Raw genomic sequence first — 55,614 nt, 5'->3', positions numbered from 1 at the left:
GGGCGGGGCTTGGGGGGCGTTCGGCGGCGGGGGCGGGTTGCGGATGGCGGGTTTCCCACCGATCCGGGTACGACCGGCGCGTTCGCGCGGACGGTCGATGGACAGCGCCGGGTTCGGTGAGTAGCTTCCCGATACTGGCGCCTCCGAGTGGATTTCTGACGTCCGACGGCGCCCGCTACCTTCTGGGAGGCTGGTCGTGACGACCCGAAATCGGAGGTTCCATGCGCTCGCCCTGCCCGTCGCGGGGGTGCTCGCCTTCACCGGTGTGGGTGTCGCGACCGCGGCGAGCGCGCCGCGGATGAGCGTGGACGCGCAGGCCGAGGCCGCCGCGACACAGGCGCTGCGCGGGCTGACGCTCGAGCAGAAGGTCGGCCAGCTGTTCGTCACCTGGGTGAACGGCAAGACCGCCGACGAGGTCAACCCGAAGAACCAGACCGACTTCGGCGTCGACACCCCGGCCCAGGTCATCCGGAAGTACCACCTCGGCGGGGTCATCTACTTCAACAACGACTCGCGCGACAACTTCGACGACCCCGTGCAGGTCGCGAAGCTGTCCAACGGCCTCCAGAAGGCCGCCGTCACGAGCGGGGCGCACATCCCGCTGCAGATCGCCGCGGACCAGGAAGGCGGCACCGTCACGCGGATGGGCGCGCCGGCCACCGAGTTCCCGAACGCCATGGCCATCTCCGCCGGCCGGGACACGAACCGCGCGACGCAGGCCGCGACGATCCTCGGCCGGGAACTGCGCGCCGTCGGGATCAACCAGGACTTCGCGCCCGATTCGGACGTCAACTCCAATCCCGTCAACCCGGTCATCGGCGTCCGGTCCTTCTCCGGGCGGCCCGGCCTGGCCAGCGACTTCGTCACCGCCGAAGTGAAGGGCTTCGAGCAGTCCGTCGCGGCGACGGCCAAGCACTTCCCCGGGCACGGCGCCGCGCCGACCGACAGCCACACCGGGCTGCCGCGGATCGACAGCACCGAGGCGCAGTGGCGGGCCACCGACGTGCCGCCGTTCAAGGCCGCGATCGCCGCCGGCGTCGACTCGATCATGAGCGCGCACATCCAGTTCCCGAGCCTCGACCCGTCGCTCGAACCCGCGACGCTGTCGAAGCCGATCATCACCGATCGCCTGCGCAACGAGCTGGGCTACGACGGCGTCGTGATCACCGACGCCCTCGAGATGGAGGGCGTCCGCAAGCTGCACAGCGACGCCGAGATCCCGGTGCTCGCGCTGAAGGCGGGCGTCGACCAGCTGCTGATGCCGGTGCACCTGGAACTCGCGATCAACTCGGTCCTCGCCGCCGTCAGGTCCGGTGACCTCCCGATGCGGCGGATCGACCAGAGCGTGCTGCGCGTGCTCAAGCTCAAGTTCAAGCGCGGCATCCTGTTCTCGCCGTTCGTCGACACCGGCAAGGTCATGAAGACCGTCGGCGTCCCGGCGAGCCTCAAGACCGCGCAGGACATCGCCGATCGCGGCATCACGGCCATCGCGAACGACGCCGGCCTCCTGCCCCTGAAGCAGAAGCCCGCGACCACGCTCGTCACCGGCTGGGGTGTCTCCACGACAGCGACCCTCGCCCAGAAGCTGACCGCCCACGGCACGGCCGCGACGGCCTACCAAACCGGCCAGACCCCGACGGACGCCCAGATCGCGCAGGCCGTCGCCAAGGCCCAGACCGCCGACCTGGTCGTCGTGCTGACGAACAACATCGCCACCTACCCCCTGCAGACCAAGCTCCTGGACGCGCTGCAGGCCACCGGGAAGCCGGTCGTCGCGGTCGCCGCGCAGATCCCGTACGACGCCGGCTATCCGAGCGCGGTGAAGACGTGGCTGGCCACCTACGGCTACATCGGGCCGACCCTGGAGGCGCTGGCCAAGGTGATCCTCGGCGAGACGAAACCGGTCGGGAAGCTGCCGGTCGACATCCCGGCCGGCGCCGACGTGCAGACCGTGAAGTACCCCTTCGGCCACGGGCTGACCTGGTGAACCTCAACCGGCGCCACTTCCTCGGCGCGGGCGCGCTCGCCGTCCCGATGCTGGCGGGCGGCTCGGCTGTCGCCGGAGCCCAGCCCGAACCGGCCGGGCGAGAACACAGCCGCGTCCTCACCGGCGCGGAGCAGCTGGCCGCGCAGGGCTGGCGCCCGCTCCAGGGCCGCAAGCTGGGCGTGCTCTCGAACCCGACCGGCGTCCTGCTGAACGGCGACCACATCGTCGACTCGATGGTCGCCGCCGGTGTGAAACCGGTGGCGGCCTTCGGCCCCGAGCACGGCTTCCGCGGCAGCGCGCAGGCCGGCGGCTCCGAGGGCGACTACACCGACCCTCGCACCGGCATCCCGGTCTACGACGCGTACGGCGTCGACGCGACGAAGCTCGCTTCGCTGTTCACCAAGGCAGGCGTCGACACAGTCGTGTTCGACATCGCCGACGTCGGCGCCCGCTTCTACACCTACATCTGGTCGCTCTACACCGCGATGGCGGCCGCGGCGCAGGTCAAAGCCGCCTTCGTCGTGCTCGACCGGCCGAACCCGCTCGGCGGCCGGGCGGCCGGCCCGGTGCTCGACCCGAAGTTCGCCTCCGGGATCGGGCGGCAGCCGATCGCCCAGCAGCACGGCATGACCGTCGGCGAGCTCGCCCGCTTCTTCGCCGGAGAGTTCTTGCCGGACGAAGTGCACCTCGACGTCGTCGAGGTCCGCGGCTGGCAGCGTGACACGCTCTTCGCGCGGACCGGGCTGAACTGGGTGCTGCCGAGCCCGAACATGCCGACGCCGGACACCGCGCTCGTCTACCCGGGCACCGGGATGTTCGAAGGCACGGTGTTCTCCGAGGGCCGCGGCACGACCCGGCCGTTCGAGATCATCGGCGCGCCCGGGCTCGACTGGCGCTGGCGCGAAAAGCTCGAAGACGAGCAGCTGCCCGGGGCGAAGTTCCGCGAGACGTACTTCGTCCCGACGTTCGGCAAGTTCGTCAACCAGACCTGCGGGGGCGTGCAGCTGTCCGTCAGCGACCCGCAGGCCTTCGACGCGATCCGGACCGCCGTCGCCATGCTCGTCACGGCGAAGGCCCTGCACCCGGACGTGTTCGCCTGGCGGCCCGACAACTACATCGACAAGCTGTCCGGGTCCGACCGGCTCCGGACCATGGTCGACGCCGGCGCAGGCGTCGACGAGGTCACCGGCGCCTGGCGGGCCGAGCTGGCCGGCTTCAACCGGAGACGCCGCCACTACCTGCTCTATCGCTGAGGGGGAGACTCGTGCGTGCTAGGAAGGTGCTCGTCGCGGCCACCGCAGTGCTGGTCGCCCTGACCACATTGACCTCTGGAGCCAGCGCCATCACCAGCCACGATCCGGCGACCGGCCGCTTCGACCGGCCGCAGCACGGGTTCGCCCCGCCGTGGACGACGCTGCGCGACGGACGGCCCCAGGACGTCGGCCTCGACCCGGCGCCGATCAAGGCCGCCGAGGACTTCCTGGCGAGCTGGACGAAGCCGGACGCCTCCGGGCACCCGCACTTCTCCGGGGCGGTCGGCCTGCTCGCGCACGACGGCGTGGTCGTCGACCGGTACGCGGTCGGCGGCGCGCTGCGGTACGCCGACGCCAAGGGCACCGAACTGCCCGCGGAGCAGCAGGTCCCGATGAAGAACGACACGATCTTCGACCTGGCCTCGATCTCGAAGCTGTTCACCTCGATCGCCGTCATGCAGCTGGTCGAACGCGGGCAGTTCACCATCGACACGCCCGTCAGCCGCTTCTTCCCGGAGTTCGCCACCGGCGACAAGGCCGCCATCACGGTCAAGATGCTGCTCACGCACGTCTCCGGGTTCGACGCCGACCCGATCCCGTCGCTCTGGGCGGGCTACCCGGACATCCCGTCGCGCCGGCAGGCCGTGCTCGACAGCCCGCTGAAGAACAAGCCGGGGACGACGTACCTCTACTCCGACATCAACCTGCTGACGCTGGGCTTCATCGTCGAGAAGCTGACCGGCCAGTCCCTCGACAAGGTGGTGCACGACCGGATCACCGCGCCGCTCGGCATGGCCGACACCGGGTACAACCCGCCCGCGGCGAAGCTGGCCCGGATCGCCGCGACGGAGTTCCAGGCGAACCCACCGCGCGGGATGGTGCGCGGCAGCGTGCACGACGAGAACGCGTGGTCACTCGGCGGCGTCGCCGGGCACGCGGGCGTGTTCAGCACCGCGGGCGACCTGGCCACCCTCGCCCAGACGATGCTCGACGGCGGCAGCTACCGCGGGCACCGGATCCTCCGCGAGGAGACCGTGCGCCGGCTGCTGACGAACTACAACCAGCAGTTCCCGGACGACGCGCACGGCCTGGGCTTCGAGCTCGACCAGCCCTGGTACATGGGCGCCCTGGCGTCGCCGGTCACCGCCGGGCACACCGGTTACACCGGAACGACGCTGGTCATCGACCTCGAGTCCCGGTCGTTCGCGATTCTGCTCACCAACCGGGTGCACCCGAGCCGGAGCTGGGGCTCGATCAACACCGCCCGCCAGGTCTGGGCGACGTCGCTGGCCAGGGCCATGGCTGTGCGGCCGGTGGCCGGGAAGGACGCCTGGACGAGCACGCTGGGTGATGCCGGGGTCGCAACGCTCAGCACCCGGGCGTTCACCACGCATAGTGATCAAGCGCGGGTGTCCTTCGCTGCTTTCGTGGACACCGAAGGCAGCAGTGATCCACTTCAGCTGCAGGTCAGCACCGACGGCGTTAACTGGCAACCGATCGCCCTATCGGTTTCCGGACCGGGGGCACCCTCCGGAACCGTGACGTCGCTCTCCGGGCACGGGCACCGCACCTGGTGGCGGGCGGTGGGCACCGTGCCGCAGGGCGCGTCGGTGCACCTCCGCTGGCGTTACAGCACCGACCCGAGTTACACGGGACGAGGAGTTTCGGTGGACGGTGTGAAAGTCACCGAGAGCGGCCGATCACTCCTCGACGGTGAACGAGACCCCTCGACCTTCGTCGCAGAGGGTTGGCAGTTGACCTCTCGGTGACCGGCCGGTCGCCGAGTGTCCACCACAAGCCTGAGTTTACCGTCTTCTTGCCGCTTGCACCGCGACACTAAGTTGCCAAGTCGTTAGCTTGACCTCGTTAACAAGGTCGACCTGGTTGGCGACTTTCTGGTCAGTGATTAATCGCAAATCCAGATCCGCAGACACGGACGGGTTGCGATCCGACCGAAGGGTGTGGGTAGCCTTGTCGCAGATGCCAACGGTTAGTAACTTTCCGACGGTGAGTGATACCGAATCCGTAGTCGGCACGGCACCGTCCGAGCCCGTATCGGTCCAGACGGCCGTGCGGGACGCCGACTCCAGCCCGCTGGTGCGGATCCGGTCCCTGCTCCCCGGCCTGGCGCGCGCCGAACAGCGCGTGGCCAAGGTGGTGCTGGAAGACCCCGCGTCGGTGGCGCGGCGCAGCATCACCGAGGTGGCCTTGGCCGCCAACACGAGCGAGACCACGGTGACGCGGTTCTGCAAGGCCGTCGGCGTCGGCGGGTACCCGCAGCTGCGCATCGCGCTGGCCGCGGACACCGCGCGCACCGAGGCGCGCACCACGCGCAACCTCGGCGGCGAGATCGGCCCGGAGGACGACCTGGCCGCGGTGATCGGCAAGGTCAGCTTCGCCGACGCGCGGGCCGTCGAGGAGACGGCCGACCAGCTCGAGGTCGCCACCCTCGAGCGGGTGATCGAGGTCGTCGCGAGCGCCGGCCGGGTGGACGTCTACGGCGTGGGCGCCAGCGCGTTCGTCGCCGCCGACCTGCAGCAGAAGCTGCACCGCATCGGCCGCGTGTGCTTCGCGTGGTCGGACACGCACATCATGCTCACCTCGGCCGCGGTGCTGAGCCCCGGTGACGTCGCGATCGGCGTCTCGCACACCGGCGCGACCACCGACACCGTCGAGGCGCTGCGCGTGGCGCGGGAGCACGGCGCGACCACCATCGCCGTGACGAACTTCCCGCGGTCCCCGATCACCGAGGTCGCCGACCACGTTTTGACGACCGCGGCCCGGGAAACCACGTTCCGTTCGGGCGCCACGGCGAGCCGGATCGCCCAGCTCACCGTCATCGACTGCCTGTTCATCGGCGTCGCGCAGCGGCACATGGACGCGTCGGTCAGCGCACTGGACGCGACCAGGGACGCAGTCGGATCACACCGCTTGGGGGTCAGGCCGGACGGTCGTCGCCGTCCGCGGGAAACCGGCAAGTAGATGACCGGAGAAAATGTGAGGCGCATGATGACTGTCCCCGTGCAGACGGTGCACGTCGATTCGCCGACCGAAACCCGCAATCCCCGCACGCGGGACATCGACCTGATGTCCACCGCGGGGATCCTGGGCGCGATCAACGCCGAGGACCGCACGGTTCCCGGTGCCGTCGCCGCGGTGCTGCCCCAGGTGGCGCACGCGGTGGACTACGCGGTGGACGCCCTGCGGGCCGGGGGCCGGGTGCACTACGTCGGCGCGGGCACGTCCGGGCGGCTGGCCACGCTGGACGCGGCCGAGCTGGTGCCGACGTTCAACGTGCCGGGCGACTGGTTCATCGCGCACCACGCCGGCGGCGAGCGCGCGCTGCGCCAGGCCGTCGAAAACGCGGAGGACGACTCGGCGGCCGGGGCGGCCGAGATGGCCGCGATGGTGCAGCCGGGCGACTTCGTGCTCGGGCTGACGGCGTCGGGCAGGACGCCGTACGTGCTGGGCGCGCTGCTGGCGGCGTCGCGCCAGGGCGCCCGGACCGGCCTGGTCTCGGGCAACGCCAAGGCCGCGAAGCCGGCCGGGGTGGACGTGCTCATCGCCGTCGACACCGGTCCGGAGGCGATCGCCGGCTCGACCCGGATGAAGGCGGGCACGGCGCAGAAGATGATCCTCACGTCGTTCTCCACCGCGACGATGATCAAGCTGGGCCGGACCTACTCCAACCTGATGGTCAGCATGCGGGCGACGAACGCGAAGCTGCGCGGGCGGACCATCCGGATCCTGCAGGAAGCCACCGGTATGACGATGGCGGACTGTTCGGACGCGCTCACCGAGGCCGGGGGCGACCTCAAGGTGGCGCTGGTGCACTTGCTGTCCGGCGAGGACGTCAAGAGCGCCGCGAAGGCTCTGCACACGTCCGGCGGGCACGTGCGCAAGGCTCTGGACACTCTCAGGGTGCGAGCGAGCTAGATCTTTATCTGTTCATCTGTCTAACCTCTCAGATGAGAGGAAGGCGGGTGGGCGATGGCGGGCACGGACGAGGGCTCGCGGCGTGGGCTGACGCGCCGCGAGTGGGTGTCGATCGGCGGGATGGGCGGATTCGTCCTGCTGCTGAACGTCGTGGGCTGGGGCGTGCTCACGGCGTTCGTCGTGCCGCACCACTACGCGCTGGGCACGTCCGGCGTGTTCGGGATCGGGCTGGGTGTCACGGCGTTCACGCTCGGCATGCGGCACGCGTTCGACGCCGACCACATCGCGGCGATCGACAACACGACCCGCAAGCTGATGGGCGACGGCCAGCGGCCGCTTTCGGTCGGCTTCTGGTTCTCCCTCGGGCACTCGACGATCGTGTTCGTGCTGTGCCTGCTGCTGTCGCTGGGCGTCCGCGCGCTGGCCGGGCAGGTCGAGGATGACTCGTCGGCGTTGCACCAGGCCACCGGCGTGATCGGGACTTCGGTGTCCGGGGTGTTCCTGTACGTGATCGCGATCCTCAACCTCGTGGTGCTCGTCGGGATCCTGCGCGTCTTCAAGAAGATGCGCCGCGGCGACTTCGACGAAGCCGCGCTCGAACGCCAGCTGGACAACCGCGGCGTCATGAACCGGCTGCTGCGCGGCGCGACGAAGGCCGTGCGCAAGCCGTGGCACATCTACCCGGTCGGGCTGCTGTTCGGCCTCGGCTTCGACACCGCGACCGAAATCGGGCTGCTGGTGCTGGCCGCGGGCGCGGCGACCTTCGCGCTGCCGTGGTACGCGATCCTCGTGCTGCCGATCCTCTTCGCGGCCGGGATGAGCCTGTTCGACACCGTGGACGGCTGCTTCATGAACTTCGCCTACGGCTGGGCGTTCGCGAAGCCGGTGCGCAAGATCTTCTACAACATCACGGTGACCGCGCTGTCGGTCGCGGTGGCGCTGCTCATCGGGACCATCGAGCTGGTGTCGATCCTCGCCGAGAAGCTGGACATCACGAGCGGGCCGCTGGCCGCGATCGCGTCGGTGAACCTGGACTACGTGGGGTTCGGGATCGTCGGGCTGTTCGTGCTGACCTGGGTCATCGCACTGGCGGTGTGGCGGTTCGGGCGGATCGAAGAGAAGTGGTCGGCGAAGCTTTCCTGAGCGCGTCGCCCAGCGCGGCGACGGCGGCCAGCGCGCCGGCCGGGCCGACCCACGACGGCCCCGCGGCGGCGAGGACCACCCCGCCCACCGCGGAACCGAGCGCGCCACCGACGTAGATCGCCGAGCCGTTCAGTCCCAATGCGACGGTCGGGGGGAGCGCCGGACGACCACTTCGAGCCGCGCGCGCAGGCCGGCCGCCGGCACGCGCACCTCGGGGACGAGCGGGATCAGCACCGCGACGAGCACCGCGGCCACCCCGATCCCCCACATCACCGCGCGCCAGCCGAACCAGTTCCCGGCCAGCACGCCGAGCACCATCGACACACTCATCCCGGCGGAGACGGTCGCGAGCGCGCAGCCACGGCGTGCTTCGGACGAGAGCGTCCCGGCGAGGACGTAGGCGTTGGACTGGAAGGCGGCCGCACCGATCGCCGCGAGCAGCCGCGCGACGGACTCCGTCACGTGCAGGTCGGCGGCGATGGCTTGCTGGACGCCGTGCTCGCCTAAGAAGCCGCGTCCGAAATGCTCTTCGCTTCGCGCGCACCCGCTTCGAACGCTTCGCAGCAGAAGAGCAGCCACGCGCGCACGCCCTCCGGCGTCCCGCCCGCGAATCCCTCCGCCGCTTCGAGGTAATGCGGGACCCGGCGGAAGAACGCCACTTCCGGCACGCTCAACGACTTCGGGTCGAGACCGGTCGCGACCATCGTCAGCCGGGCGGCCGCGCGCGCGACCACGCCGTCCGCGCTGCCGAACGGCTTGAGCGCCAGCAGTTCTCCGTGCACGACCGCCGTCAGCACCGGTCCCGGCACCGACGTCGCCCCGGTCACCAGCTGGGCGAGCAGTTCGAGGCGGCCGCCGCCGGACTGGGGGCGGCCCAGCGCGTCCAGGTCCTCCACGAGGTCCGCCGCGGCGAGGACGTGCAGCCGCGCCAACGCCTGCAGTGGCGCGCGGCGCCACGTCGGCAGCAGCGACTCCAGCGTCTCCGCGACGCGCAGGGCGCCGGCGAGGACCGGGTCGGCGACCGCGCCGTCGGCGGGCAGTTCCGGGTTGGCGCCTTCGATGCCGGCGGACGCGCGGGCCGCACGGACCGAGGCTTCCGCCGCCGTCGCCGCGCCGCCGCGGAGGTTCGCCGGGAGGCGGTGGACCGCGAACACCGCGTCCTGTGCGGACTTCGCGGCCGCCGCGACGCCTTCGAGGTCGAGAAGGGGCTTCAGCGGGTCGGTCATGCGTCGAGCACCTGTCCTTCGCGGGTGACCACGGGCGGCAGCACCGACCACGGGAAGTTGATCCAGCGGTCGGTGTGCCGCCAGACGTACTCGCACTTCACCGTCGAGTGCGGCTTCTCGTAGACGACCGCCGAGCGCACCTCGGCGACGTGCTCGAGGCAGAAGTCGCGGACCAGCTTGAGCGTGGCGCCGGTGTCGGCGACGTCGTCGGCGATCAGCACCTTCTTGCTCGTCAGGTCGACGACGTTGGGCACCGGCGGCAGCATCACCGGCAGGTCGAGGCGCTGGTCGACGCCGGTGTAGAACTCGACGTTCATCACGTGCAGGTTCTTCACGTCGAGCGCGTAGCCGAGCGCACCGGCGACGAAGAGGCCACCGCGCGCGATCGAGAGGATGAGGTCCGGCGCGAAGCCGTCTTCGGCAATGGCGTGAGCCAGTTCACGGCTCGCCGTGCCGAACAGCTCCCAGCCCAGCTCTTCCCGCTCTTCGGCCATCGATCTCGCCCTTCGTCGTGGTCAGCCGAGCATAGGCAACCCCGAAGTGGCCTTTGAAAATGCTCGGAAATTGGCTATCACAGGAAGCCAATAGCTTGCTTACGGTGATCATGTGAGCGACTGGAGCACCCGACCGACCCTGTCCGGAGCGCACGTGCGCCTGGAGCCGCTGGCACCCGAGCACGCCAAGGGCCTGCTCGAGGCCGGCGCCGATCCGGGCATCTGGGCGTGGCTGAGCAGCCGGCAGCCGGGGGATCTTCCGGCGGCGGAGCGGCTGGTGGAGCAGGCGCTCGCCGACCCCGACCGCCGTCCCTTCGCGCAGATCGACGTCGTCTCCGGCCGGGTCGCCGGGACGACGTCGTACTACCAGGTCGTCGAGAAGCACCGGATCCTGTCGATCGGGCACACCTGGATCGGCGCGGACTGGCAGCGCACCGGGCTCAACACCGAGTCGAAGCTGCTCCTGCTGGCCCACGCGTTCGAAACCCTTGGCGCGCAACGGGTTTCCTGGGAGACGGACATCCGCAACCTCCGGTCGCAACGCGCCATCGAACGGCTCGGCGCGCTTCGCGAGGGCGTGCTGCGGGCGCACCGGATCCGGCCGGACGGATCGTCGCGCGACACCGTCCTCTATTCGATGCTGGCGCCGGAGTGGCCGGCCGCGAAGGCGCGGCTGAACGAACGCTTAGTCACCGGGGCTCGCCTGCCTCGGTGAAACGGCCGGGCAACGTGGGTGCAACCTTTTACAAGGCGGACTAACGTCGCTAGCGTGCCGCTAGCCGTCATGTCGGCGCACTACAGGAGGCCTTGCAACCATGACCGAGCAGTCCCCCGCCCTGGACAACCTGCTCACCGAGAGCCGCACCTTCCCGCCCAGTGACGAATTCGCTGGCCAGGCCAATGCCAAGGCCGATCTGTACGCCGAGGCGGACGCCGATCGCGAAGCGTTCTGGGCGAAGCAGGCGGAGCGGCTGACGTGGGACACGAAGTGGACCACGGTACTGGACTGGACCAATGCGCCCTTCGCGAAGTGGTTCGTCGGCGGCAAGCTGAACGTCGCCTACAACTGTGTCGACCGGCACGTCGAGTCCGGGCACGGCGAGCAGGTCGCGATCCACTGGGTCGGCGAGCCGGGTGACACGCGGGACATCACCTACGCCGAGCTTAAGACCGAGGTTTCCAAGGCCGCCAACGCACTCACGTCGCTGGGCGTGACCGCCGGCGACGTCGTGGCGATCCAGCTGCAGATGGTCCCCGAGGCCATCTTCGCGATGCTCGCGTGCGCGCGGATCGGCGCGCTGCACAACGTCGTCTTCGGCGGCTTCTCCCCGACGGCGCTGCGGGCGCGCGTCGACGACGCCGCCGCGAAGGTGGTCATCACCTCCGACGGCCAGTTCCGCCGCGGCAAGGCCGCGCCGATGAAGGCCAATGTCGACGAAGCGCTCGACGGCGCCGAGACCGTCGAGAAGGTCATCGTCGTGAAGCGCACGGGCGACAAGCTCGAGGGCGACGTCCCGTGGACCGACGGCCGCGACCTCTGGTGGCACGAGCTCGTCGACGGACAGTCCGAAGAGCACACTCCGGAAGCCTTCGACAGCGAGCACCCGCTGTTCATCCTCTACACGTCCGGGACGACCGGGAAGCCGAAGGGCATTCTCCACACTTCGGGCGGCTACCTGACGCAGACCGCGTACACGCACCACAACGTCTTCGACCACAAGGCCGGCGAGGACGTCTACTGGTGCACCGCGGACATCGGCTGGATCACCGGCCACAGCTACATCGTCTACGGCCCGCTCGCCAACCGCGTCACGCAGGTCGTCTACGAAGGCACGCCGAACACCCCGCACGAGGGACGGCACTGGGAGATCGTCCAGAAGTACAAGGTCTCCCTCTACTACACGGCGCCGACGCTGATCCGCACGTTCATGAAGTGGGGCGCGGAGATCCCGGAGAAGTACGACCTGTCGTCGCTGCGGGTGCTGGGTTCGGTCGGCGAGCCGATCAACCCCGAGGCGTGGATCTGGTACCGCGAGAACATCGGCGCGGGCAAGACGCCGATCGTCGACACGTGGTGGCAGACCGAGACCGGCGCGATCATGATCTCGCCGCTGCCGGGCGTCACCTCGACCAAGCCGGGCTCGGCGCAGAAGGCACTGCCGGGCATCTCGGCGAAGGTCGTCGACGACACCGGCACGGAGGTCGGGCACGGCGGTGGCGGGTACCTGGTGCTCGACAAGCCGTGGCCGTCGATGCTGCGCGGGGTCTGGGGCGACGAGGAGCGCTTCAAGGAGACGTACTGGTCGCGCTTCAAGGACCAGGGCTTCTACTTCGCCGGCGACGGCGCGAAGTACGACAACGACGGTGACGTCTGGTTGCTGGGCCGCGTCGACGACGTGATGAACGTGTCCGGCCACCGCATCTCGACCACGGAGGTCGAGTCGGCGCTGGTTTCGCACCCGACGGTGGCCGAGGCCGCGGTCGTCGGCGCGACCGACCCGACGACCGGCCAGGGCATCGTGGCGTTCGTGATCCTGCGCGGCAACGCGGTGGACGGCGGCGAGGAGGCCATCCAGGCGCTGCGCAACCACGTCGCGAAGGAGATCGGGCCGATCGCGAAGCCGCGGCAGATCATGGTCGTGCCGGAGCTGCCGAAGACGCGCTCGGGCAAGATCATGCGCCGCCTGCTCCGCGACGTCGCGGAGAACCGGCAGGTCGGCGACGTCACCACGCTGGCCGACTCGTCGGTGATGGACCTGATCTCGTCGGGCCTGAAGTCGGGCAAGTCGGAGGAGTGAGCTAGCGTTCTCGCCGTCAGAGCCCTTCCGGCTTCGCGCCGGGAGGGCTCTGTCATGACACCCCGTGTGGCACGAGTCGAACGCATGTTCTACGCTGTGCCGCGAACCACACCCACTTCCCGGGCAAGGAGACGACACGACGATGACCGTGGATGTCCTGACGCACGACGAGGAAACGGCCGAGGCCCCGGTTTCCGCTCCGGCTCCGGCTTCGGAGGTTTCCGCCGACGAGGCGGCCGTCACCGAGTCCGCGTCCCCGGCCTCTTCCCCGGAGGCTCCGGCCGCCGAGGAGGAAGCCCCGAAGCCGAAGCGCGGCCGCCCGAAGGGCGCGGCGACGGCGTCGACGGCGAAGAAGACCCGCACGGTCGAGCTGATCCTCACGGTCACCGGCACCGCCGACGGCGAGTGGCAGGCCGAGCTGAAGAACGGCTCGAAGTGGGTCGCGAAGGGCCTCGAGATCCCGGCCGCGGCGGTCTCGCGGGCGGCGAAGGAGCTGCACAGCGACCTGTCCGGCCCAATCGACGAGGTGATCAACCAGGCTCGCGAGGCGCAGGCCGCGAAGGTCGCCGCGCTGGAGGCCGAGCTCGAGAAGGCCAAGCAGGCCTTGGCCGAGCTGGACGCCTGAGCTTCACTCCGGGAAACGCCCGGTCCGCTTCGCGCGGGCCGGGCGTTTCCGCTTCCCAAGATGCCTCAAGTGATCGGTGGGCGGCCGGGCAGTGGTGCCTTGAACTCCACCCACATCGCGTCCGTCAGGGCCTCGACGTGGTGGGTCACCCCGCGCGGGTGCAGCACCGAATCACCCGGCTCCAGCTCCGCCTCCACGCCGGCCACCGCTCCCCGCAGCCGGCCCGACAGCACGTAGACGATCGAGTCGTGGTCGTGCGCGTGCGGCGGCGAAGACACCCCCGCCGGGTAGTGGATCAAGTACGCCAGCCCGCCGGCTGCCTGCTCCAGCAGCCGGAAGCGGCCCTCGCCCCCGAGGAGCGGCGCCCCCTCCACCGCCACCAACGGCTGCCACACCTGCTCTTCCATGCCGACCATCATGACCCGGACCGGCTGAGAGTCCACACAGGACGGCTTAGGTAAGGCACGCGTTATTTAGGCGCACCTGACAAAAGCGCAAGTCTCGCCACGATTCCGCTTCCGTGTTTCACTGGTCCGGTGACCGAAACGATCGACGGTGACGCCGTGGAGCACGCGCACGAACCGCACCAGGGCGTCGGCGGGAAGCTGAACTGGCTGCGGGCCGGGGTGCTCGGGGCGAACGACGGCATCGTGTCCGTGGCCGGCATCGTCGTCGGCGTCGCCGGGGCGACCACGGAAAGCACCACGATCCTCACCGCCGGAATCGCCGGGCTCGTCGCCGGCGCCTTTTCGATGGCCGGCGGGGAATACGTTTCGGTGAGCACCCAGCGCGACACCGAACAGGCCTTGCTCCGGCTCGAAAAGCAGGAACTCAAGACGATGCCGGAGGCCGAGGAGCGCGAGCTCGCCGAAATCTACGAGGACAAGGGCCTCTCGCCGGACCTGGCGACCCAGGTCGCCCGCGAGCTGACCGAAAAGGACGCCCTGCAGGCGCACGCGGAGGCCGAGCTCGGCATCGATCCCGGCAACCTGACCAGCCCGTGGCAGGCCGCGTGGGCCTCGCTGCTCGCCTTCTCCGTCGGCGCACTGCTGCCGATCCTGTCCATCGCCTGGGCCGGTGTCTCCCTGCGGGTGTGGGCGTGCGCCGCCGCTGTCGTCGTCGGCCTGACGCTGACCGGGTACATCAGCGCCCGGCTCGGCGAGGCGAACGTGGGCCGCGCGATCGTCCGCAACGTCGGCGTCGGCGCGCTGACCATGGTCGTGACGTACTTCGTGGGCGTGATCTTCGGGGTGACCGTGGGCTAGTGAACACCCCGTGTGGCACCGGTCATGACAATGCGTGACTGACGACTGGTAAAATGGCACCTAGGTGCGCCGGGAAGCCTGGTCGGCAACAGTGATCAGCGACCCCTGGAGCCGCCCTGGTGACCCGCCCGTTCAGCGAATTCGCCCGCTACCTGCGCACCGAGACGACCGGTGGGCTCATCCTCCTCGGTGCGACGGCGGTCGCGCTGCTCTGGGCCAACTCGCCGCTGCGGGAGAGCTACCACGCGCTGCGCGGCTTCCGGCTCGGCCCGGAGTTCCTGCACCTGAACCTCACGCTCGGCGACTGGGCGAAGGACGGCCTCCTCGCTCTGTTCTTCTTCGTCGCCGGGCTCGAGCTCAAGCGCGAGCTCGTCGTCGGCGAGCTTTCCCGGTTCAAGCAGGCGATCCTGCCGGTCGTCGCCGCGATCGGCGGCATGGTCGTGCCCGCGCTCGTCGCCCTCGGCGTCGGCTGGGGAACGCCGGGGATCGACCGGGCCTGGGCGATCCCGGTCGCCACGGACATCGCCTTCGCCCTCGGCGTGCTCGCGCTGACGGCGTCGAACCTGCCCTCGAGCGCCCGTGTCTTCCTGCTTTCCCTCGCCGTGGTGGACGACCTCGGCGCGATCGTCGTCATCGCCGTGCTGTTCACGACGGGCTTCGACCTGGTCGCCGTGGCTGTGGCCGTCGTCGCGCTCGCCCTCTACGCGTTCTTGCAGCACCGCCGCGTCCGGACAGCGTGGCTGTACGTCCCCCTGACGTTGGTCGTCTGGGTCGCGGTGCACTCGGCGGGCATCCACGCCACGATCGCCGGCGTCGCCTTGGGTCTGCTCACCCGCGTCCGCGCCGACGACGGCGAGGCGGAAGCGCCCGCGCTGCGGCTCGAACACCGGCTCCAGCCGTGGTCGGCGGCGGTCGCCGTGCCGGTGTTCGCGCTCTTCGCGGCCGGGATCTCGGTCGACGCCGACGCGCTCGGCGCGGTCTTCACCACGGCGTTGCCGCTCGCGGTGCTCGCCGGGCTGCTCGGCGGCAAGGTCGTCGGCATCCTGGGGGCCAGCCTGCTCGCGGTGAAGCTGCGCGTGGCGGAGAAGCCGCGCGGGATGGGCTGGCGGGACTTGGCCGCGTTGTCGGTGCTCGGCGGGGTCGGGTTCACCGTCAGCCTGCTGATCGCGGAGCTGGCGCTGCCGGATGAGGCGAGCGAACTGGCGAAGGCGGCGGTGCTGATCGCTTCGGCGACGGCGTCCCTGCTGGCGGCGGCCCTGCTACTCCGACGTAGCAAGGTTCACGCGCGAATCTCCGACACACTGTGACGCCGCCGCGCCCGGTTTCGGGACACATGGCACGATGACCCGGTGAGCAGCCCCAAACACGAACGCACCCCCGACGGCGTGGGGGCCGTGCCTTACCTCCCGCTGTCCTCCGCCACCGACGTCCCCGGCGACCAGTCGATCGGCCGCCTGGTCGGCGACGCGACCCAGCACATCTCCACCCTGGTCAGGGCCGAGATGGAGCTGGCGAAGTCCGAACTGGTCGGCGAGGTGAAGAAGGGCCTCAAGGGGGCCGTCTTCTTCCTGATCGCGCTGACGGTCTTCCTGTACAGCACGTTCTTCCTGTTCTTCTTCGCGGCCGAGGGGCTGGCCCAGTGGCTGCGGTACCGCTGGATCGCGTTCGGCATCGTGTTCGTGCTGATGCTGCTCGTCGCGGGCGCGGCCGGGTTCCTCGGCTACCGCAAGGTGAAGAAGTTCAAGGCACCGGAGCGGACCATCGCCAGCGTCAAGGAGACCGCCGCCGCGCTCAAGCCGCAGCGTGCGCCCGAAGCCGGCTTGACCACCCGCGACTGAAGTCGTTGCACGCGTCCCCCGACCCGTCGATCGTCCGGCTCGACGGCCCGTGGGTCCACCGCGACGTGTCCGCGAACGGCATCCGGCTGCACGTCGCCGAGCTCGGCGAGGGGCCGGTCGTGGTGCTGCTGCACGGGTTCGCCGAGTTCTGGTGGACCTGGCACCACCAGCTGCGGGCCCTGGCCGAAGCCGGGTTCCGCGCGGTGGCCGTCGACCTGCGCGGCTACGGCGACTCGGACAAGCCGCCACGCGGCTACGACGCGTGGACGCTGGCCGGTGACGTCGGCGGCCTGATCAAGTCGCTCGGCGCGCGCCGCGCCCACCTCGTCGGGCACGCCTGGGGCGGCATGCTCGCCTGGACGGTCGCGGCGCTGCACCCGCGGCTGGTGTCCTCGGTGACGGCGATCGGTGCCGCCCACCCGCTCGCGCTGCGCTCGGGCGCGGCCCGCCCGTGGCGCGGCCAGGGCCGGGCGGCCGGCCACCTCTTCCGCTTCCAGGTGCCGATGGCACCGGAGAAGTGGCTCACGAAGGACGACGCCCAGGCCGTCGCGGACCTGTTCGGCGGCTGGGCCGGCCACCGCTGGCGGTCCACATCGGACTTCGACGGCAGCGTCGAGGCGTTCCGGCAGGCGATGCTCGTGCCCGGGGTCGCGCACAGCGCGCTCGAGTACTACCGGTGGGCGTTCCGCGCCCAGTTCCGCGGCGAAGGCCGCCGGTTCACCGACGCCGTCGGCACCCGGATCGCGGCGCCGACGCTGCAGCTGCACGGCGCCGACGACACCTGCATCCTCCCGGAAACGGCGCTGTCGTCGACGCGCTGGGCGGGCCCGCACGCCGAGCCGGAGATCTGGCCGGACGTCGGGCACTTCCCCCACCTCGAGGCGCCCGACCGCACATCCGCGGCCCTGGCCGGCTTCCTCAAGCGAGACTGATGGCGTTCTTCGCCCGCTCGACCGACTCGTCCGAGGCCGGTCCTTCCGGGTTTTCGGTGGCCAGCGCCTGGTTCAGCTCGACGAAGGGCCGCATCCGCGTTTCGTAAGCCGCGAAAGCCTCGTCGTGGCTGCCCCGGCCGAGTTCCTGCGCGAGGACGTACGCGCCGACCAGCGCGAGGCTCGTCCCCTGGCCCGACAGCGCCGAGGCGCAGTAGCCGGCGTCCCCCACCAGCACCACCCGCCCGGCCGACCAGCGGTCCAGGTGGATCTGGGCCATCGCGTCGAAGTAGAAGACGTCCGCCGCCGCCATCGCTTCGAGCAGTTTCGGCACCTCCCAGCCGACTCCGGCGAGCCGCTCGGCGACCAGCCGCTTCTGCTCCGGGACGGTCAACCGCGGCAGCGGTTCCGAGCCGAAGCCGAGCGTGACGCGCAGCTCGGTGTTGTCCCGCACGGGATACGCGACCCCGCCGGTGTGCTCGTGGCGGAACCAGACCTGCCAGTCTTCGAGCCCCAGGAAGTTGGGCGCCGGGAAGATCGCCAGGTACTGCCCGAGGTGCCGGGTGAAGTCCGCCTCCGGCCCGAAGGCGAGCTGCCGCACCACCGAGTGCAGGCCATCGGCCCCGACGACCAGGTCGAACGTCCGGAAGCCACCGCGCTCGAACTCGACGCGCACGCCGTGCTCCTCTTCGGTCAACGCCGTGATCGCGTCACCGAAGACGTACTCGACGCCGGGGGCGTCCAGCAGGATCGCGACGACGTCGTCGCGGAGCACCTCGAAGTCGGCGCTGTCGAGCCGCCCGCTGCTGTAGGTGTGTTCCTCGGACCGGTACAGCTCCTGGCCGTCGCCGTCCACCACGGACATGCCGCGCATCCGGGTGCGCAGTGCGCGCATCCGGTCGCCGAGACCCAGCTCGTCGACGACGTCGAGGGCGACCCCGCGCACGTCGATCGCCTGGCCGCCGGTGCGCGGGCCGGGCGCCCGCTCCACCACGGTCACCGCCCAGCCGGCGCGCGCCAGGAACCGGGCCAAGGTGCCGCCGGCGACACCGGCGCCGGAGATCAGGACGTTCCGCATGGTTTCCTCCAGGTTCGTACGCTTGTACGCTCCACTCTGGACAACCCACAGCTGAACGGCTATTTCTGTACTAGTACAGATGGCCTTCTGTACTAGGTCAGGAGACCGCCGTGAAGTACGTGGCCATCGCCGACGAGCTGCGCGGCCGGATCGCCCGCGGGGAGCTGACGCCGGGCGCACGGGTGCCTTCCACCCGGCGGCTCGCGGCGGACCACGGCGTCGCGCTCGCGACCGCGGCGAAGGCGCTGGACCTGCTGAGCCAGGAGGGCGTCGTCCGCGCCGAGCCGCGGTCCGGCACGGTCGTCGCCGACCGCGACCACCGCGGCGGCCGCCGGGGGCTCACCCGCGAGCAGCTCGTGCGGACCGCGATCACCATCGCCGACACGGAGGGCCTCGGCGCGCTGTCGATGCGCGGGGTCGCGGCCCGCCTCGGCGTCGCGGCGATGGCGCCGTACCGGTACGTGCGGAGCCGGGACGAACTCGTGCTGCTCATGGCCGACGCGGCGTTCGGCGAGCGCGGCTACCCGGCGAAGCCGTCGGGTGACTGGCGTGACCGGCTGGCGCTCGGCGGCCGCACGCTCTGGTCGCTCTACCGGCGGCACCCGTGGCTCGCGCAGCTCGGGCCGATCACGCGACCGCTGCCGCTGCGCAACCTCGCCGTCCACGGTGAGTGGGCGCTGTCCGCGCTGTCCGAGCTCGGCGTCGACGCGGCGACGCTGTGCGACCTGCACGTCCTGTTCTTCAGCCACGTTCAGGGCCTGGCGATCCACCTGGAACGCGAGCAGAGCGCGCGGGCGTCGTCCGGGCTGACCGAGGACGGCTGGATGGACCACCAGAGCACCGCGGTCGCGGCCATGACGGCCGGGCACCCGACGTTCGCCAAGATGTTCGCCGACCTCACCGAGACCGGCTACGACCTGGTGCTGGACGACATCTTCGAGCTCGGCACGCGGGCCCTGCTCGACGGCCTGGCGCTGCGGTACGGGCGTTAAGCGGCGCAGGAGCCGGTGGACACGTTCGTCGTCTGCGACGGTGCCGCGTCGACCTCGGCGCGGACCTGCTCGGCCGTCAGCGTGAACCCGGTCTCCGGGTCCTCGACCGCCGCGCCGAAGACGACGCCGATGACCTTGCCGTCCGGGGTCACCATCGGGCCGCCGGAGTTGCCGCTGCGGATCTCGGCGCGGACCGTGAAGACGTCCCGCTGCACGGTGTTCGCCTCGTAGATGTCCGGGCCGCGCAGGTTGATCCGGCCGCGCACGCGCGCCGGCGTCGCCCGGTACGGGCCGTCGAGCGGGTAGCCGAGCACGACCGCGCTGTCACCCGCCGACGCCGTCTCCGGGGCGAACTGGAGCGGCTCGGCCTTCAGGCGCGGCACCGCGAGCACCGCGATGTCGACCTCCGGGTCGAAGTAGACGACGCGGGCCGGGTAGTCGCCCTGGGTCGTCTCGATACCGACGGTGTCGGTGCCCGCCACGACGTGCGCGTTCGTCATCACCCGCTGCGGCGCGATCACGAATCCGCTGCCTTCGAGCGATCGCGAGCACGAACTCGCGGTGCCGCGGATCTTGACCACGCTGCCGTGCAGCTCCTGGACGATCCCGCTGCGCTGGAGCGCGGGGTCCGGCGGCGAGGTGTCGGCCGTCGGCGCCTTCTGGAACGGGTCCACGATGGACGGGAAGCCGGACGCGTCGAGCAGCTTGCGCAGCTGGCTCGGGAAACCCTGGGCGGCCGACGGCATGGCGTCGTTGACCTTGCCGAGCACCACCGAGCCGTTGATCGCCTTGGCCAGCCCGGGCAGGCCGGACACGGTGGTCAGCGGCGTCGCGATCAGCCACGCCACCACGAACACGACCAGGGCCTGCACGACCGCGCCGAGCGCCTTGTCGATGCCGGAGAGCCGGTCCGGGTTGATCTTCTGCCGCAGCCGCCGGCCCACGTAGACGCCGATCGCCTCGCCGAAGGCGACCAGGAAGACCACGGTCGCCACCGCGAAGGCGACCTTCCAGACGGGGTCGTCGAAGAACGCGACGACGACCGGCGCGAGCTTGATCCCGGCGACCGCGCCGAGGATCACGCCGACGAGCGACGGCAACGCGATGATCACGCCCTGGTATGCGCCGGACACCGCCGCCAGCAGCGCCAGCAGCAGCACCAGCACATCGACCCAGTTCACCGCGTCACTCCTTCACACGGGCATCGAACGCGGCCAGCGCCTCGTCGAGGTCCCGGACGTCACCCGAGTCCCATTCGCGCTCCCAGCCTCCCAGACTCAGGAGGACCGACAGCAACCCGGCCGTGAACCCCCAGACGAACAGGCCGCCGACCTCGAAGGCCGGCCCCTTCCACGGCATGCCCTTCTTCTGCACGGTGAACCGGTTCGCCGGGTCGACCAGGTCGGCGATCGCCACGCGCGCGACGGACGCCGTCTCGGCCGGGTCGACCGCGTGCACCGGCGACGGCTCGGCCCAGTGCGCCAGCACCGGCGTCACGGCGAAGCCGGACACCGGGACGAACAGTTCCGGCAGCACCGCGACCGGCCGGACGCCGGAAGGGACCACGCCGGTCTCTTCTTCGGCTTCGCGCAACGCGGTACCGACCGGGCCGCCGTCACCCTCCTCGGCGCCGCCGCCGGGGAAGGCCACCTGGCCGGCGTGCGAGCCCAGCGTGTCGGCGCGGCGCTGCAGCAGGATGTCCGGCTCGCCGTCGGCCTCCCGCTCACCGAAGAGGATGAGCACGGCGGCCGGGCGGGTGTACGCGTCTTCGGGCGGGCTGAACCGCGTGAAGGTCCTGGAATCGACCTCGCCGCTCACCTTGACCAGCGGCCGGAGCCACTCGGGAACCGACTCGGGTTCGACCAGCGGTCCGATCACGATGCCCCCTCGACTGCCGCGCGCACCTGGTCAGTGTTCACGAACGAGCGCGGATTCGCGATGAACCGCACCTCGCCGGACGCGGTGACCAAGTAGGACGCCGGGAGCGACGGAGGCACCTTCAGCGCCGTCCGGACCGGGCCGGTCCGCCCGTCACCGTCGAACACCGACGGGAGGTGCACCTTCAGCTCGGCCAGCAGGTCCAGGCCGTCCTTCGCCGGGCTCTGCACCTGGACGCCGAGGACGCGCACGGCACCCGGCTGCTTCGCGTACTCCTGGAGCACGGGCAGCTCGGTCCGGCACGGCTGGCACCAGGTCGCCCACACGTTGACCAGCGCGGGAGCACCGGCGAGGGCCTTGCCGACGTCGACGCGCACGCCGTCGCCGAGACAGTCCACCGTGACGCCTTCGAGCTGCTTCACCGGCTGCGCCGGGCCCGGCGCCGGGCACGGCTGGAGCGCCGCCGCGGACCGGGCGGGCCCGAGGTCGCCGGCCGGCTTCGCGGCGGAGTCGTCACCCCCGCGCGGCAGCAGCGCGACGATCAGCGCCACCGCCAGCACCGCGGCGGCCAACGCCCACTTGGTGACGCTCGTCACCGAGGCGCAGCCAGGGCCAGGATGTGGTCCTTTTCTTCGCCTTTGACCAGCTTCGCGGCTTCGCCGAACCCGGTCGGGCCGGTGCCGTACGACGGGCAGTCCTTGGCCAGCGGGCAGGCGCCGCAGGCCGGCTTCTTGGCGTGGCAGACGCGACGGCCGTGGAAGATCACCCGGTGCGAGAGCATCGTCCACTCCTTGCGGGGGATCAGCTCGCCGACCACGTGCTCGACCTTGACCGGGTCCTCCTCCGCCGTCCAGCCCCAGCGCCGGACCAGCCGGCCGAAGTGGGTGTCGACGGTGATCCCTGGCACGTCGAAGGCGTTGCCGAGGACGACGTTGGCGGTCTTGCGGCCGACACCGGGCAGGGTGACCAGGTCTTCGAGCTTGCCGGGGACCTCGCCGCCGAAGCGCTCGACCAGCGCCGCGCCCAGCCCCATCACGGAGTTGGCCTTGGCCCGGTAGAAGCCGGTGCTCCGGAGGTACTCCTCCAGCTCGGTGCGGTCGGCGCCGGCGTAGTCGGCGGCGGTCCGGTAGCGCTTGAACAGCGCGGGCGTGACGAGGTTCACGCGGACGTCGGTGGTCTGCGCGGACAGCACGACCGCGACCAGCAGTTCCAGCGGGGTGGTGAAGTCGAGCTCGCAGTGGGCGTCCGGATACACGTCGTCGAGGCAACGCTTCATCCGCCTGGCGCGTCTCACCAGAGCTAACCGGCTTTCACCAGCGCCCTCACGGGGGGCGTTCGTGGTGGCAGGTGGCACCCCGATAGCCTACGGGCGCCGTCGGACGAGCCGGTGACTGCACCGGTGGACGACCGACACGCCAGAGCACCACCTCGGCGCGTTTTCCGGCCGCCATGAGCGAGGATCTGGAGTAGATGCTTTCCATCGAGTGTTTCGGGGTCCGGTCATGACCGTCTGGTTCGTCATCCTGGTCCCCCTGGTGATCATGTTCTTCGCGCTCGGCATGGAGCGCGTGGAGAGCAGACTGAAGCACGTCGCGGTGCAGGAGAACGAGGTCGAAGAGTTCCTCGAGCAGGCGCAGCCCAACGAGGTCAGGGCGCTCTACGGGCACGGCATCGGCCGCGCGCTGGAGCTGTTCCGGCTGCGTAGGCTGGGCGGACGGGCAGCCAGGCTACGCGCGCGTCGCGTGCGGAGTTAGGCTCCACGTTCGAACGAGATCGTTTCCGCCACGTGCGAGTCCGGCGAGCGATCTCGGGAGTACGCCCTAGACTGACGCGCAAGTGATCGGCGTCACGCTCCTCCAGCCAAGGGGGAGCGTGATCGTTTCTCGACGAGGAGGCACCCGAGGTGGACGAAACCCTGGCCCGTGCGGGCATTTTCCAGGGTGTGGAGCCGGCAGCGGCGGAGGCGCTGGCCCAGACCTTGGAATCCGTGGAGTTCCCCCGCGGCCATGTCATCTTCAACGAGGGCGAACCCGGCGACAAGCTGTACATCATCCAGTCCGGCAAGGTGAAGATCGGCCGCAAGTCCCCGGACGGCCGCGAGAACCTGCTGGGCATCTTCGGCCCGTCGGACATGTTCGGCGAGCTGTCCATCTTCGACCCCGGCCCCCGGACGTCGAGCGCGACCACGGTCACCGAGGTCCGCGCGGTCACCATGGACCGCCCGGCCCTGCGCCAGTGGATCTCGACCCGCCCGGAGATCGCCGAGCAGCTGCTGCGCGTGGTCGCGCGCCGCCTGCGCCGGACGAACAACATGGTCGCGGAACTGATCTTCACCGACGTCCCGGGCCGCGTGGCGCGGGCGCTGCTGCAGCTCGCGCAGCGGTTCGGCAGCCAGGAGGCGGGCCTGCTGCGGGTCACCCACGACCTGACGCAGGAAGAGATCGCCCAGTACGTCGGCGCGTCCCGCGAGACCGTCAACAAGGCGCTGGCCGACTTCGCCCACCGCGGCTGGCTGCGGCTCGAGGGCAAGAGTGTGCTGATCCTGGACCCGGAGCGGCTGGCCCGCCGGGCCCGCTGAGTCTCTCTCACGTCGAAGGCCTCTCGGCTTGCCGAGGGGCCTTCTTCGTGGCTTCATGGTGTCCCGGTGTCCTGGTCCACGACTGTGTCACCGGACAACAAAGAGCCGGGCGCCACCCCCGACGTGGCGCACCGGCTCTTCGTTGTTTGCGCGGACCATCCCCCGACGATCCGCGCTCCCCGCCCTCCGGGCCGGGCCCCGACCCGTGTGCCGGAGGGAGCTGGGTTTCTCTGCTGTTGTTCAACCATCACGGCCCATACCCACGAATTCAAGGCCATTCACTCTCAAGGACGCCGTCGGGGGCGTTTCGTTGCAGGAGTCCACGGAGAATATCGTCAGTGTTACCTGATCGAAACCTGGTGAACCGGCGCCAAGATCCACCTCCAGTCTGCCGGTGACGCACGTGACCGTCAAACAACTGGTACTGACGTACCAGTCTGCGGCATACTTGTACGCGTGTCCCAGTCTGTCTCGAACCACGAAAGCCGCACGTCCCTCGCCGACTACCGCACCGCGCTGACGACCCGGGCGGCCCGGTGGCCCGCCGTCGCGGCCGTGCTCGCCCGCCTGCCGATCGCCATGATCGGCATCTCGGCCCTGCTCTACGTCCAGCGCGAGACGGGTTCCTTCGCCGTCGCCGGGCTCGTCTCGGCCGGTTCACTCGTCGGGGTGTCGGTCGGCGCGGTGGTGCAGGGCAGGCTGATCGACCGGTTCGGGCCGACCCGCCCGCTGCTCACCGTCGCGCTCCTGCTGGCGCTGTCGATGAGCGCGCTGGTCACGGCGATCGAATCGCACGCCGCGACGGCCGTGCTCGTCGCGCTGGGTGCCCTCACCGGGCTGACCGAGCCGATGGTCGGATCGGCGTCGCGGGCGCTGTGGGGGCGCCTGCTCCCGCCGGGTGGCCCGCGCAACGCCGCGTTCTCTTATGAGGCGATCAGCATGGAGGTCTTCTTCATCCTCGGCCCCGGCGTGGCCGGGCTGCTGGTGATGGCGCCGTGGGCGGGCACCGGGCTGGTGCTGGGGGTCGCGCTGCAGTTCACCGGCGCGGTGCTGTTCGCGCTGAGCCCGGCCGTGCGGGCGTGGGGGCCGTCGCCGGAGTCTCACGGGTCGCTGCTGGGCGCGCTGGCGAGCCCGGGCATGCGGACCCTGGCGGTGGCCGCGCTCGGCTTCGGCGTGGTGATCGGGTTCGTCGAGGTCGCCGTGCCGGCGGCGGCCACCGAGGCGGGCTCCCCCGCTACGGGTGGGTTGCTGCTGTCGGCGTGGTCGCTGAGCTCGGTCGCGTTCGGCGTCGCCTACAGCCTGCGGCCCTGGCCGCGGCAGCTGGGCGTGCGGCTGCCGGTGCTGCTCGGCGGGTTCGGCGCACTGGTCGCCCTGCTCGCGTGGCCGTCTTCGCTGTGGGGCCTGGCGCTGATGATGCTGCTGGCGGGCGCGTTGATCACGCCGCAGTCGACGGCCCACTCGACGACGATCGAGGTGGTCGCACCGTCCGGGACGGCGGCGGAGGCGTTCGGCTGGGTGCTGACGGCGGTGACGCTGGGCCTGGCGGCGGGCCAGTCGATCAGCGGGTACGTCGTCGAGCACGCCGGCCCCGGCGCGGCGTTCCTGGCGGCGAGCGTGGCCGGGCTGGTGCTGGCGGTGGTCGTCTGGCTGCTGCGCGGCACGGTCCGTTCCGCCCGGTCCGCTCCGGTTCCCGAGCTGGTCAACGCGTAGGCGGCCGGTTTTTGTCGGTGCCGGCCGCTAGCTTGCGGGCATGGACGTCACCGCGCCTGCCCACCGCCTCTCGGCGGCCGTCTCGGCCGCGTCGCGCCTGCTGCCGTCCCGCACCGGGCTGCGGTTGGCGGCGGACGCGGCCGGGCTGACGGTCGCCGGCGCGGCTTCGGACCTCGCCGTCAGGTTCGGCTGCCCGGCGACCACGCACACGGACGGCTCGGTCGTCGTCCCCGCGGCGCCGCTGGTGGAGACGCTGAAGGTGCTCGACGCCGAGCTGGTGCGCTTGGTCGTCGAGGGCAGCCGCCTGGCGTTGCGGCTGGACAACGCCCGGTTCGCGCTGCCACTGCTGCCCGGCTCGGGGGGCACCGCCGACCCGCCGGTTCGCGTGGCCGAGGTGGACGGCGCGGCGTTCGCGTCGGCGCTGCGGATCGTCGCGGGCACGGCGGCGAAGGACGACCCGCTGCCGCTGTTCACCGGCGTCCGCGTGCAGGCCGCCGGCGCTCGCCTGACGTTGACGGCGTCGGACCGCTACCGGATGGCGGTGGCCCGGCTGCCGCTGCGCGCACCGGGCGCGCTGGACGTCCTGGTCCCGGCGCCCCTGCTGGCCGAGGCGGCGCGCCAGGCGGCCGGCGCGGTCGGCCTCCACGTCGCCCCGGGGCGGTTCGGGCTGAGCTGGCCGGGCGGCCTGGTGGCGACGGCGGTCCTGGACGCGGGCTTCCTGTCGGAGGAGTCGATCGCCTCGGGCGAGGTGGACACCACGGTGACCCTGGAGGCGGCTGCCTTGGCGGCGGCGGTCCGCCGAGTCGGGGTGTACGCGGAAGACCGGCGGGTCCTGACGTTGGAGGTCGGAGACGCCCAGGTCCGCTTGGCGAGCGCCCGCCAGGACACGGGCGAGGCCGAGGAGGTCCTGAAGGCGGAGGTCGGCGGCGGCCGGACGTCACCGTCGTTCCAGGCCCGGTACCTGCTCGATGCGCTGGGGGCGTTCGCCGGGGAGCGGGTGACGTTGGCGATCCAGCCGGGGATGCGGGCGTGCGTCCTGCGGTCGGCGGAGCCCGGGGAGGTGGCGCTGACGTACTACCTGATGCCGATGCTGCCCCGGTAGCTCAGCCGATTCCGAGCAGTTCCGCCAGGTCGATGAGGGCCACGTCCTCGGCCGGGCCGTGGGTGAACTGGCTGACCGTCATGGCCGCGCTCCCGAAGCGCTGTTCGTAGGCTTGCCGGAGATTCGGCGCGGACCGGCCGAGCATCCACTCCACCGACGAGCCGCTGGTTCGCAGGAACTCGATGGGCACCGGGCCGAGGACGTAGAGCTCGGCCCGAAGCTCGCCGCGCCCGAGGACGAGCCCGACCAGGTCGGCCACGAGCATGCGCTTGCGCATCGCGTCGCGCCCCTTCCAGCCCGCGGCTTTGAACTCGGCCACCCGGCGGTCGGTCTGCAGGTCGAACTTCCGGTCCGGATCGTTTCCGGAAGCCAGCGAGGGGCGGCGGGCGATCCGTTCCCCCGGTTCGAGGATTTTCGGCAGAGCGCGGACGATCATCGTCGCGTGGATGAGGTCGCTGATCCGTCCGGCGTGCCGCCGGAGCTGGCGGATCGCGTAGTGCGAGATGAAGTCGGTCCGCGGGACCCCGAGTGAACGCTCGCTACAAGGTTCCGAAGCGTTTCAACGTCCGGATCATCGGCGCGGTTTCCACCTGCCGGACGCCCGGCAGCCCGCCCAGGTCGTCGGCCAGGTACGAGTACAGCGCCGCGTCGTCGCGGCAGCCGACGGTCACCACCAGGTTGGCCGGGCCCGTGGTGGCCGCGGCGAACGCCACCGGTGGGTGCGTGGCCAGCGCCCGGCCCGCCGGCTCCAAGGCCGAGGGCGCCACCGTCAGCCACAGGGTGGCGGTCAGCGGGTAGCCCAGCAGTGCCGCGTCCACTTCCACGTCGAAGTACAGCACCCCCGACGACCGCAGCACCTCCAGCCGGCGGCGGACCGTCGACTCCGACCGGCCGGAGGCCGCCGCCAGTGTCGGCAGGTCGGCCCGGCCGTCGTGGGCCAGCGCCGCCATCAGTGCCGGGTCCCCCGGCTCCGGGCGGTAATCGACGTCCGGAGCCGGGCGGCGCAAAGCCGCCACCTGCTCGGCGGACAACGCGTTCGACCGGCCCGGCCACCCCGCCGGGCCACCGGCGAACCGGCGCAGCAGCCGGTACGCCGTCATCGACACCACCCGCGGCGTCCGCGGCAGCTGCCCGAGCAGCAACCCGTCCGCCTCCTCGCGCTGGGGTGCCCGGATGAAACACGCGATCTCCGTGCCGCCGGACAGCAGGCTCACCCACTGCGTGTCGTCCCGGCGGGCCAGCGCCGCCGCGATCGGGGCCGCCGCGTCCGGGACGCAGCGGAGGCGGACCAACCAGTGCACCTGCCCCAGCGCGGCCGCCTCCGGGACACCCACCACCCGCAGCACCCCCGTCGACCGCAGCCGCCGATAGCGGCGGGCCACCGTCTGGTCCGACACGCCCAGCACCGCCGCGATCGTGCTGAACGACGCCCGGCCGTCCAGCTGCAGCGCGTGCGCCAAGCCGCGGTCCAACTCGTCGAGGAGACCGGATTCCACCAAACGAGCCTAGGAGATGTCGGATTTCGGGCACAACCGAGCGATGAAGGGAAGAAAGGCGGCAGGACGACCACGATCGAGGTCATGCACATCGACCACACCGTCTTCCTGACCAGGAACTACGCGGACACCTGGCGGCGCTACGAAGAACTCGGCTTCACGCTCAGCCCGCCGTCGCGGCACTTCGCGGCCGTCAGCGACCAGAGCGAACCGGTCCCGAGCTGCACGGCGAACCGCTGCGCCTACTTCGGCGACTCGTTCCTCGAATTGATCGGCATCGTCGACGAGGAAGCGGGCGACCCGTGGCGCGTGCTGCCGATCCTCGACGCCCGCGGCGACGGCCTGCACGGCTGCTCCTTCGGCGTCGACGACTCGGCAGCAGCCGAACGCCGGCTCCGCGAAGCCGGGCTTTCCAGCTCAGGCGTTTTGCAGCTGCAGCGGGACGTCGAGCTACCGGAAGGCACCCGCACCGCACGCTTCCGCAGTGTCCACATCGGACGCGACCGGACCCCCGAGGGCATCCTGCACACCGCCGAGCACCTCACCCCGGAGTACGTCCACCAGCCGCGCTACCTCGGCCACCCGAACGGCGCCCGCGGTGTCGCCGGAATCCTGCTGGTCGTGCCCGACGACGAGGTCGGCGCGTACCGCGACCGCTACGACGTGATCACCGGCGGCCGGTCACTCGTCGACATCGCCGCGGTGAGCGACCTCGACACCCTCCTGCCCGGCGAAACTCCGCGAGCACTGCCGTACTTCGCCGCGCACGGCGTCGTGGTCAAGGAGCTGGCGAAAGCGCGGAAGCTGATCGAGGACCACGTCCCGACGACCACGAACGACCGCGGGTTCTTCGTTCGCGCCGGCGACGCCTTCGGGGCGGCCGTGTACTTCGCGGAGGCGAAATGATCGTCGAAACGGCAACCGGCCGGGTCCGCGGGCAAGACGGCACCTTCCGGGGAATCCCCTACGCCACCGCGAAACGCTTCGAACTGCCCACGCCACCGAAGCCGTGGACCGGTGTCCGGAACGCGCTCGAACCCGGCCCCGCGGCGCCTCAGCCGCCGTCGCGGCTGGAGCACGCGCTCGGGCCGATGCCGCTGCGGCAAAGCGAAGACTGCCTGTTCCTCAACGTCTTCACCCCCTCGGTCAGCGGGAGCAGGCCGGTGCTCGTGTGGATCCACGGCGGTGGGTTCTCCAGCGGCTCGGGCGGCCAGGTGTGGTACACCGGCACGCGCCTGGCCCGCGACGCCGACGTCGTGGTCGTGACGATCAACTACCGGCTCGGCGCCCTCGGCTTCGCCGCGCTGGACGGCGTGCCGCCGAACCTCGGGCTCCGCGACCAGCTCGCCGCCCTGGAATGGGTGCGGGACAACATCGCCGCTTTCGGGGGAAACCCGGCCGAACTCACCCTCGGCGGACAGTCGGCCGGTGCCCAGTCGACGCTCGCCCTGTGGTCGTCGCCGCGGACGCGAGGGCTCGTCAAGCGGATCGCCCTGCAGAGCGCACCCGTCGGGATGCGGCCGTCCACATGGGACGAAGCGAACCGGATCGCCCGGGCGCTGCCGGACCCCAGGACCGCCCCGGTGGACCGGCTGCTGGCCGCTCAGCTCGCGGTCCCCGGCCAGCCCGGCTCGATCGAGCCACCGTTCCAGCTGGTCGCCGACAACGACCTCGTCGCCGAAGACCTCGTCGAAGCCGCGTCCGAGGGACCCGCGCTGATCAGCTGGACGCGCGAGGAACTCCGCGCCTTCGTCCCCGACGCGCCGCGGGAAACCATCGAGCAGGCGAACAGCTTCTTCACCAGCGACCGGCTGGTGAAGAAGCTCGGCGCCTTCACCTACCGCTTCGACTGGCAGGCGCCCGGCAACCGCTTCGGCGCCTGCCACTGCATCGACATCCCGTTCCTCTTCGGCACCCACGACGTCTGGGCCGCCCCCATGCTCGAAGGCGCCCCGAAGGGCCTCGAGAACGAGACCGGGCTCCGCGAAGTGTGGGCCGCCTTCCTCCACGGAGAGCGACCCGGTGCGCTCAGGCCGCCGAAGCTGCCTTGACCGCCGCCTCGACTTCGGCGAACGACGGGTTGACCATGGCCGTCGACCCGACGATCACCGTCGGCACCGTCTCGTTGCCGTTCGCGACCTCGCGGACCCGTGCGGCCGCCGCCGGGTCCTCCCAGATGTTGATCGCGCGGACGTTGAAGCCGCTCTTCGACAGCGGGCGCTCCAGGGCGGCGCAGAACCCGCACCCCGGCCGCCAGTAGAACTCGACCTCGACGTTGCTCATCCGTTCTCCTCCGACCGCAAGTAGTCCAGCTGCGCCTGCACGCTCCACTCGGCGGGCGCCCACAGCGCCCGGTCGACGTCGGCGTACACGGCCTCGACGACCTGGCGCGGCGTGGCGTCCGCCCCGAGCGTCTCCAAAGCCGAACGCACCTGGTCGAGCCGCTGTTCCCGGTGGGCGAGGTATTCGCGCGCGGTCGCGGGCAGGTCGGGGAGCTCCGGACCGTGCCCGGGCAGCCCGGCCGTCCCGGACGGCAGCTCGATCAGCTTGCGCAGCGAACGCAGGTAGTCGCCGAGGTCGTGCAGCACCGTCGTGCCGCGCCCGAGGATGGTGTCGCCGGTCAGCACCTGGCCGTCGAGCACCAGCGACACCGAGTCGTCGGTGTGGCCCGGCGTGTGCAGGACCCGAAGCGACAGGCCACCCGCCGGGATCACCTCGCCGTCGGCGAAGGGCGAAGCACCGACGCACAGCGCGGGGTCGAACGCCCGCACCGGCGCACCGACGCGCTCGGCGAACCACGGCGCGCCCTCGGCGTGGTCGGGGTGGTGGTGCGTGAGCAGGATCAGCTCGACCGGACCGACCCCGGCCAGCAGCTCGAGGTGCTCGAGGTCGCGGTAACCCGGGTCGACGACCACGGCCGGGCTCGACGGCGTCGCCCGCAGCACCCAGCTGTTCGTGCCTTCGAGCGTCATCGACGACGGGTTGTTCTCCAGCAGCACCGAAGCCGTCTCGGACACCTGGCGCAGCACGCCGTAGGCCGGGGCGCTCATCGCGGCTCCAGGACGACCCGGACGTGGTCGTTCTCGCGGACCAGCGTCGGCGCGATCCGGACGATCTCGCGCGGCGCGGCCAGCACGTCGTCGGCGGTGGCGAACTCGGCCAGCTCGCTCAGCGTCAGCCAGGTCGGCGGCATCAGCATCCGGCGGCCTTCGCGCGCATCGGCGATGGCGTCTCCGGGACGCTGCCAGCCGGAGCTCGACGCCTCCGACGTCGCCCCGTCGGCCTCCTGGCCCTCGGGCAGCTTCGCGACGTAGAACCGGGTGTCGTAGCGGCGCGGCTCCTGCTCGGGCGTGATCCAATGCGCCCACGGCCGCAGCAGATCGGCCCGCAGCGTGAGGCCCGCGTCGGCGAGGAACCCGGCCAGCGACACCTCCCGCGTCTCCAGCGCTTGGCGGGCCGCCGCGTACGGGGTGACGTCGGTGAGCACCTCCTCCGCGCCGCCCGCGAGCAGCACGCCGGACTCCTCGAACGTCTCGCGCACGGCCGCGCAGGTCAGCGCCCGCGCGAGCGCCTCGTCGCAGCCGAACCGCGAAGCCCACCACGACGGCTCGGGCCCGGCCCACGCCACCGAGGTGTCGGCGTCACGCCGGTCGACCCCGCCGCCGGGGAACACGGTCATCCCGCCCGCGAACGGCATGCCCTTGACCCGGTGCTGCAGGAAGACCTCGACGCCGTCGGCGCCGTCACGGACCAGGATGACGGTGGCCGCGTCCTTCGGCGTCGCCGGCGGGCCGTCGGCGTTCGCGCGGGTGGCCACCCCCGCGCCGACCGGGATGTCGAAGACAAACTCCTTTGGCTGCTCCACGTGGGCAACATACCTCCGGTACCCGACGTCCCGTCGCGCAGTTGTGGCCCGCCGGACACAGCAAAAGCGGCACTTTCCCGGGGAAAGTGCCGCTTCGTGCCGCAAACCTCAGGGAGCGGTCCAGCCGCGCTGGTCGCCGCCGGACCGGGAAGCCCCGTTGAGGCGCATCTTCGCCGCCTCGGCCCGCTCGCGCTCGGCCAGCTCGGCGTGCAGCTCGCGCAGCAGCGCCCGGTCGCGCTCGCTCAGGCTCGGGTCGTCCAGGTCCAGCGCCGGCAGCTCGACGACCTCGTGCATCGACGGCTTGCCCGCGGCGATCTCGCGGCCCTTCTCCGGGTCCTCGGCCAGCGCCTGCCGCAGCTGCGCCACCTCGGCCGGGGTCAGGTCGGCGGTGCGCTCCGCCCGCGTCTCCGACCGCGCCTTGCGGGGCGGCTCGGCGGCCGGCGGCGAGACGATCGGCACCACCGGGGCGACCGGCTCGGCCGGCGCCGTCGTGGTGCTGCTCGACCGCATGCTGTGCCGGCTGCCCGATTCCGCGACCGGCTCCGAGCTCACCGGGGCCGACGGCTTGGCGGGCTCGGGACGGTACGTCGACGCGGGCGCCGACGTGCTCCCGGTCACCCAAGCCGGCGACGCGGCGGCCGACGCGGCCTGGTGGTACTCGGAGTGCGCGACGCCCGGACCGCTGACCTCGACGACCGAGTGGATCCCGGCCCGGCGCAACGCCGTGTCGACGCGGAACGCGACGGCCGGCGGGTTGCCCTCCGGCCCCAGCTCGACGAGCACCACGCGCTGCGGCAGCGCACCCGGCACGCTGCCGGCCGGGGTGTTGCGCCACACCGCGTGCACCGAACGGACGTCCGGCAGCACCTGCAGCGTGCGGTCGAGCGCCTCGGCGATGCCGAACTCCGGCGCGTTCTCGCCGCTGAACCGGTGCGTGTTGACCGGCTCGGCCTCGTCGACCAGCAGGTCGTTCGCCAGCGTCGCGTCCGACCGGCTCATCTCGAGGACCAGCGCGAGCTCGCGCTGCTCGGCGGAGCTGACCGGGATCCGGCCCGCGATGAGCGTGCCGGTGGTCAGCTCGACCGCCTCGTCGATGTGGGCCCGGGCGATCAGCTCACGCGCTTCGGTGAGCGCGCTGTCGTCGATCCGGCCCGCCAGGGCCAGCAACAGGTTGTGCAGGCGCAGGGGCACCGAGAACCCGTCCATGGGCGGGCCGTCGTGGACCTCCACCATTGCCTTGCTCCCTCCCAGCTCGCTGGCGGGCGAGCGTTATGCGGCTACTAGCCGGGACCCCGCCACGGCGCCCACGCAGACCAGCTCTGAGTCGGCCAGCGCGGCCCGGTGGTACCCCGGCAGGTCGAAGCGCGGCGGGATGACTTCGACGCTGGGCTCTTCGTCGCCCAGGACCCGCAGCACCCGCTGCAGTTCGCCGGTCAGCCTCGGCAACCCCGCCTGCGCGGTGATGAGCAGGACGCGCTTCGCGGTCCCCTGCCCGACCACACCGACGTGTCGCCAGCTCTGCCGCACTTCCCCCACGTCCGGGCGACCGCGCAACGTTGCGTGGATCAACACGGACACGGAGTCGACCGAGTTAACCCATTCGGGCGCACTCGACGTGAATGTGTACCGGTTCTCGGTGACGTCGTCTACCCCCAGCGTCGAACTGACCTGATGCCAGTCGGCGCCGTGCGGGATCAGACCGGCCACGAGCAGCCGGTACTCCGTTTGGTCGAGGTCGATCCTGTGCTTAAGCAAAGACCTCGGCAGGGTCCGGGCGAGAGTGCCCATGGCGCCCTCGCCGAGCCAGTCGCGGAACCGCCACAGCAGCTGGTCGGGCAGCCGCCCGGCCAGCCGGAGCAGCAGCTCGTGGGTGGACTGCTCGATGTCCGGGTCCATCACTGCACCTCCACGATCAGTTCGACCTCCACCGGCGAGCCGATGGGGAGCTCCGCGACGCCGACGGCCGAGCGGGCGTGGACACCCGCGTCGCCGAAGACCTCGCCGAGCAGTTCGGACGCGCCGTTGACGACCGCGGGCTGACCGGTGAAGCCCTCCGCGGAAGCCACGAAGCCGACAACCTTGACGATCCGCGCGACGTTGTCAATGCCGACCAGTGCGTGCACGGCCGCGAGCGCGTTGAGCGCCGACGTGCGGGCGTGGCCCTTCGCCTCTTCGGGGCTGATCTCCGCGCCGACCTTGCCGGTCGCGGCGAGCACGCCGTCGACGAAGGGCAGCTGGCCGGAGGTGTAGACGTGCTTGCCGCTCTGGACGGCGGGCACGTACGCGGCCAGCGGGGCCGCGACGCCGGGCAGCTCGATGCCGAGCTCCTTCAGCCGTTCGCTCCAGCTCACCGGGTCAGCCCTTCGGACGCTTCAGGTAGGCGACGTGCTGCTCGCCGCTCGGGTTCGGCAGCACGGTGACCAGCTCCCAGCCGTCCTCGCCCCACTGGTCGAGGATCTGCTTCGTGGCATGGATCAGCAGAGGGACGGTGGCGTACTCCCACTTGGTGGCGCTCATAGCCGGGAGCGTAGCCAAGCGGGCAAGGGCGCCGGGGACGGCCGCCGGAAAACGGATGGCGACGCGCCGGGCTGTGGTCCATCTCACGCCCGGCCACCGCTAGCGTGGGTGCGTGGAAACGTGGCGGGTGATCGCGACGGCGTTGCTCGCGGCGGCCGGGCTGCCGCTGGTGCTCGTCGTGATGGCGAAGGTGCGCGACCGGACGCAGAGTTCCGGCCAGGTCGCGCTCGGCGGGGTGATCACCTTCACCCTGCTCGTGGTCGTGGGCGTGCTCACCCTGACCGTGCTGCCCGGCCTCGTGAGCTGGGCACTCGTCGCGGCCGTCGCCGCTGCGGCAGGCGTCATGCTGCTGGCCAGTTGAGCGCTGAATTAGGGTGCAGAAGTGACCATTTCCCATGCCGGCTGGACCGACGAGCTTGCCCGCGCCCGGCTGCACTTCGTCACCGGCAAGGGCGGGACGGGCAAGACGACGCTCGCCGCCGCGCTCGGCCTCGCGCTCGCCCGCGAAGGCCGTCGGGTGCTGCTCATCGAGGTCGAAGGCCGGCAGGGCATCGCCCAGCTCTTCGACACCGAGCCGCTGCCCTACGCCGAGCAGCGCATCGCCGCCGTCCCGGGTGGGGGCGAGCTGCGCGCGCTGCACATCGACGTCGAAGCCGCGCTGCTCGAGTACTTCGAGATGTTCTACAACCTGGGTTTCGCCGGCCGGACGCTGCGGCGGATGGGCGCGATCGAGTTCGCGACCACGCTCGCGCCGGGCCTGCGGGACGTCCTGCTCACCGGGAAGATCAAGGAGTGCGTCGGCCGGACCGAGTCCGACGGGCGGCACACCTACGACGCCGTCGTCGTCGACTCACCGCCGACCGGCCGGGTCGTCAAGTTCCTCGACGTCACCAAGGCCCTGACCGACCTCGCGAAGACCGGCCCGATCCGCGGCCAGGCCGACGGCGTCGTCCGCCTGCTGCACTCCGGGGAGACCGCCGTGCACCTGGCCACGCTGCTGGAGGAGATGCCGGTGCGCGAGACGGTCGAGGCCGTGGCCGAGCTGGACGGCGCCGACCTGCGCCCGGGCGCGGTGCTGGTCAACCGGGTCCGGCCGCCGCGGCTGCCCGCCCGTTCGGTGACCGCCGCCGCCGACGGCCGCGTCGACGCCTCCCGCGTCCGCGCCGGGCTCGCGTCGGCCGGGCTGAAACTGCCGGAAGACACCTTGGACGCGCTCGTGGAAGAGACTGTCGAACACGCGGTGCGGGTCGCCGCGGAGCAGCGGGCCCGCGAGCAGCTCGCCGAGGCGGACCTGCCGACCCTCGAGCTGCCGGACGTGACCGACGGCATCGACGTCGCGGCCCTCTACGACCTCGCCGAGGCCCTGACCGACCAGGGGGTGCGGTTGTGACCACCATCGACATCGACGCGCTGCTCGACGCCCCGGAAAGCCGCGTGATCGTCTGCTGCGGCTCCGGGGGCGTCGGCAAGACGACCACGGCCGCGGCGCTGGCCCTGCGCGCGGCCGAACGCGGCCGCCAGACCGTGGTGCTGACGATCGACCCCGCGCGCCGGCTGGCCCAGGCGCTCGGCCTGCGCGAACTCGGCAACCACCCGAAGCAGGTGCAGGTCGAGGGGTTCGAGCCGAAGGGCGAGCTCTGGGCGATGATGCTCGACATGCGCCGCACGTTCGACGACATGGTGCGCGTGCACGCCGGCCCGGAACGCGCCGAGCAGCTGCTCCAGAACCCCTTCTACCAGACGATCTCCACGTCGTTCTCCGGCACGCAGGAGTACATGGCGATGGAGAAGCTGGGCCAGCTCGCGGCCACCGGCGAGTGGGACCTGATCATCGTGGACACCCCGCCGAGCCGGTCGGCGCTGGACTTCCTGGACGCCCCGACCCGGCTCTCGAGTGCGCTGGACGGCCGGATGATCCGGCTGCTCACCGCCCCGGCGAAGGCCGGCGGCTGGGGCCTGCGCAAGGTGGTCAACGCCGGGTTCTCGATGTTCGCCAAGGCGGTTTCGACGATCATCGGCGGCCAGCTGCTGACCGACGCGTCGGCGTTCATGCAGGCCTTCGACAGCATGTTCGGCGGATTCCGCGAGCGCGCCCGCAAGACGGCGGAGCTGCTGCGCTCCTCCGGCACGTCGTTCCTGGTGGTGGCCGCGCCGGAGCCGGACGCGCTGCGCGAGGCGTCCTACTTCGTCGAGCGCCTGTCGGCCGAGTCGATGCCGCTGGCGGGGCTGATCGCGAACCGGACGCACCCGGTGCTGGCGAAGCTCTCGGGCGCGGAGGCGCTGGCGGCGGCCGAGTCGCTGCAGAGCGCTCCCCTGGCCGAGGCGGTGCTGCGGCTGCACGCCGACCGCGTCGAACTGGCGGCGCGCGAGGAGCGGCTGCTGGCGCGGTTCACCCGGGCGCACCCGGAGGTGGCACTGGCGAAGGTGCCGGCGCTGGCCGGCGACGTGCACGACCTTGACGGCCTGCGCGACATCGGCGTGAAGCTCGCCGGCTGAGCGGTACGGGCGGCGCGGCAGCAGGACCGCGCCGCCCGCAGCCGCTCAGCCGACCTTGACCCGCTCCGTCGCGTCCCGCTTGGCCGCTTCGAGCAGATCGGCCCAGCTCACGACGTCGGGACGGCGGCGCAGCAGAGCCCGCCGTTCCCGCTCGGTCATCCCGCCCCAAACGCCGAAGTTGATCCGGCCGTCGAGCGCTTCGGCGAGGCATTCCGTGCGGACCGGGCAGCCCATGCAGACGGCTTTCGCCCGGTTCTGCTCCGCACCCCGGACGAACAGGCCGTCCGGATCGGCGTCCCGGCAGGACGCGTTGATTCGCCAGCTCGACTGGTTGGTTTCCATACCCCCAGCTCCCTACCCTGGTGATCGACGCACCAGCGGGGGAAAGGCACTGCGCTCCCTTGCCCCCGCGAGCGTGTCTCCCTCAGCTCACGTCGGTTACCCGGGCACCTCCCCGGTGCCGGTGCCGCTGAACGGAGCAGGCGAGCTCCCACTCGCGTTGATCCATCCGACGGCTTGTCTTCGTGAGACGTTGACGGACTGTAGGGGCCTTCGGTTCCCCCCGTCGAGACCCAGGATGCCTTCCGTTACCAGTTGTCACCGAACGGGGTCTGTTTTGTCACTGATTTCACACCGTCGGAGACACGGCGTCACCGGCACCTGATCCGTTCCGGGTAGCCTGGCCCTCGTGCGAAAAGCGGATGGTTTGTTCAAGCTCATCGGCCTCTGTCTGCTCGCGGGGGTACTCGTCGCCGGCATGCTGTTCCCCGTCGTGGGTGCCGCCGGTGTGATGTCCAACCAGGCCAGCGAGACGGTGGAGAAGACCTCCAGCGACCTCGCCGACATCCCGCCGCCGCTCGTGACGACCGTCACGGACAGCGCCGGCTCGCCGATCGCCACCCTGTACAGCCAGTACCGGCTGCCGATCAACCCGGACCAGATCAACGAGGCCACGAAGTGGGCACTGGTCTCGGTCGAGGACAAGCGGTTCTACGAGCACCACGGCGTCGACTGGCAGGGCACGCTGCGCGCGGCCGTCAGCAACAGCACCGGCGCCGACACCCAGGGTGCCTCGACGCTGACCCAGCAGTACGTCAAGAACTACCTGATCAACGTGGTCTACCGGACCGACCAGATCGGCCAGAAGAAGGCACAGGAGCAGTCGATCGCCCGCAAGCTCAAGGAAGCGCGGATCGCGATCCAGCTCGAGACGAAGCTGACCAAGCAGCAGATCCTGGCCGGCTACCTCAACATCGTCGAGTTCTCCCGGCAGATCTACGGCATCGGCGCGGCCGCGCACGCGTACTTCGACACGACCCCGGAGAAGCTCACCGTGCCGCAGGCCGCGATGCTGGCCGGCCTGGTGAACAACCCGATCAACAACGACCCGTGGAACCACCCGGACAAGGCCACCGCGCGCCGCAACCTGGTGCTCGACCGCATGGTGGACAACAAGAAGCTGGCGAAAGCCGACGCGGACCGCTTCAAGGCCGAGCCGCTGGGCGTGGTCCCGGACGCCCCGAAGAAGCCGGCGGCCAACTGCATCGGCGCGGGCGCCGAGGCCGGCTTCTTCTGCCAGTACGTCGAGGACTACCTGCTCAAGTCCGGCGCGATGACCAAGGACCAGCTCTACTCCGGCGGCTACACGATCAAGAGCACGCTGGACCAGCGGGCCAACCACGAGGCGAAGGTTTCGGCGGAGGCGCAGGTCAAGAAGACGCAGCCGTACGTGGCGAACACGTTGTCGCTGGTGAAACCGGGCAAGGACCGGCACGAGGTGGTGGCGCTGGCCTCGAACCGCGACTACGGACAGGACCAGAACGCCGGGCAGACGACGTACGCACTGCCCACCGGCGTGTACAACACCGGTGGCGCGGGTTCGACGTACAAGATCTTCACCAGTGCGGCCGTCCTCGACAAGGGGCTGGCCGGGATCTACTCGTCGGTGGACATGCCGGACACCTACACCTCGCGCTTGTTCACCACCGGCAAGGGCGGGTGCAGCACCACGCCGACGGGCAAGCCCAACACCTACTGGTACTGCGTCGGAAACGCGGGCGACTACAGCAAGGCCGCGGCGAACGCGACACTCCAGACCGCCCTCGCGACGTCCCCGAACACCACGTTCCTGGAACTCGAGGACCGGCTCGGCAGCACCGGCCCGGCCATCGACATGGCCAAGCGGCTCGGCATGCGCGACACGATGGCGAGCACCACCGGCGGCGGCACGGTCGACCCGAAATCCCCGGACGCCAACAAGCGGGTCAGCCAGGCGGAGGTCTACGGGCCCACCGGCAACAGCCCGGGCTACGGTGCGTTCACCCTTGGCTTCAGCCCGCTGAGCGGGCTCGAACTGGGCAACGTGGCGGCGACCATCCTGTCCGGCGGTGTGTGGTGCCCGCCCACGCCGATCGCCGCGGTGACCGACCGCAACGGGGCACCGGTGTCGGTCAAGGAAGCCCCGTGCGAGCAGGCGGTGCCCGAACCGCTGGCGAACACCCTCGCCGTCGGGATGAGCAAGGACGACCAGCCGGGCGGCACGTCGAACCGCGCGGCGGCCGACGTCGGCTGGAACCGGCCGATGATCGGCAAGACGGGCACGACCCAGGGCAACGTCTCGGCGACGTTCGTCGGCGGCACCCCCCAGCTGGCGGGCGCGGCGATGACGTTCAAGTTCGGCGGCGGCCAGGGCGGGATCTGCGACGCCGGCCCCGGCAACGTCCGCGTCTGCCCGAGCGGCAACATCTTCGGTGGCAAGGCGCCGGCCCGCACGTGGTTCGGTGCGATGAAGAACATCATGGAAGGTCAGCCACCCGCGGATCTGCCGCAGCCGGATCCGCGGTACATGGGCGGTGGCGAGCGCTAGGTCCGACGCGGAAGCGGGGCGGGAGGTGCGGAACCTCCCGCCCCGCTCAGCCTTGCGTGGACAGGATCTGCTCGTTCCACCAGTAGTAGAGCTGGTCCAGTTCGTCGGCGTTCGTCACCTTCGCCGACTTCAGCAGGCCGGCCATGAGGTTGTGCGCGTCCGTCCACACGAGCATCGCCGGGTTGCCGAGGTAGCAGGTCAGGTACTCGCCCGGCACCGGGCTGCGTTTCTCGGCGCGGTAGTAGGTGCCCCAGATCTTCGGCGCCTTCAACGGACGGCAGGCACCCTGGGCGTCGTTGCGGGTCAGGCCCTGTGATTTCACGATGTTCTGGAAGAACGCGTCCATCGCCGCCGCGTCGGCGAAGCGGAGGAAGCGGGCGCCGGTCGGCTGCTTGAAGACCACGTTCCCCGACGGCGTGTCGCCGACGTTCGAGTCCACGCATTCCACCGCGGCCACCGCGCCGGCGTCCGGCGCCGCGTCGGCGCAGGTGGCGTTTCCGCGGTACGCCGTGGGCAGGGCGGCGGACAGCTTGCTGTCGTGCGCCGGCTTCGATTCCGATGTGGACGGCCGGTCCGCCGACGTCTCCGGTGGCGGTTCCGTGACCGGAGCCGAGCTCTCGCCGGTGGTCGTGGGATTCGACGGGCCCGGCCCGGCCGTCTGCGCCGCCTTGTCCCGCGTCACGACGTAGGTGATCACCAACGCCACCACGACGATTCCCGCCAGCACCGCGCACAGCGCGATCCACCGGTTCCGCGGTGCCTTCGGAGCCTGCGCCGGCGGTGATGCCGGGGCGCGGGGCGGAACACCCGGCGGGCCGGTGAACGGACCCGGGCGCGGCGCCGTCGGGACCGGCGTCGCCCGCGTCGGGGTGGCCAGGCCCGGCAGGGTCTTCTGCCACGTCGGGAGCGGGGGCGCCGGCGCGGTCACCGCGGCGCGGACGGCGTCGGCGAACGCCCCCGCCGTCGGGTACCGGTCCGCCGGGTTCTTCGCCATCCCGCGCGCCACCACGGCGTCCAGCGCCACCGGCAGGCCCGGCCGCGCCCGGGAAAGCACCGGCGGTGGCGCGGTCAGGTGCGCGCCCATCTGCGCGGCCGCGCCCTCGGCCGGGAACGGGCGGTGCCCGGTGAGGCACTCGAAGAACACGCACGCCAGCGCGTAGACGTCGACCAGGCCGGTGATCGGGGCGTCGCCGAAGCGTTCCGGCGCCATGTAGTCGAGGGTGCCGATCACGTTGCCGGTGCCGGTGATCGACGTCCCTTCGGCGGTCATCGACCGCGCGATGCCGAAGTCCACCAGGTACACGAAGTCCGCGCTCGTCACGAGCACGTTCGACGGCTTGACGTCCCGGTGCACCAGGCCGTCCGCGTGGGCGGCGTCGAGCGCACCCGCGACCTGGGCCACGATCCCGGCCGCCCGCGCCGGGTCGAGCGGCCCGTCCGCCAGCAGTTCCTTCAGGTCGCGACCCTCGACGAGCCGCATGTCGAGGTACAGGCGGCCGTCGATCTCGCCGTAGGCGTGGATCGGGATCACGTGCGGTTCCCGCAGCCGGGCGACGATCTGCGACTCGCGGCGGAACCGCGCGCGGAAGGCCTCGTCGGCGACGAACGGCTCGGACAGCAGCTTCAGCGCCACGACGCGGTCGTGCGCGGTGTCGTACGCGCGGTGGACCTCGCCCATGCCGCCGCGGCCGAGCAGGCCTTCGATCCGGTACGGCCCGAACTGCTCCATCGTTCTCCCCAAGCCCCCCGGCCTGATTTCCCGTGTCCGGGCCGACGCAGATGCTAAGCGGCAGGTTCCCCGAAACGGCGGTGAAGTCACCCAACCGTTGAGCACGTATCCTGGGTGCTGTGAGCACGCTCAGTAACACACGCACGTCGGGGGCGACGGCGGCGCGCCTCGCCGCGGGGACGCTGGCGCTCGGCGCCGCCACGCTCGGTTACGCCGTCGGGATCGAACGGCGCCGCTGGACCCTCCGCACCGCCGAACTGCCGGTGCTGGCGCCCGGCTCGCGGCCGTTCACCATCCTGCACGTCTCGGACCTGCACATGCTGCCCGGCCACCACAGCAAGCAGCGCTGGGTCGCCGCGCTCGACGAGCTGAACCCGGACCTGGTCGTCAACACCGGCGACAACCTGTCGCACCGGACGGCCGTCCCGGCGGTGCTGCGCGCGCTGGGCCCGCTGCTCGACCGGCCCGGGGTGTTCGTCTTCGGCAGCAACGACTACTACGCGCCCAAGCCGAAGAACCCGGCCCGCTACCTGATGCCGCAGGGCAAGAAGAAGCGCATCCACGGCGTCCAGCTGCCGTGGCGCGACCTGCGCGCGGCCTTCGTCGAGCACGGCTGGACCGACCTGACACACGTCCGCCGCACGATCGACGTCGGCGGGCAGCGGGTGTTCGCGGCCGGCGTCGACGACCCGCACCTGCGCCGCGACCGCTACACCGACATCGCGGGCCCGGCCGACAGCGGCGCGGCCGTCCGCCTCGGCGTCACGCACTCGCCGGAGCCGCGGGTGCTCGACACGTTCGCCACGGACGGTTACGACCTCGTCCTGGCCGGCCACACCCACGGCGGCCAGCTCCGGCTGCCGGGTTATGGCGCCATCGTCACCAACTGTGACCTGGATCGCAGCCGGGCCCGTGGTGCCTCGCGGTGGGGTGCGCACATGTGGCTGCACGTCTCGGCCGGGTTGGGGACGTCGCCGTGGGCGCCGGCCCGGTTCGCCTGCCCGCCGGAGGCGAGCCTGTTGACGCTGGTCCCGCGCGGATCGGGGTCTTCGGAGCCCCATAAGTCGGCCCCCCGTAAAGCCCGCGACAGCGTCCGCTAGACTTCTCCACGACCCGTTAAGCAGTACCTCGGGGTGTGGCGCAGCTTGGTAGCGTGCCTCGTTCGGGTCGAGGAGGTCGTGGGTTCAAATCCCGCCACCCCGACGAGTAAGAGCCGGTGTCTTCGGACACCGGCTCTTCTGGTTTCAGGGTCTGGTCGCCGTCACCTCGACCCAGCACTGGCTGAAGTCCCCGTCACCGCCGCGGGTCCAGACCCACGCCGACCGGGCCGCGCTCGCCAGCTGGTCGCGGTCGCGGGCGTACGCCGGGTCCGCGATCGCCGCGTCGAGTCTCGACTCCACGTACTTCGCCAGGTCGCGGTAACTCATGTCCTCGCGGTACTTCGCCCGCGACGCCACCTCCGTGAAGCCCGCCCGGACGCACTCCTCCGCGATGTTCCGGCCGGCGAACGGGTTGCCGCCCGCGCGGCGGCGCAGGAGGTAGTGCCCTCTCAGCGCCGCGTCGACGTTGGCCGTCTTCGGCCGCAGGCGGGCCTTGCTCCAGTCCGATGTGGACAACGCCAGCTTACCGCCGGGGCGAAGCACCCGGCGCAGCTCCGCCAACGCGTCCGCCGGAGACGAAAGGTGTTCGAACAGCGCGTGCGAGAACGCCACGTCCACGCTGCCGTCCGCGAACGGCAGGTCGTACGCCGAGCCGACCACGAAGTCCACTGTGGACCTCCCGGCGCGGCGGGCCGCCTCGCGGGCGCGCGCCACCTGGCCCGCGTCGCGGTCGACACCCGTCACCCGGGACTCGGCGGCCAGGCCCAGGGTGATCGAGCCGGGGCCGCAGCCCAGGTCGACCACCCACATGCCCGGCTTGAACAGGGGCTGGGCGAACGTCGCGCGCTCCGCCGCCGTGCGCGCGGACATCATCGACACCGCGTCTGCACCGTAGCCCGGCGCGTAACCCTCCAGCACCCCGCACACAGTACGGCCAGAAGGTGGCAGGATCGAGGGGTGAGCACGCAGTCAGCCAACCAATATCCGCCCGCGGTGGTCCCGGACCGGCTGTTCGAAGACGCCGAAGCCGAAGCCCGCTGGCGCGCCCGCTTCCACGCCCCGCGCATCTCCGTGCCCGAGTGGGCCCGCGACGCCCCCGAAGCGAACGTCTACGTCTCCAACGCCAGCGGCGTCTGGGAGGTCTACGCCTGGAACCGCGCGACCGGCGAGCACCGCCGCGTCACCGACCGGCCCAACGGCACCATGCACGCGACGCCGTCCCCGGACGGCGAGTGGATCTGGTGGTTCGACGACACCGACGGCGACGAGTTCGGCTCCTGGGTCCGCGAGCCGTTCGCCGCGACCGAGGGCAGCAAGCCGGAGAAGGCCGTCCCGGACGTCCACGACGGCTACCCGGCCGGCCTCGAGATCGGCACCCGGCTCGTCGCGGTCGGCGTCTCGACCGACGACGGCAGCGAGCTGTTCGCCAGGGCCGGCGGCGAGACGCGCCGGTTCTACAGCCACCCGGACGACGCCGGCATCGCGTCCCTGTCCCGCGACGAGAGCCTGATCGCGATCTCGCACTCCGAGCACGGAGACTCGCGTCACCCCGCGCTGCGGGTGCTCGCGACCGACGGGTTCGGGACCGTCGCCGAGAAGTGGGACGGCGAGGGCAAGGGCCTCTCCGCGCTCGAGTTCTCCCCGCTGCCCGGCGACCAGCGGCTGCTGGTGCTGCACGAGCGCCGCGGCCGCGAGGAGCTGCTCGTCTGGGACGTCCGGGCCGACACGGAGACCGAGATCGAGCTCGACCTGCCCGGCGAGGTCGTCGCGGGCTGGTACCCGGACGCCCGCGCCCTGCTCGTCGTCCACTTCCACGAGGGCCGCAGTTCCTTGTACCGCTACGACCTCGACACCGCCGAACTGTCCTCAGTGGACACGCCGGCGGGCCGGATCGGCGGCGCGGGCGTCCGCCCGGACGGCACGGTCGAGTACTCGTGGTCCAGCGCCGCCGAGCCGGCCGCGGTGCGGGCCCGGACCGCCGATGGCACCGACTCGATCCTCCTGGAACCGCCGGGTGAGCGGGCGCCGGGCTCGGAGCCGATGACCGACGCGTTCGTCGAAGGCGTCGGCGGGCGGATCCACGCGCTCGTCTCGCGGCCCTCGAACGCGCCCGACGGGCCGCTGCCCACGGTGTTCTCCCTGCACGGCGGCCCGCACGCGGCGGACGAGGACCGCTTCTCCGCCTACCGCGCGACCTGGCTCGACGCCGGGTTCGCGGTGGTCGAGGTCAACTACCGCGGCTCGACCGGCTACGGCTCGGCCTGGCGCGACGCCATCGAGGGCAGGCCCGGCCTGACCGAGCTGGAGGACGTCGCCGCGGTACACGACTGGGCCATCCAAAGTGGACTCAGCGACCCGGCGAAGTGCGTCGTGAACGGCGCTTCGTGGGGCGGCTACCTGTCCCTGCTCGCGCTCGGCACGCAGCCGACGCGGTGGGCGGCGGGCGTCGCCGGGGTGCCGGTGGCGGACTACGTCGCCGCGTACGAGGACGAGATGGAGCAGCTGCGCTCGTTCGACCGCGCGCTGTTCGGCGGTTCGCCGGAGGACGTGCCCGCGGTGTACCGGGAGTGCTCGCCGATCACGTACGTCGACGCCGTGACGGCGCCGGTGCTCGTGCTGGCCGGCGACAACGACCCGCGCTGCCCGATCCGCCAGATCGAGAACTACCTCGACCGGCTCGGCGGCCGCGACCTGCACCACGAGTTCTACCGCTACGACGCGGGCCACGGCTCGCTGGTGATCGCCGAGACGATCAAGCAGACCGCGATCGAGGTCCACTTCGCGCAGCGGGCCCTCGGCCTGCGCTGACACTTCGCCGGGAGGCCGCTCCGGCCTCCCGGCGGGTTCAGCGGTCCGAGTACAGGACGCCGCCGGAAGCCCAGTGGTCGGCGCCGATCTCGACCAGCGTCACCTGGACGCCTTCGGGCTTGCCGCCGCAGGTGCGGACGAAGGCGTCGGTCAGCTCACGGACCAGGGCGCTCTTCTGGGCCGGGGTACGGCCGGGGAACATGGCAACGCTGATCATCGGCATGAGACGCAGCCTAGAGCCCCCGGTTCACCGTCTGAAGCTTGGTGACGGCAGCCGCGTCGCCCTCGAACTCGAGGTGAACGGCGTCCCGGCCGAAGACGAACAGCAGCAGGTCCACCGGCTCCCCGACGACGGTCACCGGATCGGGGCCGGTCTTGACGGCGGCCTCCCGGCCGTCCGTCGTGCGCAGCGTCACGCCGACGGGTGACTTGCGGAGGTTCAGCTTGGCGGCCTGCTTCACCGACTTCCAGGCGGCGGCGTCCCGGGTCGGGTCCGCGGGCCGCGGTTCCCAGCCGTCCTGCGCGCGCCGGACGTCTTCGTGGTGGACGAGGAACTCGGCGGTGTTGGTCAGTTCGTCGAGCGGGCCGATCGCGGTGGGCCAGAACTTCGACGGCCCGGTGCGCACCTGCTCGACCAGTCGCGCCCACGGCTTCGCCGCGTAGCGCTCCTGGACTTTCTGCGTGTACCCGGCGAGCGCGGGCACGACGATCCCGGGAGCGGCGTCCGCCCGGTGCTCCCGCACGACGAGGTGCGCGGCGAGATCGCGCGTGGTCCAGCCATCGCACAAGGTCGGCGCATCCGGCCCGAGTTCTTCGAAGAGCGCGCTCAGCGCCCGGCGTTCGTCAGCAGCGACACCCATGTGAGCGAGGTTACCCGCCGGTAGACGGCCTTGGCGACGAGAAGAGACCACGGGCACGCGCCCCAGCCCGTAACTCGCGTGATCGAGCCCGGAACTCGCGTGATTGCGCACGTGACTCGCGTGATCAGGGGCGTTCCGGCTCCGATCACACGAGTTACGGACCGGATCACGCGAGTTCCGGATTCAGTGGTGGAAGGCGGTCGCTTTCGAGGGGTCCTTCGGGCGGCCGCCGAGCTGCTCCAGCTCGGGGAGGACCCGTGCGAAGTCCGCCAGCAGCAGGTCCGCCAGGTCGTGCGTGAAGCCGTTGCGGACCACGATGCGCAGGACCGCCAGGTCCGTCCGGTTCTCCGGGAACGTGTACGCCGGCACCAGCCAGCCCCGCTCGCGCAGCCGGCGTGACACCTCGAAGACGTCGAACCCCGCGTCCGGGCGGGTCGTGACCGCGAACACCGGCAGCTGGTCACCTCGCGTCAACAAAGAGAACGGCCCGAGGGCGGCGATGCCGGACGACAGGTGCATGGCGACGTCCCGCGAAGCCTGCTGCACCGCCTCGAACCCGGAGCGCCCGAGCCGGACGAACGTGTAGTACTGGGCCGCGACCTCGGCACCCGGGCGGGAGAAGTTCAACGCGAACGTCGGCATGTCGCCACCGAGGTAGTTCACGTTGAACACCAGCTCGGACGGCAGCGCGGCCTTGTCGCGCCAGAGCACCCAGCCGACGCCCGGGTACACCAGCCCGTACTTGTGGCCCGACGTGTTGATCGACGCCACGCGCGGGAGGCGGAAGTCCCACTCCAGGTCCGGGTCGAGGAACGGGGCGATCATCGCGCCCGAAGCGCCGTCGACGTGCACCGGGATGTCCCATCCCGACCGCGACTGCAGGGCGTCCAGGGCCGCCGCGATCTCCGCGACCGGCTCGTAGCTGCCGTCGAACGTCGAGCCGAGGATGGCGACCACGCCGATCGTGTTCTCGTCGCAGCGGGCCACCGCCTCTTCGGCCGTGAGGTGGTAGCGGTCGCCCTCCATCGGGACCAGCCGGGGCTCGACCTCCCAGTACTCGCAGAACTTCTCCCAGCAGACCTGGACGTTCGCGCCCATCACCAGGTTCGGCTTCCCGGTGCGGCCGAGCTTGGACCAGCGCCGCTTCAGCGCCATCCCGGCGAGCATGCAGGCCTCCGACGACCCGGTCGTCGAGCAGCCCATGACGTCCGCCGGGTCGGGCGCGTGCCACAGGTCGGCGAGGATGTTCACGCAGCGCCGCTCGAGCTCGGCCGTCTGCGGGTACTCGTCCTTGTCGATCATGTTCTTGTCGACGCACTCGGCCATCAGCTCGCGGGCCTGCGGCTCCATCCACGTCGTGACGAACGTGGCGAGGTTGAGCCGCGCGTTGCCGTCCAGCATCAGCTCGTCGCGCACGAGCTGGAGCGCGGTGTCCGGCGGCAGCGGGTCGTCGCGCAGCTTGTCGTGCGGCATGACGAACGACGCCGCGAGCGCCGGGTTCGTCCCGGCGTAGAACGGATTCGTCCCGGCCGCGCGGTCCGGGCGGCCGGCGTTCCCCTGATGCAAGACCATGCCACCGAAGGTACTGGCGCGCACCGACGAAAAAGGGCCGTCCCGTCCGGAACGGCCCTTTCGTGGCGGGAAGTCAGGCCTGCTGCGCCTGCCACATCCAGTGCGCCTCTTCGAGCGCCCGGGTGATCTCGATCAGCAGGTCCTGCGTGACCAGGTCGCTCTTGTCGGTCTCGTCGATGCGCTGGCGCAGCCGCTCGATGAGCGCGGCCAGGATGTCGACGATCGCGGCGACCGTGGACTCGACCGACTGCCAGTTGTCCGGGTACTCGGGCACGCCCGAGCTCTCGACGACGGTCTTGGCCTTGCCGTTCGGCGAGACGCCGATGGCGTTGGCGCGCTCGGCGACCTCGTCGACGTACTGGCGCGCGGTGTTCACCAGCTCGTCGAGCTGCAGGTGCGCGCTGCGGAAGTTCGGCCCGACGACGTTCCAGTGCGCCTGCTTCGCGATGAGGGACAGGTCGACCAGGTCGACCAGCGTCGCCTGCAGGGCGTTGCCGGTGATCTCCTTGTCGGCCTCGGAAAGCGGGCTCTTGATCGGAGACTTGCTCATCTCTGGTGATCCTTTCCTCGGACTGGTTCGGAGTGGGGTCAGACGGTCGCGGAGAGGGCGACCTCGATGTTGCCGCGGGTGGCGTTGGAGTACGGGCACACCTGGTGCGCCTGCTCGACCAGCTGGTCGGCCTGGGCCTGCTCGAGACCCGGGAGCGAGACGTTCAGCGCGACGCCGAGGCCGAACCCGACCTCCTGCTTGAGCACGCTGACCTCCGCGGTCACGGTCGAGCCGGTCAGCGGGACCTTGGCCTGGCGCGCGACCAGCTGCAGGGCGCTGTGGAAGCAGGCCGAGTAGCCGGCGGCGAAGAGCTGCTCGGGGTTGGTCTTGTCGCCGCCCGGGCCGCCCATCTCCTTGGGGACGGCCAGCGACTCGTCGATGACGCCGTCGGAGGACGTCACTTCGCCGTTGCGACCGTCGCCGCGTGCCGTCGCCACCGCGGTGTAAAGCGCCTGACCCATGCTCAGCCTGCCTTCTGTCCCGGACGCCCCACAGCGGGCGTCTCACTGGGCACAACATCCCGCACCCGCGGAACGGTGCCCCCACATGGCAGGCATCACGTCATAATTGTTACCCGGCGGCGACCGGGCGAAACGTCATGCGGTGCGCGTCACCGCGAATTCCGCGACCTGCCGCCCGATCAGGCGAAGGGTGCGGACGCTCTTCTCGTCGGAGGCGCCGCCGGCCTCGTCGAACTTGGTCTCGGCCGAGTTGATCGAGCCGCCCAGCGGGGTGGCCCAGCCGCGCAGGGCGTGCGTGATCGTGCGGAGCTGCTCGAGCGTGGTCACCGCGGCCTGCCAGCCGTAGGCGACGGCGGCGAGGCCGACCGCGCGGCCGTCCAGGTACGGGCGGTCGTCCTCACGCAGGTCCTCGACGTAGTCCAGGGCGTTCTTGACCAGGCCGGACAGCGCGCCGTGGTAGCCGGGCGAGACGACGATCAGCCCGTCGGCCGCCCGGATGGCCTCCACCAGCCGGGTGGCGCGCTCGTCGCGTTCGGGCACACCGGCGTCGTAGAACGGCAGCACGAGCTCCGGGCCGGGGATCAGCCGGGTCCGGACGCCCACCTCCGCGGCGCCCTCGAGCGCGATCTGCAGCGCACGTTCGGACTGGGAGCCCTCGCGCAGAGAGCCGCCGATCCCGAGCACGTTGATCGTCCTGGCTGAAGTCACGTTTTCAGGCTAACCCCTCTACTTAACTGGAGGACCAGACTGTGAGACCGAGGTCCTGGTCACAACTGGACCAGCTACCTACTGGCAAGTAACGTCCAGGGCACGCTCTCACGCTGATGGAGGAACCATGGCGATCCCGCTCCCGGTCCGTGCCCAAGCGGCGGCGTCGCAGCTCGCGTTCTGGCTGCCCACCCCGGTGCGGCGGGCCGTCGCGGGCCGGACCGTCCGCATCGACGGCCAGGACCTCGCGCTCGACGCCCAGCTTCTCCTACGGCTTCAAAGGATCGCTCGAGCGGAGCTCGTGCAGGGCTCGGTCGAGCAGTCGAGGGCCCTGCTCGACGCCGGGCGGCACCTGGTCAGCGGCAAGCCGATCGAGCCGGTCTCGGTGCGGGAGATCGCGGTGCCGACCCCTGACGGCGACTTGCCGGCGACGCTGTACACGCCGGTCGGGTTGCCCGAGGCGTCGCCGCTGCTCGTGTTCTTCCACGGCGGCGGCTGGGTGATCGGGACCCGGGCGAGCCACGACAACGCCGCCCGCTTCCTGGCCAAGCACGCCGGGGTGCGGGTGCTGTCGATCGAGTACCGGCTGGCCCCGGAGTTCCCGTTCCCGGCGGCGACGGAGGACGCGCTGGCGGCGTTCGAGTACGCGGTGGCGAAGGCGGGCGACCTGGGCGCGGACCCGGCGCGGATCGCGGTGGGCGGCGACAGCGCGGGCGGCAACCTCGCCGCGGTGACAGCCCAGCAGGCGGTGCGCCGCGGCGGCCCGGTGCCGGCGTTCCAGCTGCTCATCTACCCGGCGACGGACTTCGCGCGGCGGTACCGGTCGCAGGACCTGTTCGCCGAGAACCTGTTCCTGACGGACGTGCACATGAAGTGGTTCGAGGGGCATTACGTGCCGGAGGGCACGGACCTGACGGACCCGCGGTTGTCGCCGTTGCACGCGGAGGATCTCAGCGGCCTGCCGCCGGCCTTGGTCGTGACGGCGGGGTTCGACCCGCTGCGCGACGAGGGTGAGGCGTACGCGGAGAAGCTGCGCGAAGCGGGGGTCGAGGTGGCGTTGCGGCGGCACGAGGACCTGATCCACGGGTTCATCAACTTCACCGGGGTGGGCACGCGGTTCCGCGAGGCGCTGGCGGAGATGGCCGGCGCGCTGCGGCAGGGATTGTCCAAAGTGAACTGAGCTGACGGGCACCTTCCGCTCGCCACTCGCGGGGAAGGTGCCCGTCAGCCCGGCTCGGCCGGAAACGACCCGGGGCCCGGCGCGGAGGAATGTCCGCGGCCGGGCCCCGGGCCCCCCGGTTTCCTGCGGTGGCTACGACCCTGGAACCGGCAGCGGTGGCAGCGGCAGCGGCGGCACCGGCAGGGCGCCGAGCAGCCCGCCCAGGATGCCGGTGAGGGCACCCAGCAGGGCCTTGAGGAGGTCGCTGACGATCTTCAGCGGACCGGGCAGGTCCGGGATGGGCGGCAGCGGCAACGGCGGCAGCTGGCGCGCCTTCGCCGCCGGGTCGGCCAGCAGCCGCGTGGACTCGTCGGCGCGGCCCTTGGCGAGGCCGGCGAGCTGCCCGGTCTCGGTCTGGATCGTGTAGCGCTTGCCGGCCGCGATGTCCGCGAGCACCGGGCTCAGCTGACCCAGGTCCGCCCGCGTGGCGCCGACGTCGCCCGCGTAGGCCACCTTGGTGAGGTCGTCACGCATCTGGAGCACCTGCGCGGCGAGGGCCTGGGTGCTGGAGGAACCCTTGCCCCCTTGCGGGCTCGCCGACGCGATCCCCGCCGTCGCCACCGCCAGCAGACTGCCGGCGGCTACCAGGGCGATGGCTCGCCCGAACTTGGCTTTCATTCCTTACCTCCTGGCCTCGGGAGACCTGACGGGTTAAATCGATACCCCCCGTGTCGGAGATAAGCCACCCGATCACCGGTTCGGGATGTTTAACACCCTTACGTGCCGGATCTGAATGAAGCGAACTGGCCCGCATTGGATTAACCGCAAAACCTTGCCCATCCCTCTGAAGATCATCCTGACCGATTCCGAGGATCACCGCTGGTAGCTTTCGTCCACTATGGAACGTCCGGGTAACCCACACGAGTGTAAACAGTGATCATTTAGCTTCATCACTCCGTCGGACAGCGTGTCCCGACTGCTCCAGATGGGTCGTCCCCCACGCTCGCACCGCCACCCACACGGTTTCCCCCCGAGGTGGAAGCGGGAATGCGAAATCAATTCCGGAATTCAGAGCGGCAGGCCCGCGTCCAGGTGGGCGACGGCCTGATCGATGACCACGAGCGTGTCGGCCTCCGGGTCCGCCGCGGCGCCGAGGAAAGCGGCCAGCACCACGCCGACCACCGCGCCGGCCCAGTTGCGGACCTCGAAGTCGTCCGCGGCCCGGCCGGTGCGCCGGGCGGCCAGCCCGGCCAGCACGTCGATGCCCTCGGCGAACTTGTCCATCACCGCACTGCGCAGCTCCGGCTCCCGGAACACCAGCGCCTGTCGCTGGCGTTCCCGCTCCCACTCCCCGGCGGGCAGCTGCTCGCGGATGAAGTCCATGGTCGCCCGCAGGGCGGCGATCGGGCTCAGCTCGGGCGGCTGCGCGACCGCGGCCTCGATGAGCAGCGGGTCGAACGGGTCGTAGAGCACCGTCGCCTCCTTCGTCGGGAAGTACCGGAAGAAGGTGCTGGGTGAGATCTCGGCGGCGGCCGCGATCTGGTCGACCGTCGTCGCGCTGTAGCCCTGCTCGTGGAACAGCCGCAACGCGTGCCGCTGGATCGCGGCACGCGTCCTGGCCTTCTTGCGCTCTCGCAGTCCCGTGGGCTCAGCCGGCGACGACGTCATGCTCCGATTCTCGCGGCTGGGCCCCGGCCACCGTCCGGCCGGGCAGGAACACCAGCGCGAGCAGCGCCCCGGCGACACCGAGGCCGGCGCACACCCACAGCGTCGCGGCCATCCCGTCGGTGAACGCGGCCCGCGCGGACGCGGCCAGCCCGGGCCGGTGGAGCTGCCCGGCGACGGCGACCGCCGCGGAAGCACTGCCGCGCACCGCCTCGGCGACCGGCGCCGGCAGGCCCGTGACGTCGACGCCGCCGCGGTAGCCGCCGTTGAGCACCGTGCCCAGCACCGCGACCCCGATCGTGCCGCCGACCTGGCGCAGCACCTGGATCAGCGCCGAGCCGGCCCCCGAGCGGCCCTCGGTGAGCGCACCCATCGCCATTGTCATCAGCGGCGGCAGCGTGGCGCCGGTGCCCAGGCCGATGACGAGCTCCCAGCCCACGGTGGCGCCGTAGCCGCCCGACGGCGACGTCGTCGAACCCCAGGCCAGCCCGCCCGCGAGCAGCACGAACCCGCCCGCGACGACCGCGCGCACGCCCAAGACGGCCACCAGCCGTTCGGCGATCTTCGCCGACACCAGCATCCCGCCGATCAGCGGCAGCAGCCGGACGCCGGTCTGCAGCGCGTCCGCGCCCTGCACCGCCTGGAACAGCTGCGGCAGCACGAACAACAGGCCCATCAGCGCGAAGGACGCCACCGTGGCCAGCACCGCGCCCCAGACGAACCGCGGTTCGCGGAACAACGCGAGGTCGGTGAGGGGTGCGGCCACGCGCGTCTGCGCCCAGCAGAACACCGACAGCAGCCCGGCGCCCAGTGCGATCAGGCCGAACGTCACCGGATCGGTCCAGCCGTGCTCGCCGGCGTGGACGAACCCGTAGGTGAGCGCGACCAGCCCGGCCGTCGAGAGCGCGATGCCCGGGAAGTCGATCCGCCCGCCGCCGGACCCCGGCGTCAGCGGCACCAGGAACAGGACGGCGACGACGCCGACCGCGGTGAGCGGGACGTTGATCAGGAACACCGAGCCCCACGCGAAGTGGTCGAGCAGCCAGCCGCCGAGCAGCGGCCCGAGCGGGATGCCGGCGAACATCGCCATCACCCACGTCGTCAGCGCCTTCGCCCGCTCCTGCGGCGGGAACAGGACGTTCAGCAGCGAGAGTGACAGCGGAATGAGGAAAGCGGCGCCGACGCCGAGCCCGACGCGGGCGGCGATCAGCTCGCCCGGCGAACCGGCGTAGGCGCACCACAGCGAGGCCAGCCCGAACACCGCGAGCGCGCCGAGCAGCAGTTTCTTCGGGCCGAACCGGTCGCCGAGCAGGCCCGCGGGCAGCAGCAGCGCGGCCAGCGCCAGCGTGTAGGCGTTGCCGAACCACTGCAGCTGCGTGGTCGTGGCGCCGAGGTCGACGGCCAGCGTCGGGACGGCGACGTTGAGCACGGTCAGGTCGAGGCCGATGGTCAGCAGGCTCACCGCGAGCGCACCGAGCGCCCACCACCTGCGGGGGTGTCCTTGAGTCATAGCGACTCCTATTTGGTAGTGACTACCAAGTGAGAGTAGCTCTCATAATATTCCGGCGCCAGGGGTGCCGGCGCGGAAATATGTTGCACGCGCGTACCACCTTGGGTTCTCATCGAGGACGTGCCACTGCAGCCGTACCGCCGGGTGCTCTCCGTGCCCCGCGTCCCCTCGACGATGGCCCTGATGTTCCTGGCGCGTCTCCCGATGACCATGAACGGCGTGCTGATGACGCTGTACATCGTCACCGGGCTCGGCCGGGGCTACGGCGCCGCCGGGCTGGTCGGCGGCGGCGTCACGCTCGGGATGGCGCTCGGCGCGCCGCTGCTCGGCCGCTGCTTCGACCGGTACGGGCTGCGCCCGGTCGTCGCGGTCTGCGGGATCGGCACGACGGTGTTCTGGATCGCCGCGCCGCACCTGCCGTTCGAGGCGCTCGCCGTGGTCGCGGTGCCGGCCGGGATGCTTTCGGTGCCGGCGGGCTCACTGGCCCGGCAGGTCCTGGCCACGCTCGTGCCGCTCGAGGAGCGCCGCGCGGCCTACTCCCTCGACACCATCTCGATCGAAGCGACGTTCATGATCGGCCCGGCGGCCGGCATCGCGGCCATCACGGCGTTTCCCCCGACGTGGACGCTGGCCGCGCTCGGCCTGCTGTTCGGCGGCACGGCGTTCCTGATCTGGCTGGTCGACCCGCCGATCCGCGACGGCGCCGGCAAGGCGGAGGAGCTCGGGCCCCGGCCACCGCTGCGGAGCTGGCTCACCGGACGGCTGGTGGGGACGCTGCTGATCGCGGGCGGCGCGCTGTTCGTGCTCGTCGGCACCGAGCTGGCGACGCTGGCGGCCCTGCGCGCGAACGGCGACCTCGGGGTGACGGGGCTGGTCATCGCGGTGATGTGCGCGGCGTCGATCCTCGGCGGCATCGTGCACGGCGCGGTGAAGCGGTCGCTGCCGCAGGGCGTGCTGATGCTGCTGCTCGCGCTGCTGGTGGTGCCGGTCGGCCTGGCGGACCACCCGTGGTGGCTGCTGACGCTGGTGCTGATCCCGACCAACCTGCTGTGCGCGCCGACGCTGGCGGCCACGACCGAGACGGTCAGCCGCCTCGCCCCGGCGCAGGTCCGCGGCGAGGCGATGGGCCTGCAGGACGCGTTCACCCGGTTCGGCCTGGCCGTGGGCGGCCCGGTGGTCGGGTTCGCGATCGACCACTCGAGCCCGGAGTGGGGTTTCGCGGCGGCCGGGCTCGGCGGCCTGGTGATCGCCGCGGCCGGCCTGCTGCGCCGCCGCACCCCGGCCCCCGCCCCGGAACCGGAGCTGGCCGAAACCCGCACCTAGCGAATCTGCCGCGGCAGTCGTGAGTGGTAATTAGGGTTCTAAACCCAAATTACACTAAAGAACCGGCGCCGGGGGCGGGGGATCTGTATGCGGCGCG

58 protein-coding genes and 1 tRNA gene are annotated in these 55,614 nt (G+C 71.3%); 29 read left to right on the top strand and 30 right to left on the bottom strand.

The features are described 5' to 3' along the window. Positions 1 to 298 precede the first annotated feature (298 nt). From ACWED2_RS41250 to ACWED2_RS41225, 6 genes are all read left to right on the top strand, one after another. Complete coding sequence (locus ACWED2_RS41250) at positions 299 to 1,987, top strand: glycoside hydrolase family 3 protein (protein ID WP_449695956.1); 1,689 nt, start codon at positions 299 to 301, stop codon at positions 1,985 to 1,987. Beyond that, positions 1,984 to 3,240: an exo-beta-N-acetylmuramidase NamZ family protein gene (locus ACWED2_RS41245; RefSeq protein ID WP_449695951.1), complete on the top strand. Its 1,257-nt coding sequence runs from the start codon at positions 1,984 to 1,986 to the stop codon at positions 3,238 to 3,240. The genes ACWED2_RS41250 and ACWED2_RS41245 overlap by 4 nt, the downstream gene beginning before the upstream one ends. Positions 3,241 to 3,287: 47 nt before the next feature. Then, positions 3,288 to 5,009: a serine hydrolase gene (locus ACWED2_RS41240; protein WP_449695955.1), complete on the top strand. Its 1,722-nt coding sequence runs from the start codon at positions 3,288 to 3,290 to the stop codon at positions 5,007 to 5,009. 238 nt (positions 5,010 to 5,247) lie between these two features. Continuing rightward, a complete protein-coding gene (locus ACWED2_RS41235) occupies positions 5,248 to 6,222 on the top strand; it encodes a MurR/RpiR family transcriptional regulator (RefSeq protein ID WP_449695950.1) in 975 nt (324 codons plus the stop codon). A gap of 24 nt (positions 6,223 to 6,246) precedes the next feature. Further along, entirely contained in the window at positions 6,247 to 7,176 is a 930-nt protein-coding gene (locus ACWED2_RS41230) for an N-acetylmuramic acid 6-phosphate etherase (RefSeq protein WP_449695949.1), read from the top strand. 54 nt (positions 7,177 to 7,230) lie between these two features. Next, entirely contained in the window at positions 7,231 to 8,319 is a 1,089-nt protein-coding gene (locus tag ACWED2_RS41225) for a HoxN/HupN/NixA family nickel/cobalt transporter (RefSeq protein ID WP_449695948.1), read from the top strand. Between the two features lie 129 nt (positions 8,320 to 8,448). On the opposite strand, the gene ACWED2_RS41220 is transcribed toward ACWED2_RS41225, so the two are convergent. From ACWED2_RS41220 to ACWED2_RS41210, 3 genes are read right to left on the bottom strand one after another with little or no spacing between them, the layout of a single operon-like run. Next, a complete protein-coding gene (locus ACWED2_RS41220) occupies positions 8,449 to 8,781 on the bottom strand; it encodes an MFS transporter (RefSeq protein ID WP_449695947.1) in 333 nt (110 codons plus the stop codon). 41 nt (positions 8,782 to 8,822) lie between these two features. Beyond that, positions 8,823 to 9,545, bottom strand: coding sequence for an oxidoreductase (locus tag ACWED2_RS41215; protein ID WP_449695946.1), 723 nt, complete (start codon positions 9,543 to 9,545; stop codon positions 8,823 to 8,825). Further along, positions 9,542 to 10,039 (bottom strand): phosphoribosyltransferase, encoded by a 498-nt coding sequence (locus tag ACWED2_RS41210; protein ID WP_449695945.1) that lies wholly within the window; start codon positions 10,037 to 10,039, stop codon positions 9,542 to 9,544. The genes ACWED2_RS41215 and ACWED2_RS41210 overlap by 4 nt, the downstream gene beginning before the upstream one ends. 112 nt (positions 10,040 to 10,151) lie before the next feature. Here ACWED2_RS41210 and ACWED2_RS41205 point away from each other — a divergent pair, with 112 nt between their 5' ends. The 3 genes from ACWED2_RS41205 to ACWED2_RS41195 all read left to right on the top strand — a co-directional run bounded on the left by ACWED2_RS41205 (position 10,152) and on the right by ACWED2_RS41195 (position 13,462). Then, the gene (locus tag ACWED2_RS41205) at positions 10,152 to 10,754 is read left to right on the top strand and encodes a GNAT family N-acetyltransferase (protein WP_449695944.1); all 603 of its coding nucleotides are present in this window, start codon (positions 10,152 to 10,154) and stop codon (positions 10,752 to 10,754) included. 100 nt (positions 10,755 to 10,854) lie between these two features. Beyond that, the gene (gene acs / locus ACWED2_RS41200; protein WP_449695943.1) at positions 10,855 to 12,837 is read left to right on the top strand and encodes an acetate--CoA ligase; all 1,983 of its coding nucleotides are present in this window, start codon (positions 10,855 to 10,857) and stop codon (positions 12,835 to 12,837) included. Positions 12,838 to 12,979: 142 nt separating this feature from the next. Then, the gene (locus ACWED2_RS41195; RefSeq protein WP_449695942.1) at positions 12,980 to 13,462 is read left to right on the top strand and encodes a DUF6319 family protein; all 483 of its coding nucleotides are present in this window, start codon (positions 12,980 to 12,982) and stop codon (positions 13,460 to 13,462) included. 65 nt (positions 13,463 to 13,527) lie between these two features. Here ACWED2_RS41195 and ACWED2_RS41190 read toward each other — a convergent pair whose 3' ends face one another. Beyond that, on the bottom strand, positions 13,528 to 13,869 hold the full coding sequence (locus tag ACWED2_RS41190) for a cupin domain-containing protein (protein WP_449695941.1): 342 nt from the start codon (positions 13,867 to 13,869) through the stop codon (positions 13,528 to 13,530). 129 nt (positions 13,870 to 13,998) lie between these two features. Between ACWED2_RS41190 and ACWED2_RS41185 the strand changes: the two genes are divergently transcribed. From ACWED2_RS41185 to ACWED2_RS41170, 4 genes are all read left to right on the top strand, one after another. Beyond that, positions 13,999 to 14,727, top strand: a complete 729-nt coding sequence (locus tag ACWED2_RS41185) for a VIT1/CCC1 transporter family protein (RefSeq protein WP_449695940.1) — start codon at positions 13,999 to 14,001, stop codon at positions 14,725 to 14,727. Positions 14,728 to 14,846: 119 nt separating this feature from the next. Then, on the top strand, positions 14,847 to 16,034 hold the full coding sequence (gene nhaA / locus ACWED2_RS41180; RefSeq protein WP_449695939.1) for a Na+/H+ antiporter NhaA: 1,188 nt from the start codon (positions 14,847 to 14,849) through the stop codon (positions 16,032 to 16,034). 42 nt (positions 16,035 to 16,076) lie between these two features. After that, positions 16,077 to 16,565 carry a phage holin family protein gene (locus ACWED2_RS41175; RefSeq protein ID WP_449695938.1) on the top strand — a complete coding sequence of 163 codons (489 nt, stop codon included), beginning with the start codon at positions 16,077 to 16,079 and terminating at the stop codon, positions 16,563 to 16,565. A gap of 5 nt (positions 16,566 to 16,570) precedes the next feature. After that, the gene (locus tag ACWED2_RS41170; RefSeq protein WP_449695937.1) at positions 16,571 to 17,497 is read left to right on the top strand and encodes an alpha/beta fold hydrolase; all 927 of its coding nucleotides are present in this window, start codon (positions 16,571 to 16,573) and stop codon (positions 17,495 to 17,497) included. Here ACWED2_RS41170 and ACWED2_RS41165 read toward each other — a convergent pair. Further along, positions 17,484 to 18,572 (bottom strand): FAD-dependent monooxygenase, encoded by a 1,089-nt coding sequence (locus ACWED2_RS41165; protein ID WP_449695936.1) that lies wholly within the window; start codon positions 18,570 to 18,572, stop codon positions 17,484 to 17,486. The two genes, ACWED2_RS41170 and ACWED2_RS41165, sit on opposite strands and share 14 nt — an antisense overlap. A gap of 110 nt (positions 18,573 to 18,682) precedes the next feature. Here ACWED2_RS41165 and ACWED2_RS41160 point away from each other — a divergent pair, with 110 nt between their 5' ends. Further along, positions 18,683 to 19,564 carry a GntR family transcriptional regulator gene (locus tag ACWED2_RS41160; RefSeq protein WP_449695935.1) on the top strand — a complete coding sequence of 294 codons (882 nt, stop codon included), beginning with the start codon at positions 18,683 to 18,685 and terminating at the stop codon, positions 19,562 to 19,564. On the opposite strand, the gene ACWED2_RS41155 is transcribed toward ACWED2_RS41160, so the two are convergent. From ACWED2_RS41155 to nth, 4 genes are read right to left on the bottom strand one after another with little or no spacing between them, the layout of a single operon-like run. Then, positions 19,561 to 20,745 (bottom strand): MarP family serine protease, encoded by a 1,185-nt coding sequence (locus ACWED2_RS41155; RefSeq protein ID WP_449695934.1) that lies wholly within the window; start codon positions 20,743 to 20,745, stop codon positions 19,561 to 19,563. The genes ACWED2_RS41160 and ACWED2_RS41155 overlap by 4 nt on opposite strands. 4 nt (positions 20,746 to 20,749) lie before the next feature. Next, positions 20,750 to 21,442, bottom strand: coding sequence for an NUDIX hydrolase (locus ACWED2_RS41150; RefSeq protein ID WP_449695933.1), 693 nt, complete (start codon positions 21,440 to 21,442; stop codon positions 20,750 to 20,752). Beyond that, positions 21,439 to 22,038 (bottom strand): TlpA family protein disulfide reductase, encoded by a 600-nt coding sequence (locus ACWED2_RS41145; protein WP_449695932.1) that lies wholly within the window; start codon positions 22,036 to 22,038, stop codon positions 21,439 to 21,441. Before ACWED2_RS41145 ends, ACWED2_RS41150 begins: the two co-directional genes overlap by 4 nt. After that, positions 22,035 to 22,718 (bottom strand): endonuclease III, encoded by a 684-nt coding sequence (gene nth / locus ACWED2_RS41140; protein WP_449695954.1) that lies wholly within the window; start codon positions 22,716 to 22,718, stop codon positions 22,035 to 22,037. Before nth ends, ACWED2_RS41145 begins: the two co-directional genes overlap by 4 nt. Positions 22,719 to 22,944: 226 nt before the next feature. Between nth and ACWED2_RS41135 the strand changes: the two genes are divergently transcribed. The 4 genes from ACWED2_RS41135 to ACWED2_RS41120 all read left to right on the top strand — a co-directional run bounded on the left by ACWED2_RS41135 (position 22,945) and on the right by ACWED2_RS41120 (position 26,832). Then, a complete protein-coding gene (locus ACWED2_RS41135; RefSeq protein ID WP_003081722.1) occupies positions 22,945 to 23,196 on the top strand; it encodes a hypothetical protein in 252 nt (83 codons plus the stop codon). Between the two features lie 149 nt (positions 23,197 to 23,345). Continuing rightward, a complete protein-coding gene (locus ACWED2_RS41130; RefSeq protein WP_003081747.1) occupies positions 23,346 to 24,020 on the top strand; it encodes a Crp/Fnr family transcriptional regulator in 675 nt (224 codons plus the stop codon). Between the two features lie 456 nt (positions 24,021 to 24,476). Then, complete coding sequence (locus ACWED2_RS41125; protein ID WP_449695931.1) at positions 24,477 to 25,730, top strand: MFS transporter; 1,254 nt, start codon at positions 24,477 to 24,479, stop codon at positions 25,728 to 25,730. 40 nt (positions 25,731 to 25,770) lie between these two features. Then, the gene (locus ACWED2_RS41120) at positions 25,771 to 26,832 is read left to right on the top strand and encodes a DNA polymerase III subunit beta (protein WP_449695930.1); all 1,062 of its coding nucleotides are present in this window, start codon (positions 25,771 to 25,773) and stop codon (positions 26,830 to 26,832) included. Between the two features lies 1 nt (position 26,833). Here the strand turns inward: ACWED2_RS41120 and ACWED2_RS41115 are convergent, their stop codons facing one another. Together ACWED2_RS41115 and ACWED2_RS41110 are read right to left on the bottom strand one after the other, a co-directional pair. Next, complete coding sequence (locus ACWED2_RS41115) at positions 26,834 to 27,268, bottom strand: hypothetical protein (RefSeq protein ID WP_449695929.1); 435 nt, start codon at positions 27,266 to 27,268, stop codon at positions 26,834 to 26,836. Between the two features lie 103 nt (positions 27,269 to 27,371). Next, complete coding sequence (locus tag ACWED2_RS41110; RefSeq protein ID WP_449695928.1) at positions 27,372 to 28,328, bottom strand: Lrp/AsnC family transcriptional regulator; 957 nt, start codon at positions 28,326 to 28,328, stop codon at positions 27,372 to 27,374. An 84-nt stretch (positions 28,329 to 28,412) separates the two neighbouring features. On the opposite strand from ACWED2_RS41110, the gene ACWED2_RS41105 reads away from it, so the two are divergent. Beyond that, positions 28,413 to 29,234, top strand: a complete 822-nt coding sequence (locus ACWED2_RS41105) for a VOC family protein (protein ID WP_449695927.1) — start codon at positions 28,413 to 28,415, stop codon at positions 29,232 to 29,234. Further along, positions 29,231 to 30,379: a carboxylesterase family protein gene (locus tag ACWED2_RS41100; RefSeq protein WP_449695926.1), complete on the top strand. Its 1,149-nt coding sequence runs from the start codon at positions 29,231 to 29,233 to the stop codon at positions 30,377 to 30,379. Before ACWED2_RS41105 ends, ACWED2_RS41100 begins: the two co-directional genes overlap by 4 nt. Here the strand turns inward: ACWED2_RS41100 and ACWED2_RS41095 are convergent. The 7 genes from ACWED2_RS41095 to ACWED2_RS41065 all read right to left on the bottom strand — a co-directional run bounded on the left by ACWED2_RS41095 (position 30,357) and on the right by ACWED2_RS41065 (position 34,710). Next, positions 30,357 to 30,611 carry a glutaredoxin domain-containing protein gene (locus ACWED2_RS41095; protein WP_449695925.1) on the bottom strand — a complete coding sequence of 85 codons (255 nt, stop codon included), beginning with the start codon at positions 30,609 to 30,611 and terminating at the stop codon, positions 30,357 to 30,359. The genes ACWED2_RS41100 and ACWED2_RS41095 overlap by 23 nt on opposite strands. After that, a complete protein-coding gene (locus ACWED2_RS41090; protein ID WP_449695924.1) occupies positions 30,608 to 31,378 on the bottom strand; it encodes an MBL fold metallo-hydrolase in 771 nt (256 codons plus the stop codon). Before ACWED2_RS41090 ends, ACWED2_RS41095 begins: the two co-directional genes overlap by 4 nt. Next, positions 31,375 to 32,193, bottom strand: a complete 819-nt coding sequence (locus tag ACWED2_RS41085) for an NUDIX hydrolase (RefSeq protein ID WP_449695923.1) — start codon at positions 32,191 to 32,193, stop codon at positions 31,375 to 31,377. The genes ACWED2_RS41090 and ACWED2_RS41085 overlap by 4 nt, the downstream gene beginning before the upstream one ends. 108 nt (positions 32,194 to 32,301) lie before the next feature. Further along, positions 32,302 to 33,426, bottom strand: coding sequence for a hypothetical protein (locus ACWED2_RS41080; protein ID WP_449695922.1), 1,125 nt, complete (start codon positions 33,424 to 33,426; stop codon positions 32,302 to 32,304). Positions 33,427 to 33,462: 36 nt separating this feature from the next. After that, positions 33,463 to 34,089, bottom strand: coding sequence for a hypothetical protein (locus ACWED2_RS41075; protein ID WP_449695921.1), 627 nt, complete (start codon positions 34,087 to 34,089; stop codon positions 33,463 to 33,465). Then, positions 34,089 to 34,544 carry a RidA family protein gene (locus ACWED2_RS41070; RefSeq protein ID WP_284745151.1) on the bottom strand — a complete coding sequence of 152 codons (456 nt, stop codon included), beginning with the start codon at positions 34,542 to 34,544 and terminating at the stop codon, positions 34,089 to 34,091. The genes ACWED2_RS41075 and ACWED2_RS41070 overlap by 1 nt, the downstream gene beginning before the upstream one ends. A 4-nt stretch (positions 34,545 to 34,548) precedes the next feature. Next, entirely contained in the window at positions 34,549 to 34,710 is a 162-nt protein-coding gene (locus ACWED2_RS41065; protein WP_003068074.1) for a DUF4177 domain-containing protein, read from the bottom strand. A 112-nt stretch (positions 34,711 to 34,822) separates the two neighbouring features. Here ACWED2_RS41065 and ACWED2_RS41060 point away from each other — a divergent pair, with 112 nt between their 5' ends. The 3 genes from ACWED2_RS41060 to ACWED2_RS41050 are packed head-to-tail and all read left to right on the top strand — an operon-like array spanning position 34,823 to position 37,206. Next, positions 34,823 to 35,071: a hypothetical protein gene (locus tag ACWED2_RS41060; RefSeq protein WP_449695920.1), complete on the top strand. Its 249-nt coding sequence runs from the start codon at positions 34,823 to 34,825 to the stop codon at positions 35,069 to 35,071. A gap of 21 nt (positions 35,072 to 35,092) precedes the next feature. Next, complete coding sequence (locus ACWED2_RS41055) at positions 35,093 to 36,100, top strand: ArsA-related P-loop ATPase (RefSeq protein ID WP_206789486.1); 1,008 nt, start codon at positions 35,093 to 35,095, stop codon at positions 36,098 to 36,100. Further along, a complete protein-coding gene (locus ACWED2_RS41050) occupies positions 36,097 to 37,206 on the top strand; it encodes an ArsA family ATPase (protein ID WP_449695919.1) in 1,110 nt (369 codons plus the stop codon). The genes ACWED2_RS41055 and ACWED2_RS41050 overlap by 4 nt, the downstream gene beginning before the upstream one ends. 45 nt (positions 37,207 to 37,251) lie before the next feature. Here ACWED2_RS41050 and ACWED2_RS41045 read toward each other — a convergent pair whose 3' ends face one another. Continuing rightward, positions 37,252 to 37,548: a WhiB family transcriptional regulator gene (locus ACWED2_RS41045; RefSeq protein WP_091319017.1), complete on the bottom strand. Its 297-nt coding sequence runs from the start codon at positions 37,546 to 37,548 to the stop codon at positions 37,252 to 37,254. A gap of 346 nt (positions 37,549 to 37,894) precedes the next feature. Between ACWED2_RS41045 and ACWED2_RS41040 the strand changes: the two genes are divergently transcribed. Further along, positions 37,895 to 40,072, top strand: coding sequence for a transglycosylase domain-containing protein (locus ACWED2_RS41040; protein WP_449695918.1), 2,178 nt, complete (start codon positions 37,895 to 37,897; stop codon positions 40,070 to 40,072). Between the two features lie 46 nt (positions 40,073 to 40,118). Here ACWED2_RS41040 and ACWED2_RS41035 read toward each other — a convergent pair whose 3' ends face one another. Then, positions 40,119 to 41,801, bottom strand: a complete 1,683-nt coding sequence (locus ACWED2_RS41035) for a protein kinase domain-containing protein (RefSeq protein WP_449695917.1) — start codon at positions 41,799 to 41,801, stop codon at positions 40,119 to 40,121. 119 nt (positions 41,802 to 41,920) lie between these two features. Here ACWED2_RS41035 and ACWED2_RS41030 point away from each other — a divergent pair, with 119 nt between their 5' ends. Both ACWED2_RS41030 and ACWED2_RS41025 read left to right on the top strand, forming a co-directional pair. Further along, entirely contained in the window at positions 41,921 to 42,901 is a 981-nt protein-coding gene (locus ACWED2_RS41030; protein ID WP_449695916.1) for a metallophosphoesterase, read from the top strand. A 29-nt stretch (positions 42,902 to 42,930) separates the two neighbouring features. Continuing rightward, positions 42,931 to 43,004 (top strand) — tRNA-Pro (locus tag ACWED2_RS41025). A 41-nt stretch (positions 43,005 to 43,045) separates the two neighbouring features. Here ACWED2_RS41025 and ACWED2_RS41020 read toward each other — a convergent pair. Beyond that, positions 43,046 to 43,819, bottom strand: coding sequence for a class I SAM-dependent methyltransferase (locus tag ACWED2_RS41020; protein ID WP_449695915.1), 774 nt, complete (start codon positions 43,817 to 43,819; stop codon positions 43,046 to 43,048). 39 nt (positions 43,820 to 43,858) lie between these two features. Between ACWED2_RS41020 and ACWED2_RS41015 the strand changes: the two genes are divergently transcribed. Then, positions 43,859 to 45,709 carry a prolyl oligopeptidase family serine peptidase gene (locus tag ACWED2_RS41015; RefSeq protein WP_449695914.1) on the top strand — a complete coding sequence of 617 codons (1,851 nt, stop codon included), beginning with the start codon at positions 43,859 to 43,861 and terminating at the stop codon, positions 45,707 to 45,709. A 37-nt stretch (positions 45,710 to 45,746) separates the two neighbouring features. On the opposite strand, the gene ACWED2_RS41010 is transcribed toward ACWED2_RS41015, so the two are convergent. The 6 genes from ACWED2_RS41010 to ACWED2_RS40985 form a co-directional block, all read right to left on the bottom strand. Next, complete coding sequence (locus ACWED2_RS41010) at positions 45,747 to 45,932, bottom strand: tautomerase family protein (RefSeq protein ID WP_191312711.1); 186 nt, start codon at positions 45,930 to 45,932, stop codon at positions 45,747 to 45,749. Between the two features lie 10 nt (positions 45,933 to 45,942). Beyond that, a complete protein-coding gene (locus tag ACWED2_RS41005; protein WP_449695913.1) occupies positions 45,943 to 46,569 on the bottom strand; it encodes a TIGR03085 family metal-binding protein in 627 nt (208 codons plus the stop codon). Between the two features lie 183 nt (positions 46,570 to 46,752). Further along, positions 46,753 to 48,141 (bottom strand): glutamate decarboxylase, encoded by a 1,389-nt coding sequence (locus ACWED2_RS41000; RefSeq protein ID WP_449695912.1) that lies wholly within the window; start codon positions 48,139 to 48,141, stop codon positions 46,753 to 46,755. Positions 48,142 to 48,214: 73 nt separating this feature from the next. Continuing rightward, positions 48,215 to 48,691, bottom strand: coding sequence for a Dps family protein (locus ACWED2_RS40995; protein WP_449695911.1), 477 nt, complete (start codon positions 48,689 to 48,691; stop codon positions 48,215 to 48,217). 38 nt (positions 48,692 to 48,729) lie between these two features. After that, positions 48,730 to 49,152 (bottom strand): organic hydroperoxide resistance protein, encoded by a 423-nt coding sequence (locus tag ACWED2_RS40990; RefSeq protein WP_449695910.1) that lies wholly within the window; start codon positions 49,150 to 49,152, stop codon positions 48,730 to 48,732. A 135-nt stretch (positions 49,153 to 49,287) separates the two neighbouring features. Then, on the bottom strand, positions 49,288 to 49,836 hold the full coding sequence (locus tag ACWED2_RS40985) for an NADPH-dependent FMN reductase (RefSeq protein WP_449695953.1): 549 nt from the start codon (positions 49,834 to 49,836) through the stop codon (positions 49,288 to 49,290). Positions 49,837 to 49,987: 151 nt separating this feature from the next. Between ACWED2_RS40985 and ACWED2_RS40980 the strand changes: the two genes are divergently transcribed. After that, positions 49,988 to 51,040, top strand: a complete 1,053-nt coding sequence (locus tag ACWED2_RS40980; protein ID WP_449695909.1) for an alpha/beta hydrolase — start codon at positions 49,988 to 49,990, stop codon at positions 51,038 to 51,040. A gap of 132 nt (positions 51,041 to 51,172) precedes the next feature. On the opposite strand, the gene ACWED2_RS40975 is transcribed toward ACWED2_RS40980, so the two are convergent. The 3 genes from ACWED2_RS40975 to ACWED2_RS40965 form a co-directional block, all read right to left on the bottom strand. Next, entirely contained in the window at positions 51,173 to 51,697 is a 525-nt protein-coding gene (locus ACWED2_RS40975) for a hypothetical protein (protein WP_449695908.1), read from the bottom strand. A 390-nt stretch (positions 51,698 to 52,087) separates the two neighbouring features. Next, a complete protein-coding gene (locus ACWED2_RS40970; protein WP_449695907.1) occupies positions 52,088 to 52,687 on the bottom strand; it encodes an acyl-CoA-like ligand-binding transcription factor in 600 nt (199 codons plus the stop codon). After that, positions 52,668 to 54,194: a DHA2 family efflux MFS transporter permease subunit gene (locus ACWED2_RS40965; protein ID WP_449695906.1), complete on the bottom strand. Its 1,527-nt coding sequence runs from the start codon at positions 54,192 to 54,194 to the stop codon at positions 52,668 to 52,670. Before ACWED2_RS40965 ends, ACWED2_RS40970 begins: the two co-directional genes overlap by 20 nt. 183 nt (positions 54,195 to 54,377) lie before the next feature. Between ACWED2_RS40965 and ACWED2_RS40960 the strand changes: the two genes are divergently transcribed. Continuing rightward, positions 54,378 to 55,517 (top strand): MFS transporter, encoded by a 1,140-nt coding sequence (locus tag ACWED2_RS40960; protein ID WP_449695952.1) that lies wholly within the window; start codon positions 54,378 to 54,380, stop codon positions 55,515 to 55,517. Positions 55,518 to 55,614 lie beyond the last annotated feature (97 nt).

This window comes from Amycolatopsis sp. NPDC005003, from assembly GCF_053600695.1.
The sequence above is the reverse complement of the archived record's forward strand: the minus strand, read 5'-3'. Positions and strand labels throughout refer to the sequence as shown.

Bases quoted from the DNA above. Each gene is read 5' to 3' on its own strand.
- nth (WP_449695954.1), bottom strand. From the start codon at position 22,718: ATGAAGCGTTGCCTCGACGACGTGTATCCGGACGCCCACTGCGAGCTC.
- ACWED2_RS41225 (WP_449695948.1), top strand. From the start codon at position 7,231: ATGGCGGGCACGGACGAGGGCTCGCGGCGTGGGCTGACGCGCCGCGAG.
- ACWED2_RS41075 (WP_449695921.1), bottom strand. From the start codon at position 34,089: ATGGACCCGGACATCGAGCAGTCCACCCACGAGCTGCTGCTCCGGCTG.
- ACWED2_RS41045 (WP_091319017.1), bottom strand. From the start codon at position 37,548: ATGGAAACCAACCAGTCGAGCTGGCGAATCAACGCGTCCTGCCGGGAC.
- ACWED2_RS41190 (WP_449695941.1), bottom strand. From the start codon at position 13,869: ATGGAAGAGCAGGTGTGGCAGCCGTTGGTGGCGGTGGAGGGGGCGCCG.
- ACWED2_RS41065 (WP_003068074.1), bottom strand. From the start codon at position 34,710: ATGAGCGCCACCAAGTGGGAGTACGCCACCGTCCCTCTGCTGATCCAT.
- acs (WP_449695943.1), top strand. From the start codon at position 10,855: ATGACCGAGCAGTCCCCCGCCCTGGACAACCTGCTCACCGAGAGCCGC.
- ACWED2_RS40990 (WP_449695910.1), bottom strand. From the start codon at position 49,152: ATGGGTCAGGCGCTTTACACCGCGGTGGCGACGGCACGCGGCGACGGT.
- ACWED2_RS41230 (WP_449695949.1), top strand. From the start codon at position 6,247: ATGATGACTGTCCCCGTGCAGACGGTGCACGTCGATTCGCCGACCGAA.
- ACWED2_RS41010 (WP_191312711.1), bottom strand. From the start codon at position 45,932: ATGCCGATGATCAGCGTTGCCATGTTCCCCGGCCGTACCCCGGCCCAG.
- ACWED2_RS41165 (WP_449695936.1), bottom strand. From the start codon at position 18,572: ATGCGGAACGTCCTGATCTCCGGCGCCGGTGTCGCCGGCGGCACCTTG.
- ACWED2_RS40995 (WP_449695911.1), bottom strand. From the start codon at position 48,691: ATGAGCAAGTCTCCGATCAAGAGCCCGCTTTCCGAGGCCGACAAGGAG.
- ACWED2_RS41215 (WP_449695946.1), bottom strand. From the start codon at position 9,545: ATGACCGACCCGCTGAAGCCCCTTCTCGACCTCGAAGGCGTCGCGGCG.
- ACWED2_RS41005 (WP_449695913.1), bottom strand. From the start codon at position 46,569: ATGGGTGTCGCTGCTGACGAACGCCGGGCGCTGAGCGCGCTCTTCGAA.
- ACWED2_RS41035 (WP_449695917.1), bottom strand. From the start codon at position 41,801: ATGGAGCAGTTCGGGCCGTACCGGATCGAAGGCCTGCTCGGCCGCGGC.
- ACWED2_RS41250 (WP_449695956.1), top strand. From the start codon at position 299: ATGAGCGTGGACGCGCAGGCCGAGGCCGCCGCGACACAGGCGCTGCGC.
- ACWED2_RS40960 (WP_449695952.1), top strand. From the start codon at position 54,378: ATGTTCCTGGCGCGTCTCCCGATGACCATGAACGGCGTGCTGATGACG.
- ACWED2_RS41080 (WP_449695922.1), bottom strand. From the start codon at position 33,426: ATGGTGGAGGTCCACGACGGCCCGCCCATGGACGGGTTCTCGGTGCCC.
- ACWED2_RS41210 (WP_449695945.1), bottom strand. From the start codon at position 10,039: ATGGCCGAAGAGCGGGAAGAGCTGGGCTGGGAGCTGTTCGGCACGGCG.
- ACWED2_RS41095 (WP_449695925.1), bottom strand. From the start codon at position 30,611: ATGAGCAACGTCGAGGTCGAGTTCTACTGGCGGCCGGGGTGCGGGTTC.
- ACWED2_RS40965 (WP_449695906.1), bottom strand. From the start codon at position 54,194: ATGACTCAAGGACACCCCCGCAGGTGGTGGGCGCTCGGTGCGCTCGCG.
- ACWED2_RS41090 (WP_449695924.1), bottom strand. From the start codon at position 31,378: ATGAGCGCCCCGGCCTACGGCGTGCTGCGCCAGGTGTCCGAGACGGCT.
- ACWED2_RS41105 (WP_449695927.1), top strand. From the start codon at position 28,413: ATGCACATCGACCACACCGTCTTCCTGACCAGGAACTACGCGGACACC.
- ACWED2_RS41135 (WP_003081722.1), top strand. From the start codon at position 22,945: ATGACCGTCTGGTTCGTCATCCTGGTCCCCCTGGTGATCATGTTCTTC.
- ACWED2_RS41000 (WP_449695912.1), bottom strand. From the start codon at position 48,141: ATGGTCTTGCATCAGGGGAACGCCGGCCGCCCGGACCGCGCGGCCGGG.
- ACWED2_RS41195 (WP_449695942.1), top strand. From the start codon at position 12,980: ATGACCGTGGATGTCCTGACGCACGACGAGGAAACGGCCGAGGCCCCG.
- ACWED2_RS40975 (WP_449695908.1), bottom strand. From the start codon at position 51,697: ATGAAAGCCAAGTTCGGGCGAGCCATCGCCCTGGTAGCCGCCGGCAGT.
- ACWED2_RS40980 (WP_449695909.1), top strand. From the start codon at position 49,988: ATGGCGATCCCGCTCCCGGTCCGTGCCCAAGCGGCGGCGTCGCAGCTC.
- ACWED2_RS41120 (WP_449695930.1), top strand. From the start codon at position 25,771: ATGGACGTCACCGCGCCTGCCCACCGCCTCTCGGCGGCCGTCTCGGCC.
- ACWED2_RS40970 (WP_449695907.1), bottom strand. From the start codon at position 52,687: ATGACGTCGTCGCCGGCTGAGCCCACGGGACTGCGAGAGCGCAAGAAG.
- ACWED2_RS41100 (WP_449695926.1), top strand. From the start codon at position 29,231: ATGATCGTCGAAACGGCAACCGGCCGGGTCCGCGGGCAAGACGGCACC.
- ACWED2_RS41115 (WP_449695929.1), bottom strand. From the start codon at position 27,268: ATGATCGTCCGCGCTCTGCCGAAAATCCTCGAACCGGGGGAACGGATC.